The organism is Nonomuraea sp. NPDC003201, assembly GCF_053590415.1.
Map to the genome: position 1 here is coordinate 1 of NZ_JBSFTC010000068.1, position 43,924 is coordinate 43,924.

General features: G+C 71.1%; 39 protein-coding genes. 14 read left to right on the plus strand and 25 right to left on the minus strand.

Translation table 11 applies throughout. The annotated features are described in order from the left end of the window. The 9 genes from ACWDX9_RS24115 to ACWDX9_RS24155 form a co-directional block, all read right to left on the minus strand. On the minus strand, nucleotides 1-158 hold a 158-nt coding region (locus ACWDX9_RS24115; protein WP_449957577.1), incomplete at its 3' end, for a twin-arginine translocation signal domain-containing protein. A gap of 32 nt (nucleotides 159-190) precedes the next feature. Beyond that, nucleotides 191-4,669 carry a hypothetical protein gene (locus ACWDX9_RS24120; RefSeq protein ID WP_449957515.1) on the minus strand — a complete coding sequence of 1,493 codons (4,479 nt, stop codon included), beginning with the start codon at nucleotides 4,667-4,669 and terminating at the stop codon, nucleotides 191-193. 237 nt (nucleotides 4,670-4,906) lie between these two features. Further along, nucleotides 4,907-5,830, minus strand: a complete 924-nt coding sequence (locus ACWDX9_RS24125) for a substrate-binding domain-containing protein (protein WP_449957517.1) — start codon at nucleotides 5,828-5,830, stop codon at nucleotides 4,907-4,909. Between the two features lie 227 nt (nucleotides 5,831-6,057). Further along, nucleotides 6,058-6,762, minus strand: coding sequence for an alpha/beta fold hydrolase (locus ACWDX9_RS24130; protein WP_449957519.1), 705 nt, complete (start codon nucleotides 6,760-6,762; stop codon nucleotides 6,058-6,060). A gap of 40 nt (nucleotides 6,763-6,802) precedes the next feature. Next, nucleotides 6,803-8,296: a glycoside hydrolase family 43 protein gene (locus ACWDX9_RS24135; RefSeq protein ID WP_449957521.1), complete on the minus strand. Its 1,494-nt coding sequence runs from the start codon at nucleotides 8,294-8,296 to the stop codon at nucleotides 6,803-6,805. 116 nt (nucleotides 8,297-8,412) lie between these two features. Beyond that, nucleotides 8,413-11,295, minus strand: a complete 2,883-nt coding sequence (locus ACWDX9_RS24140; protein WP_449957523.1) for a hypothetical protein — start codon at nucleotides 11,293-11,295, stop codon at nucleotides 8,413-8,415. Nucleotides 11,296-11,297: 2 nt separating this feature from the next. Next, nucleotides 11,298-12,869, minus strand: coding sequence for a DUF3502 domain-containing protein (locus ACWDX9_RS24145; protein ID WP_449957525.1), 1,572 nt, complete (start codon nucleotides 12,867-12,869; stop codon nucleotides 11,298-11,300). Nucleotides 12,870-12,897: 28 nt separating this feature from the next. Next, nucleotides 12,898-13,764: a carbohydrate ABC transporter permease gene (locus ACWDX9_RS24150; protein WP_350738162.1), complete on the minus strand. Its 867-nt coding sequence runs from the start codon at nucleotides 13,762-13,764 to the stop codon at nucleotides 12,898-12,900. Further along, a complete protein-coding gene (locus tag ACWDX9_RS24155) occupies nucleotides 13,761-14,747 on the minus strand; it encodes an ABC transporter permease (protein WP_449957527.1) in 987 nt (328 codons plus the stop codon). Before ACWDX9_RS24155 ends, ACWDX9_RS24150 begins: the two co-directional genes overlap by 4 nt. Before the next feature lie 248 nt (nucleotides 14,748-14,995). On the opposite strand from ACWDX9_RS24155, the gene ACWDX9_RS24160 reads away from it, so the two are divergent. The 3 genes from ACWDX9_RS24160 to ACWDX9_RS24170 are packed head-to-tail and all read left to right on the plus strand — an operon-like array spanning nucleotide 14,996 to nucleotide 19,133. Then, complete coding sequence (locus ACWDX9_RS24160) at nucleotides 14,996-15,982, plus strand: hydroxyacid dehydrogenase (protein ID WP_449957529.1); 987 nt, start codon at nucleotides 14,996-14,998, stop codon at nucleotides 15,980-15,982. Continuing rightward, nucleotides 15,982-17,955: a glycoside hydrolase family 36 protein gene (locus ACWDX9_RS24165; RefSeq protein WP_449957531.1), complete on the plus strand. Its 1,974-nt coding sequence runs from the start codon at nucleotides 15,982-15,984 to the stop codon at nucleotides 17,953-17,955. The genes ACWDX9_RS24160 and ACWDX9_RS24165 overlap by 1 nt, the downstream gene beginning before the upstream one ends. Further along, nucleotides 17,940-19,133: a LacI family DNA-binding transcriptional regulator gene (locus ACWDX9_RS24170; RefSeq protein WP_449957533.1), complete on the plus strand. Its 1,194-nt coding sequence runs from the start codon at nucleotides 17,940-17,942 to the stop codon at nucleotides 19,131-19,133. Before ACWDX9_RS24165 ends, ACWDX9_RS24170 begins: the two co-directional genes overlap by 16 nt. Here ACWDX9_RS24170 and ACWDX9_RS24175 read toward each other — a convergent pair. Both ACWDX9_RS24175 and ACWDX9_RS24180 read right to left on the minus strand, forming a co-directional pair. Beyond that, a complete protein-coding gene (locus ACWDX9_RS24175) occupies nucleotides 19,126-19,602 on the minus strand; it encodes a hypothetical protein (protein ID WP_364248914.1) in 477 nt (158 codons plus the stop codon). The genes ACWDX9_RS24170 and ACWDX9_RS24175 overlap by 8 nt on opposite strands. Before the next feature lie 66 nt (nucleotides 19,603-19,668). Continuing rightward, nucleotides 19,669-19,860 carry a hypothetical protein gene (locus tag ACWDX9_RS24180; RefSeq protein ID WP_449957535.1) on the minus strand — a complete coding sequence of 64 codons (192 nt, stop codon included), beginning with the start codon at nucleotides 19,858-19,860 and terminating at the stop codon, nucleotides 19,669-19,671. Nucleotides 19,861-19,911: 51 nt separating this feature from the next. Between ACWDX9_RS24180 and ACWDX9_RS24185 the strand changes: the two genes are divergently transcribed. Further along, nucleotides 19,912-20,148 carry a hypothetical protein gene (locus ACWDX9_RS24185; RefSeq protein ID WP_449957537.1) on the plus strand — a complete coding sequence of 79 codons (237 nt, stop codon included), beginning with the start codon at nucleotides 19,912-19,914 and terminating at the stop codon, nucleotides 20,146-20,148. Nucleotides 20,149-20,153: 5 nt separating this feature from the next. On the opposite strand, the gene ACWDX9_RS24190 is transcribed toward ACWDX9_RS24185, so the two are convergent. Then, a complete protein-coding gene (locus ACWDX9_RS24190) occupies nucleotides 20,154-20,960 on the minus strand; it encodes an SAM-dependent methyltransferase (RefSeq protein WP_449957539.1) in 807 nt (268 codons plus the stop codon). Between the two features lie 302 nt (nucleotides 20,961-21,262). On the opposite strand from ACWDX9_RS24190, the gene ACWDX9_RS24195 reads away from it, so the two are divergent. Genes ACWDX9_RS24195 through ACWDX9_RS24205 form a run of 3 tightly spaced genes read left to right on the plus strand, consistent with a single transcriptional unit; the run spans nucleotide 21,263 to nucleotide 24,057 of the window. Then, nucleotides 21,263-22,462 (plus strand): nitrate ABC transporter substrate-binding protein, encoded by a 1,200-nt coding sequence (locus ACWDX9_RS24195; protein ID WP_449957541.1) that lies wholly within the window; start codon nucleotides 21,263-21,265, stop codon nucleotides 22,460-22,462. A 48-nt stretch (nucleotides 22,463-22,510) separates the two neighbouring features. Next, complete coding sequence (locus ACWDX9_RS24200) at nucleotides 22,511-23,275, plus strand: ABC transporter ATP-binding protein (RefSeq protein WP_449957542.1); 765 nt, start codon at nucleotides 22,511-22,513, stop codon at nucleotides 23,273-23,275. After that, on the plus strand, nucleotides 23,272-24,057 hold the full coding sequence (locus tag ACWDX9_RS24205; protein ID WP_449957544.1) for an ABC transporter permease: 786 nt from the start codon (nucleotides 23,272-23,274) through the stop codon (nucleotides 24,055-24,057). The genes ACWDX9_RS24200 and ACWDX9_RS24205 overlap by 4 nt, the downstream gene beginning before the upstream one ends. A 4-nt stretch (nucleotides 24,058-24,061) precedes the next feature. On the opposite strand, the gene ACWDX9_RS24210 is transcribed toward ACWDX9_RS24205, so the two are convergent. Then, nucleotides 24,062-24,970 (minus strand): helix-turn-helix domain-containing protein, encoded by a 909-nt coding sequence (locus ACWDX9_RS24210; RefSeq protein WP_449957545.1) that lies wholly within the window; start codon nucleotides 24,968-24,970, stop codon nucleotides 24,062-24,064. Between the two features lie 294 nt (nucleotides 24,971-25,264). Here ACWDX9_RS24210 and ACWDX9_RS24215 point away from each other — a divergent pair, with 294 nt between their 5' ends. The 3 genes from ACWDX9_RS24215 to ACWDX9_RS24225 all read left to right on the plus strand — a co-directional run bounded on the left by ACWDX9_RS24215 (nucleotide 25,265) and on the right by ACWDX9_RS24225 (nucleotide 28,240). Then, nucleotides 25,265-25,627 (plus strand): hypothetical protein, encoded by a 363-nt coding sequence (locus tag ACWDX9_RS24215; protein ID WP_350738190.1) that lies wholly within the window; start codon nucleotides 25,265-25,267, stop codon nucleotides 25,625-25,627. 114 nt (nucleotides 25,628-25,741) lie between these two features. After that, the gene (locus ACWDX9_RS24220; protein WP_449957547.1) at nucleotides 25,742-27,469 is read left to right on the plus strand and encodes a CocE/NonD family hydrolase; all 1,728 of its coding nucleotides are present in this window, start codon (nucleotides 25,742-25,744) and stop codon (nucleotides 27,467-27,469) included. Between the two features lie 3 nt (nucleotides 27,470-27,472). After that, on the plus strand, nucleotides 27,473-28,240 hold the full coding sequence (locus ACWDX9_RS24225) for an enoyl-CoA hydratase/isomerase family protein (protein ID WP_449957549.1): 768 nt from the start codon (nucleotides 27,473-27,475) through the stop codon (nucleotides 28,238-28,240). Nucleotides 28,241-28,252: 12 nt separating this feature from the next. On the opposite strand, the gene ACWDX9_RS24230 is transcribed toward ACWDX9_RS24225, so the two are convergent. The 6 genes from ACWDX9_RS24230 to boxC are packed head-to-tail and all read right to left on the minus strand — an operon-like array spanning nucleotide 28,253 to nucleotide 34,154. Next, on the minus strand, nucleotides 28,253-28,780 hold the full coding sequence (locus ACWDX9_RS24230) for a gamma carbonic anhydrase family protein (protein ID WP_449957551.1): 528 nt from the start codon (nucleotides 28,778-28,780) through the stop codon (nucleotides 28,253-28,255). 3 nt (nucleotides 28,781-28,783) lie between these two features. Further along, nucleotides 28,784-29,644, minus strand: coding sequence for an amidohydrolase family protein (locus tag ACWDX9_RS24235; RefSeq protein WP_449957553.1), 861 nt, complete (start codon nucleotides 29,642-29,644; stop codon nucleotides 28,784-28,786). A gap of 5 nt (nucleotides 29,645-29,649) precedes the next feature. Next, nucleotides 29,650-29,979 (minus strand): ferredoxin, encoded by a 330-nt coding sequence (fdxA, locus tag ACWDX9_RS24240; protein ID WP_449957555.1) that lies wholly within the window; start codon nucleotides 29,977-29,979, stop codon nucleotides 29,650-29,652. A gap of 14 nt (nucleotides 29,980-29,993) precedes the next feature. Next, complete coding sequence (locus ACWDX9_RS24245; RefSeq protein ID WP_449957557.1) at nucleotides 29,994-30,965, minus strand: NAD(P)/FAD-dependent oxidoreductase; 972 nt, start codon at nucleotides 30,963-30,965, stop codon at nucleotides 29,994-29,996. After that, nucleotides 30,962-32,500 (minus strand): benzoate-CoA ligase family protein, encoded by a 1,539-nt coding sequence (locus tag ACWDX9_RS24250; protein ID WP_449957559.1) that lies wholly within the window; start codon nucleotides 32,498-32,500, stop codon nucleotides 30,962-30,964. The genes ACWDX9_RS24245 and ACWDX9_RS24250 overlap by 4 nt, the downstream gene beginning before the upstream one ends. 4 nt (nucleotides 32,501-32,504) lie before the next feature. Beyond that, nucleotides 32,505-34,154, minus strand: coding sequence for a 2,3-epoxybenzoyl-CoA dihydrolase (gene boxC / locus ACWDX9_RS24255; RefSeq protein WP_449957560.1), 1,650 nt, complete (start codon nucleotides 34,152-34,154; stop codon nucleotides 32,505-32,507). 159 nt (nucleotides 34,155-34,313) lie between these two features. Here boxC and ACWDX9_RS24260 point away from each other — a divergent pair, with 159 nt between their 5' ends. Then, entirely contained in the window at nucleotides 34,314-35,162 is an 849-nt protein-coding gene (locus ACWDX9_RS24260) for a PaaX family transcriptional regulator (RefSeq protein WP_350738214.1), read from the plus strand. On the opposite strand, the gene boxB is transcribed toward ACWDX9_RS24260, so the two are convergent. The 4 genes from boxB to ACWDX9_RS24280 all read right to left on the minus strand — a co-directional run bounded on the left by boxB (nucleotide 35,159) and on the right by ACWDX9_RS24280 (nucleotide 40,402). After that, the gene (boxB, locus tag ACWDX9_RS24265) at nucleotides 35,159-36,637 is read right to left on the minus strand and encodes a benzoyl-CoA 2,3-epoxidase subunit BoxB (protein WP_449957562.1); all 1,479 of its coding nucleotides are present in this window, start codon (nucleotides 36,635-36,637) and stop codon (nucleotides 35,159-35,161) included. The genes ACWDX9_RS24260 and boxB overlap by 4 nt on opposite strands. A 27-nt stretch (nucleotides 36,638-36,664) precedes the next feature. After that, nucleotides 36,665-38,206 carry a phenylacetic acid degradation bifunctional protein PaaZ gene (gene paaZ, locus ACWDX9_RS24270; protein ID WP_449957564.1) on the minus strand — a complete coding sequence of 514 codons (1,542 nt, stop codon included), beginning with the start codon at nucleotides 38,204-38,206 and terminating at the stop codon, nucleotides 36,665-36,667. Next, entirely contained in the window at nucleotides 38,203-39,060 is an 858-nt protein-coding gene (locus ACWDX9_RS24275) for a 3-hydroxyacyl-CoA dehydrogenase family protein (protein ID WP_449957565.1), read from the minus strand. The genes paaZ and ACWDX9_RS24275 overlap by 4 nt, the downstream gene beginning before the upstream one ends. Before the next feature lie 139 nt (nucleotides 39,061-39,199). Further along, on the minus strand, nucleotides 39,200-40,402 hold the full coding sequence (locus ACWDX9_RS24280; protein ID WP_449957567.1) for an alginate lyase family protein: 1,203 nt from the start codon (nucleotides 40,400-40,402) through the stop codon (nucleotides 39,200-39,202). A gap of 111 nt (nucleotides 40,403-40,513) precedes the next feature. Here ACWDX9_RS24280 and ACWDX9_RS24285 point away from each other — a divergent pair, with 111 nt between their 5' ends. From ACWDX9_RS24285 to ACWDX9_RS24295, 3 genes are all read left to right on the plus strand, one after another. After that, nucleotides 40,514-41,383: an RNA polymerase sigma-70 factor gene (locus ACWDX9_RS24285; protein ID WP_449957569.1), complete on the plus strand. Its 870-nt coding sequence runs from the start codon at nucleotides 40,514-40,516 to the stop codon at nucleotides 41,381-41,383. Nucleotides 41,384-41,459: 76 nt separating this feature from the next. After that, entirely contained in the window at nucleotides 41,460-41,834 is a 375-nt protein-coding gene (locus tag ACWDX9_RS24290) for a DoxX family protein (RefSeq protein WP_449957571.1), read from the plus strand. Nucleotides 41,835-42,060: 226 nt separating this feature from the next. Further along, entirely contained in the window at nucleotides 42,061-43,137 is a 1,077-nt protein-coding gene (locus tag ACWDX9_RS24295; protein ID WP_449957573.1) for a serine hydrolase domain-containing protein, read from the plus strand. On the opposite strand, the gene ACWDX9_RS24300 is transcribed toward ACWDX9_RS24295, so the two are convergent. Next, on the minus strand, nucleotides 43,130-43,657 hold the full coding sequence (locus ACWDX9_RS24300; protein WP_449957574.1) for a carboxymuconolactone decarboxylase family protein: 528 nt from the start codon (nucleotides 43,655-43,657) through the stop codon (nucleotides 43,130-43,132). The genes ACWDX9_RS24295 and ACWDX9_RS24300 overlap by 8 nt on opposite strands. Nucleotides 43,658-43,732: 75 nt before the next feature. Continuing rightward, the coding region (locus ACWDX9_RS24305) for a heavy-metal-associated domain-containing protein (RefSeq protein ID WP_449957576.1) at nucleotides 43,733-43,924 on the minus strand (192 nt) is incomplete at its 5' end.

Here is a 43,924-nt window from a genome sequence, read left to right on the forward strand (position 1 = left end):
GTGGTGTGCGGGGCGTGCCGGCCGGGGGGGGGGGGCGGGGCCGGCGGGGGGGCCGCCGGGCCGCCGCCCGCGCCCCCCCCGGCGCCCGCGGCGAGCACGGTGTTGAGCGCTGTCTTGAGGGCTCCGCGACGGGTGACATGGGGGGTGCGTGCGGACATGACCTCTCCTTAGGGGGTTGGAGGGTACGGGGTCACAGGCTCGCGAGGGCGACGCGCAGCCGCTCGGCCGCGGCGTCGATCTGCTCCTGACCGCTCAGCTCGGAGCGGGCGTGCTCCAGCGCGGCGGTCAGCTCGGGGGTGCGGCGGCTCGGATCGACGGCCTCGGCCTCCTCGATGAGCAGGTCGAGCAGGGTACGGTCGTCGCTCATGGACAGGAACTCGATCTCCGCCACGTTGGTGTTGCCCGACGGGAAGGCGACGCGCAGCCACGGGTAGGCCGCGGTCCGCGGGAGCGGGGCGGAGTACCACTGCGCCGCGTCTACCCCGCTGACCGTGTGCAGGTCGGTCCAGGTGGCGCCGCCGTCGGCGGATCCCCTGAACACGGCGCCGTTCAGCCGCGTGACGTGGGTGGAGCGTGGGTGGTAGCGGAGCGCGTCCAGCGCGACCGCCGCCGGCAGGCGCACGTCGATCCAGCCCGCCGAGGTCGTGGTGTCGGTGGCGGTGGCCAGGTCGCCGTCGAAGGCTCGCCAGCCGTTCTGGGCCTTGGTGCCGCCGCCTCCCCACGGTTCGGTGGACGCCTCCACCATGGACGGCTCGACGGTCACCTTCTTCAGCAGCGTGCCGACCGGCACGAGCTGCTCGACGGCGGCGTAGATCCGGTCGATCAGCTCGTCCTCGTCGCCGCCCGCCCGCGCCTCGGCGATCGCCCGGGTCAGCACGTAGTGGCTGCCCTTGGTGTAGTCGGCCGCGGGCAGCTTCTCCGTCTCGGCGATCACGGTGGCGAGCGGTTCGGCCGTCGCCATCAGCAGGCCCGAGCCCGGCCGTTCTGCGCCGTCCGCGCCGATCGCCGCGATCCGGTAGAAGCGGGTGCCGTGCCGCAGCGGTTCGTCGGTGAAGTCGAAGGTCAGCGCGCTGGACAGCACCGGGCGCCAGGCGGAGCTCGCGCCGTCCTTGCGGTAGACGGTGAACCGGGTGGCGGCGTCCGGCTTGCTCCAGCGCAGCGTCACCCGGTCCCGGGCCCGCTCCACCCGGGCGTACAGCGTCCCCTCGCGGTCGGGCGACACCGTGACGTGGGTGAACGTGGCCGCCGTGGCCGCCGCGACCCCGGCGTACACGCCTTCGGGGAAGGGCGTGAACAGCTCCGCCACGTACGACCACGACCGGCCGTCCTTGCTCGCCCACGCCCGCACGATCTGGGCGTCGGCATCCCGTACGAGCTTGACGAACGGGTACTCGGCCGCGGTGTACCCCTGGATGCCGGCGTCGATCGGGCTGCGCCGGTCGTCCTGCCAGTCGTGCCGGGAGTCGCGGGTGCGATTGCGCAGGACGAGCCGGCCCGAGGCGTCCGCGCCGAAGGAGATGTAGCGGGCGTCGGCCCGGAGCAGCACGCCACTGGCCGGGCCCCGCGCCTGCTCGATCCGGGCGCTGACCGACCCGCTGCCGGTGAGCACCTCGTTCGAGAACAGCAGGGTGTCCTTGATGTCGCGCTTGTCCAGGTAGTAGTCGTCGCCGTCGCCGAGGCCCTTGCCGTCGCCCCCGGTGAGCTCGACGCGGTCCCCGTCCGCCTTGACGCGGCCCGCGACCTCGCCGACGCGGTCCACCGGCGCGGCGGGCGGCTGGACGGCCTGCGAGGCCCAGCCGGAGCCGTGGCGGTTCACGCCGGTCACGGTGTAGGCGCCGGACTGCCTGCCGGCCTCGTACGCCGTGCCGCGGACCCCGGTGGCGACCACCTTGCCGTCGCGCCTGATCGTGTAGGACTCGGCGCCGGCGGCGGCCTTCCAGGTGAGGGTGACGCCGTCCCGGTCGCGCAGGGCCTGGACGAAGTCCACGTGGTGCGGCTTCGGCCGCTCGGCCACGGCGCCGTCCAGCCTCAGCACCATCGCGGTCTCGGGCGGCACGCTCACCGCGCCCCCGGCCACCCGCCTGCCCGAGACCAGGTCCACCGCGTCGCCGGGCACGTCCATCGAGAACGAGCGCTTGTTGCCGTAGTCGTCCCGGGTGGTGTTGAAGGCGAACACGTAGTTCCCGTAACGGGCGGTCAGGAAGTCCGCGTATCCGGAGTAGGGGGTGTCGAACTCGTAGTTCTCCCGCCGCACGGTGCCGACGCCCGGCTGGTAGGCGGCGGGCAGGATCTCACCGGCCAGGGCCTGCGGCAGGCCGCCGTCGCCCTTCTGCTGGTCCTCCATGAAGTCGACGTCGATGTTGTCCATCCGCAGGTTGTAGTCGCGGTAGGCGAACTGCGTGTCCGTGGCGATCTGCACGACGTTGTGGTGGTCCTTGTCCAGGACGTGCAGCCGCCCGTTCCCGGCGACGCCGCGCTGCCGTTCGAACAGCGAGCCGAAGATCCGGGTCTCGCCGTCACGTACGGAGACGAACATGTCGTCCACGTCCGCGAACGCGAACCGCTCGTAGCGGGCCGGGTCGACGCCCAGGGCGGCGAGCTCCGCGGGCGTGTACGCGGCGAAGTCCGTCTGCGGGAGCACGGCCCCGGCCGCCGGACGGGCGCGCAGGTAGGCGTAGGTCTCGGGCAGCCACATGTCGTACTTCCGCTTCGCCTCCACGGAGGAGAAGGTGTTGAAGTACTGGTTGTCGGCGATCTGCTGCTGGACGAACCCGGCCGCCTCGTTCGCGTGGCGCCGGTACGGCTCCCACTCCGCGCCCGCGTAGCGCTCGGCGTGCTCGGCCATGTGCTTGTCCAGCGTGACGTACTCCATCGTGCGGCCCTCGGTGTTGCGCAGCGCGTAGGCGGGCCAGCCCGGGTAGGCCGCGTTGCGCTCGTCGACGGCCATCTCCGCCAGGGCCACCCGCTTGCCGTTGTCGTCCGTGCCGGTGTAGCGGGTGAAGCCGCGGGCGTGCAGGTTCTTCAGCGCCAGCTTGAGGATCTCGTCGTTGAGCTTCTCGTCGCCCTGGTGGCCCCAGGTGCGAAAGAAGTACTCCGGCAGGTAGTTGGTGGCCTCGCCGTAGTTGGCGACGAAGGTGTTCTCCCTGGTCAGGCCGGCCTTGGTGATGCCGGTGTAGTGCTCGCCGTACGGCAGGCGGCGCACCACGCGCCCGTCGGGACCGAGCTTGCTCCTGGCCAGGCCCTTGCCCACGATCTGCGCGAAGTCGTCGGTGAAGCGGGCGGTGGTGTCGTGGTAGAAGAGCGAGTGGTAGAGGTCCAGGTCCTTGCCGTCGGGCCCCACCAGCACCTCTTCGCCGAGGAAGGGCTCGACGCCGAGCGCCTCCAGCAGGATCCGGTGGCTCCTGGCCTTGCCCTCGTAGAAGCGCGACCCGATCACCCGCAGGCCCTCGTGCGCCTCCCACGCGCCCTCGTAGGTGTACATCACCTGGTTGTAGATGTAGGACAGGCGCGCGCGGGCGAAGTCGAAGTTGGCCTTCAGCACCCGCTCGTACGCCTCGCGCCGGGACAGCTCCCCGCCGTCCCAGTCCACGCCCTTGAGCGAGGACGGCCCGTCCTGCGTGCCGGTGACGAAGGGCTCGTCCAGGAACGCCTCGAACTCCTTCGTGCCGTACACCTCGGGGATCAGGTTCTCCACGATGTACAGCGCCTCGCCCAGGGCCCCGTAGTAGCCGCCCCAGTCGCCCTGGTGGCCACCCCGCAGCAGCAGCCGGGTGTCGGCGTAGTAGTCCTTGACGTGGTTGTCGATCGCCTTGAACAGCCGTCCCAGCGCCGCCTTCTTCAGCTCGGGCGTGTTCGCCGGCGTCCACGGCTCCAGCAGCGCCGAGGCGTAGAAGCGCAGGTCGTCCTGGTAGCGGACGATCGACAGCTTCGCCGTCGGCGAGGCGTCGAGCTGCCCGCTGTACTGGTTGAACAGGTCGATCTGGCTCTTCCGGTACCGGTCGACCATCGCCTGCTTCTCGGCGTCGGCCGGCCCGGGAGCGGGCGTGGTGTCCGGGGTGACCGTCCCCTGCTTCTCGCCGGAGACGTCCAGGTACGCGGTGGTGTGCGTGTAGGCCCGGTAGTAGCCGCGCGAGTCGGCGGTCACGGGCTGGGCGAACCCGGCGTCGTACGTCCGGACCGTCATCTCCACGATGCGCCGGCCCCGGGTGTGGCCGAGCGGCAGCATGATCGTGTTGTAGTAGAAGCGGCCCGGCAGCGCCTTGCTCGATCCGAGGTTGATCGCCTCGTAGTCGCCCGAGCGCCGGTAGCCGATCTGCTCGCCGTTGACGTAGGCGATCGTCTTGTAGGGCGAGACGTCGCTCCCCCAGAACTTCAGCGTGAAGTAGTTCTGCGCGACCGGATCGACCGCGACCCTGAACCGCAGCTCACCGCCCTTGACGGTGGGCGGCGAGGTCGGCTTGGCGACGCGGGCGGGCTCTCCCAGCGCCCCTTCGACCACCTCGGTGGAGGCCGCCTGCAGCGCGTGCGCGCTCTCGGACTCGGTGTCGCCGAACGTGACCACGTCCACGTGTCCGGCGGGCAGAGGGGCGGCCATCGCGGGGGGCGCGGCGAGGAAGGGTAGCAGCAGGATCGCGGCGAGCGGGCCGCCTAACCGGTGCCGTATGAGCATGGCGGATCTCCCGATAGAAAACGTTCTCCCCGGAGATTAGGCCGCAGTGAGATGCCCGACAAGAACCCGTTACCCAGGCGTTACATGAGCGATCAGCTCAAGCTCAGCGTTTTACCAGCTCAAAGACATGGTTGGCGGCCGGAAATTCAGGAATGCGCTTTCCCCTCTTGCCGGCCCGCCGGGGGCGCGTTTACGCTGAGCGCACTCTGATAGGTACCGTTAACTACGCTCGCTGGCTCAGAAGGTCCAGAACTCGTTCGCGTTCTCCTTGGTCGCCAGCTTGACCGGGACCGCCACCATCTTGGCGACCGTCTGGCCCTTGGCCGCCTTGATGGCGTCCTGCACCGCCTGCCAGCCGATCAGCCGCGGCTGCTGGGTGACCGTGGCGGCCATGCTGCCCGCCCGCACCGCCTTGATCCCGTCCGGCGTGCCGTCGAAGCCGACGACCTTGACATGGCCCGCCTTCGGCCCCAGGGCCTGGATCGCGCCCAGCGCCATCTCGTCGTTCTCCGCGAACACCCCGTCGAGGCCCGGGTGGGACCGGATGAGGCCCGTCATGACGTTCAGGCCCTTGGCCCGGTCGAAGTCGGCCCGCTGCGCGGCCACGACCTTGATCTTCGGGTACGCGGCGATGCCGTCGGTGAAGCCCTTGCTGCGGTCTCGGGAGGCGGAGGTGCCGGCCGTGCCGCGGAGCACGATCACCTCGCCCTTCCCGTCGATCTGCTTGGCCAGCTCCTGCGCGCCGAGCTTGCCTCCGGCCAGGTTGTCCGAGGTCAGGGTCTGCGCCACCGAGGCGTGGTTGATGGCGCGATCGGCCGCGATCACCGGAATGCCGGCCAGGTTGGCCGCTCTGACCTCCGTGGCGAGCGTGTTGGAGTCGACCGGGTTGATGATGACCGCTTTCAGCTTGCGGCTGGTGAAGCCGTGGATCTGCGTCGCCTGCCGGGAGGCGTTGTTCTGGGCGTCGGCGACGGCCAGCTTGGCCCCGAAGCGCTGCGCGGCCGCCTCCGCCCCGTCGCGGAACTGGACGAAGTACGGATTGTTCATCGTCGAGACCGACAGGCCGATGGTGAGGCCCTCCGTGGCGTCGCCGTTGGCGGGCACGCCGCAGGCGGCCGCGCCCAGAGCGAGACCGGCAATGGCGTACGCGAGACTTCGCATGATCATATCTTCTCGTTGGGCTTCAGCCCCGCTGCGAAAGGGCACCGACGCGGGCGGCGAGCGCGCTCCACACGCACCCGTGACCGCCCGGCCGCTGCGCCGAGGCCGGGCGGCGGCACGAACGGCCACCACGTAACCGCTGGTCAGAGTGTATGTGATGGTCTTCACGTTTGCCGAACCCGAGTTGTGAGACCGTCATCACGGCGACGGCGCGAACCCCAGGAGGCTCAGTGGTCCCAGCCGGCCACCAGTTCCACGAACGTCGCCGGATGCTCCACGTGCAGGAAATGCCCGGAATCAGCCCACACCACGGTCCTGGATCGCGGGTGACCGGGGAGACCCGCCTCCCACCGCGCGGCCTCCGGCACATTGTGCACGGCGAGCACCGGACAGGCCCGTCTGGCCAGATATCGCTCGGATTCCCGCCGCACCCCGAACGCACCCGGCACGGTGTACATCCCGGCGTAGCACTCGGCCAGCACGTGACCTGGCGTGGCCAGCAGCTGCCCGGTGATCGGCGCGGGCAGCGGCCCGAGCTGCCGCAGCGCGGCGGCCACGCCGTCGGCGCGCAAGGCGGCCAGGCGTCCGGGGATGAGCCGTTCCTCCTCCTCGTCGGCGCCGTAGGCGGGCGCGACCACGACCAGCCCGCTGACCAGCTCCGGGTGCTCAACCGCCAGCGCGGTGACCACCTGGGCGCCCATGGAGTGCCCGACGGCCAGCACCGGCTCGTCGAGCAGCGGCACCAGGTCGCGAGCCAGGTCGACGGGCCGGTACCCGGCCTCCGGGACCGGGGACCGGCCGTGGCCGCGCAGGTCGGGGGCGATGACCCGGCGGCCCCCGAAGTCCAGGGCCCGCCACAGCCGGTGGTCGCCGCCCCAGCCGTGCACCAGGAGCAGCGGCGGGCCGCCCTGGCCCCAGGTCTCGACGTGCACCTTCATGGGGTGCCCGAGGTGCTGGAGAGACCGGTGTTGCTCATGTGCGGTAGCCGATCTGCTCGAAGCGCGCCGAGCAGCCCTCCCCCGCCAGGTCCTGCACCCAGAACCCCACGAACGCGCCGGTGAAGCCGAAGGCCCGCACCTTCCCGTCGATGAACTCGTCGGCGTGCTCGTCCGACAGGATCGTGGCGTCCAGGTCCGGGCCGTGGTTGAAGCGCACCACCGGCCCGTCGAACTCCACGCGCAGCTCGACCGCGCCTCCCGCGGGGCCGAGCAGGCGCTCGGTGCGGGTCCCCTGGTCGCTGGTGGTCAGCACCAGGCCGTCGGCGGTCACGGCCAGGTAGTGCCAGTTGCGCGAGTTGTAGTAGGCGACGATGCCCGCCCACTGGTGGACGCTGTCCGGCTCGAACCGCATGACCGTTTCCAGGGAGCACTTCCGGTCCGTGACCCGGCGGGCGACCAGGCTCGGGGTGCGCAGGCCGTACGGGGACTGACCGCCCTGGACGGTGAGCCCGCCCTGGTCGGCGGTCAGCCAGTCGGGCGAGGCGGGCCGCCGCAGCGTGCTCCAGTCCGGCCCGAGCCCGCCGGGGGACGGCGAGCCGCCGTTCCAGCCCTCGTTCGCCGGCCACGGGTGCGCGGGCAGCTCGGGCGCGGCCACCTCGACGGCGGGCACGCCGCCCGCCACGCGCGGCCAGCCGTCCTCCCAGGTCACGCGCTGCAGCGCGGTCTCGCGCCCGAGCACGCACCTGCCGTTGTGGTACGGCCGGGCCATCAGGTGGGACAGGTACCACTCTCCCGTCTGCGTCTCCACCAGGCAGCCGTGCCCGGCCTTCTGCAGCTCCAGGCTCCGGTCGTGACGCGAGGTGAGCATGGGCCCCGCCGGGTCCTCCTCGTACGGCCCCGACATCGAGCGGGAGCGCAGCACCGTGACCCCGTGCTCGTAGCCGGTGCCGCCCTCGGCCACCATCAGGTAGTACCAGCCGTCGATCTTGTAGAGGTGCGGGCCCTCGGTGACATTCCGGTTGGGCAGGATCAGCTCGGGTTTGCCGCCGTCGAGCGACTGCAGCTCGATCCCGGCGAACCCGCGGCCCGGCCGGGAGTCGAAGACCATGTTGAGCAGCCAGCTCCGGCCGTCCTCGTGGTAGAGGGAGGCGTCGAAGCCGCGGCCCGGCAGCCGGACCGGGTCGGACCACGGCCCCTCGATCGAGGGCGCGGTGATCAGGTAGTTGGCGATGTCCTTGTAGCCGAGGGCGTAGTTGTCCATCACGCCATAGACCAGGTGGAACAGCCCGTCGTGATAGGTCAGGTCGGGCGCCCAGATCCCCCCGGAGTCGGGCACGCCGGACAGGTCGAGCAGCCCGCGCCCGGTCAGGACGCCGCCCAGCGACCGCCAGTTCACCAGGTCGCGGGAGTGGTGCACCCGGACGCCCGGATACCACTCGAAGGTCGAGGTGGCCAGGTAGTAATCCTCGCCCACCCGCACGATCGAGGGGTCGGGGTCGAAACCGGGCAGGACGGGATTGCGGATCATACGATCTCCACACTCTTTCCAGCAGGGAGCTCAACTTCTCGGCGCGGGCCCGAGGCACGGTGAACAACGGTAACGGTCCGGTCGATCGTCCTCCGCCGACTCGGGGAGCGAGTGCATCAGTCCTCCAGGAAGAGCACCACGGTGCTGAGGGGCGCGACCTCGATCGGGGCTCCCAGGCGGACGCGGCGGCCGGTCACGAGGTCACGGGCGTGGCCGGGGCCGGTGGTGTGCAGGCGGCGGGGCCGGTCCTCGGAGGTGTTCATGCCGATGAGGTAGCGGCCGTAGGAGCAGCGGTAGAACTGGGCCTTCCCGACGAAGAGCTTCTCCACACCCGGGAAGTCCACCCCGAGCGCGGGGTCCGGGACGTCCACGGGATGCGGCCCGACCTTGAGCACCTCGCCCGCGAAGGCCTGGTGGACCTGCGGACCGGGGGGCGGGAAGCCGCCGGGCGGGATGTGGGAGGCGGCGGGGTCGTTGATGGCGAAGGAGAAGCAGACCCAGTCGGCCTCGGTCCAGGTGTCGCCGGTGGGCGTGACCTGGCACTGCTGCCGGACGGTGGCGACCCGGTGGGTGTCCGGGGTGATGTGATGGACCCGGGCCAGGTCGTTGACGGCCTGCCGGGCGCGCCAGTAGAGGGAGACGTAGAGGATCTCCTTGCCGTTCTTGATCGCGACGACGCCGTTCTCCTCGTCGGAGAAGACGAAGGCAGGGGCGTCCCAGTCCATGGGGAACCGCGTGCCGCTCGCCGGAAGCGCCTGGAACGCGGGCCAGTCGCGCTGCACGAGGCGCAGGGCGTTGAGCCCCACGCGCGGCCAGGTGTTGGTGAGCAGCAGGTCGAGGTGGCCGAAGAACTGGTTGTCGGCGATCATGCGCTGGGCGTGCCCGGTGATCGCGGGGTCGCCGAGCACGGCGGCGGCCATGGCGGGGTGGCCGTCCCAGGCCAGGCGCTGGGCGTAGACGACGTCGCCGGGATAGTGGTCGTCGCGCCAGCCGACGGCGGCCTCCATGCGCATGGTGCGGTAGCCGTCGTTGTCGACCTCGGGGTAGCGGAAGACGGCCCGCGCGTTGATCATCTTGATCAGGTGCGCCTTCAGCTCGGGGTCCTCGACGCCGTCGAAGCGGGTGACGGCCTCGTAGAGCAGGACCAGCCAGTCGGTCACCTCGCCGTAGTTGCCGACGTACCCCAGCTCCCTGGTCAGGCCCTTGCGCGTGACCTGGTGGAAGTGCTCGCCGAGGATCTTGCTGGGGGTGCCGGAGGCGTCCTCCCTGCCCAGGAAGGGCTTCAGGCCGACGGACTGGTGGATGTAGTCGCGGGCCTTCTCCTCGGCGAGCGGCGCCTTTTCCGGATTTATCAGCATCAGGGCGCGGTTGCAGCGGTAGATGCCGAGCGCGCAGATCATCGTCTGGTTGCTGTAGTGCGGCATGTGCTGGCGCCAGTACGAGATCGACTCGGCCAGCATCCTGGTGTACGCGTCCCGCCGTACCGGGAGGTCGCCCTGGACCGGCGGGGTGGCCCCGTCCAGCGGCGTGACCTCGACGTCGTCGAACCAGGCGGTGCCGCCGCCCTCGACCCGGACGTCCAGCCGGAGCTCGACCGCGGTGGCCGGGGTGGTCAGCTCGGCGGTGATCTGCGTCCAGTCCCGGGTGCCGGCCGGGGCGTAGAACTTGTTGTCGGTACCGACGATCTTCCCGGCGGCGTCGTAGAAGAGCACGTCGAGGTAGGCGCCCGGGGCCACGACGTCCTCGGTCCTGACCCAGACGCCGTAGCGGTGCCGGCCCTGGCCGACGAGGGTGCGGTTCTGGGCGGTGTTCCAGCCCGCGGCGGCCCCGGCGGCGGCGGTGACCTTGACCGAACGCGCGCCGCCGCGCTTGACCGTGTCGTCCCAGAGCCAGGTGGCCGTGCCGGCCCATCGGGCGGTGTTCCAGGAGGCGGGGGCCGTGCCACCGCGCTCGAAGCCCGGGTTGGGCGCGCCCACGGGCCGCCCGCCGACCGGACGTTCCAGCCGGTCGCCCAGGACGTCACGGAGCAGCAGGAGCGCCGTGCCGACCTTGGCGAAGCCCTCCCACTGCTGGTCGGAGGCGGTCAGCACGGTCGGGTCGGTGAGCCACTTGGTGTAGCGGGCGTCGATGGCGGCCAGCACCTGGTCGATCGCGTCCGCGGACCGGTGGGCGGGGCTCTCGGGCCAGAAGTAGCCCTCGGCCAGCCCCTGGAAGGCCCAGGAGTCGAGCGAGGCGGGGTTGCCGTCGAGCCAGTTGCGGTGCTCGCGCAGCACCCTGGCCTTGATGTCGGCCAGCACCTCGGGGCCGGGCGCGGGCCGGACGGGCGCGTCGGGCACCGGCCCCTGGATGCCGTCGCCGGCGAAGTACGGCTCGGTATGGGTGTAGATCCGGTAGAAGGGGCGGCTGGGCTTGTCCATCGAGCGGTAGAACTCGGCCGCGTTCTGCCCGTAGCCCCAGATCCGGCCCATCGACCGGATCTCCAGCGTGACCTGCTCGCGGTCGCGCGTCATCGCCTCGGGCAGCGGCAGCGTGTGGAAGTGGAAGCGGCCCGGCGAGTGGGCGTCCTGGCTGAGGATGTCCAGCGGATCGACCGCGCCCAGGTGGTAGTGGCCGACCTGCGCGCCCGCGCAGAAGAGCTGGAGCCGGGACTGGTCGGCCTCGCTCGCGGCCCGGTCACCGCCCCACAGCTTGATCGTGACGTACGTGGTGCCGCACGGCGCGCACTTGACGGTGAAGGAGACCGTGCCGCCCCAGACCCCGGCGGGCTCCTGCGGGGTGAGCACGCGCGCGGAGCGGCCGAGCGCCCCGGCCACCACCGCCGACCGGTCGGCGGTCACCGCGTGCGCGCTCTCGGAGGCCTCGTCGCCGAAGACCACCACGTCCAGCGGGGCCTCACGGCCCGTCGTGGCGGCGGCGGCCTCGCCGTTCCATAACCACGTGGCGGCGGCCAGCGCGCCGGAGGACGCCAGCACGGTCCTCCGGCTGATGGGGAGCGCCATCGTCACTGGCCCTTCAGGTAGGCGTCGGCCTGCTTGGCCATCTCGGCCTGGACCTTGGCCAGGCCGGCCCGGTCCAGCGCCTTCTTCAGCTTGTCCAGCCCCTGGTCGACATCGACGGCGCCGATGAACAGCGGGTTGGCGAACTGCGTCATGGCCGCGGTGACCTGGGTGTTCTCCCGCTTGATCGGCTCCGGGTCGGGGACGAAGCTGGCGTAGGGGTCGACGGTGAAGTTGTCGATGTCCTGCGCCCAGTCGAACCACTTGGCCTCGGACTCCGTCATGCCCTTGACCCGGCGCTCCAGCTTGGCCCGCCAGGCGAGGGCGAAGCCGGGGAAGGTGTAGGTGGACAGCTGCTCGTACTTGTCCTCGCCGACGGGGTTCCAGTCCTTGCCGGGGAGGCCGTAGTTGATCAGGTCGTGGTTCTCCTTGATCGACACCCAGTCCTGCAGCTGCATGGCCTTCTCGTTGCTCTCGCCCTTGGCGTTGAGCACGACGAAGTTGTCACTCTGGAACGTCTGGTACGGCTTGGCGCTCTCGCCGCCCTTGAGCGGCATCACGTTCGCGATCATCGCGCCCGGCACGTTCTTGGTCAGCTCGGTCAGCCCCGTGGAGGACAGGCCGTCGGTCATGGCCCAGCCGGTGGCGACGCGGCCGGCCTTGAACTGGGAGTCCAGCGCCTTGGAGTCCAGGGTGAGGGCGTTCTTGTTGATCAGCCCGTCCTGGTAGTACTTGCGGATCTTGCGCAGCGCGTCCACCATGCCCGGGGCCTCCCACCACGGGATCGGGTTGGACGAGCCGGTCTGCTTGCCGTCGGCGGCCAGGACGAAGTTGAGCGAGTCGCCGGTGAAGGAGGCGATGCTCATGGTGGGGTTGTCCCACATGTAGGGGTTGAGCCAGCCGACCGGGTTCCACGCCACCAGCAGCTTGGGCATCCGGGAGCTGACCCCGATCGGGATGATGTCCTTGTTCTTCTGCTTGACGTCGTACCAGAACTTCTCCAGCCCGGCGAAGTCCGTGATGTCGCTCATGCCGAGCTTCTCCGCCAGGTCCTGGCGGATGCTGAAGTGGTGGAAGCGGGCGACCGAGTTGATCTGGGGCAGGCCGTACAGCTTGCCGCTCCACCGGTTCAGCTCGATGATCTTCGGGTCGATCGTGGCGGTCAGGTTGGGGTACTTGCCGCTGGACAGCAGGCTGCTCAGCTCGACGATCGAGCCGCCGGCCGCGAGCTGGGTCATGTTGAGCCAGCGCGCCTGCAGCGCGGTGTCGAACTTCTCCCCCGCGGTGAACTTGAGCAGCGCCTGCTGGCCGTAGCTGGTCCACGGGATGAACTGCGGCTTGATGGTGAAGCCCAGGTCCGCCTGGAGCTTCTTGTTGACCTCGGCCAGGACGGCGTCCCAGCCGGCCGGGACGTCGCCGGGGAGCAGCAGGCTCAGCGCGAGCGCGCCGGCGCTCTGGGCGCCGCCGGTGACCTGCGGCTTCTGGGAGTCGTCCGAGCAGGCGGCGAGGAGGGCGGCCAGGGACAGGCCGCCGCCGGTGGCCAGCAGGCGGCGCCGCGACATGAGGTGGTGGGACACGGTAACTCCTGAGGTGGGGGGAGCGGGATCAGCCCTTGGTGGCACCGAGGGTGATGCCCTTGACGAAGTAGCGCTGGGCGAAGGGGTAGGCGAGCAGGATCGGGCCGATGGCGACGGTGGTGAGAGCCAGGCGGAGCTGGTAGACGGGGGTGGCCGCCTCGGCCAGCTGCGGCAGCATCTGCGTGAACGAGATGTTGGAGATGAGGTTCTGCAGCACGAGGGGCAGCGGGAACTTGTGCACGTCGTCGATGAACAGCAGCGCCATGAACCAGTCGTTCCAGTAGTGCACGGCGTAGAAGAGGCCGACGACGGCGAGGATCGGCTTGGACAGCGGGATCGCGATCGTGAAGAAGATGCGCAGCTCCCCCGCGCCGTCGATCTTGGCCGACTCGAAGATCGACTCCGGTAGCTGGCGGAAGGCGCTGACCTGGACGAAGACCAGGAACGGCATGACCAGCAGCGGCAGGATCACCGAGAAGTAGCTGTTCTGCAGCTTCAGGTACTGCGTGACCAGCAGGTAGAGGGGCACCAGGCCGCCGGAGAACAGCATCGGCAGGTAGGAGAAGACGGTCAGCGGTCGGCTGATGCCGGGCAGCCGCCGGGCGATCACCCAGCTCAGCCCCGAGGTCACCGCCAGGGACAGGGCCGTGCCCACGACCGTGATGAAGACGCTGGCGAAGTAGGCGTTCAGCACCGCCGGACCCGTGAAGATCATCTTGTACGCGGTGAGGTCGAAGGCCGCGGGGAACAGGCTGTAGCCCGTCGTGGCCAGCTCGGACTCGCTGGTGAGCGACCCCGAGATGATCATCCAGAACGGGATCGCGCAGGCCAGCATGGCAAAGGAGACGCCGATGACGCTGACGATCGTGAACGGTTCCAGCTTCTTGCCGCTCATAGGATGCTGGTCTCCTTCGAGTACTTGCGCTGGATCAGCACCGCGATCACCACGAGGACGAAACCCACCACCGACTGGAACAGGCCGATCGCGGCGGTGGTGCCGAAGTCGCCGAGCTGGCGCAGGGCGCGGAAGACGTAGGTGTCGATGACGTCCGTGCTGTCGAACAAGGTGCCGTTGTCCCCGACGATCGCGTAGATGGTGCCGAAGTCGCCGTAGAAGATCCGGCCGACCCCCAGCACCAGCAGGACGGCCGCGGTGGGCTTCAGCAGCGGGAGGGTGATGCGCCAGGCCATCTGGGCCCGCGAGGCTCCGTCGATCATCCCGGCCTCGTAGACCTCCTCGGGGATGCCGGTGATCGCGGCCAGGAAGATGACGCTCAGATAGCCGCCGAGCTGCCAGATCTTCACCACGGTGAGGATCCACGGCCACGGTCCCGGCTCCGTGTACCAGTCGACCGAGGGGAACCCGAGGCCCCCGAGCGCGTCGTTGACCGCCCCGCCTCCGCCGGAGGCCCCGGCCAGCAGCACCTGCAGGATGATGCTGATCACGACCGGGGAGACGAAGTAGGGGAAGAAGACGACGGACTGGGAGACCCGCTTGAAGAAGGTGCTGCGGATCTCGTTCAGCATGATCGCCAGAACCATCCCGGCGGCCAGCGTCGCGACCAGGAACAGGATGTTGAGGAAGAGGGTGTTGAACAGGATCCTCGCCGCGTCCCCGGACTCCAGGAAGTAGCTGAAGTTCTCCAGCCCGTTCCACGGGCTGCCGAAGATCCCCAGGCCGACGTCGAACTCCTTGAACGCCACCACCAGGCCGGACATCGGCAGGTAGCTGAAGACAAGGAAGAAGGCGACCGCCGGCAGGGCGAGCAGCCCGATCGTCCAGTTCGTACGGACCGCCTTGCGTCGGACGCGGCGCCTGTCCGGCGGCCCGGAAGGCGGTCTCGTCTGAGGCTCTGGCCTCGTCTGTAGCGTGCTCATCACCGAAGTCCCGTCTGAGGCGGCAGCAGGCTGGCTCTCAAGGTTGATAGAAACCGGTCGCTGCGAACGCTACGTCCGACCGCCCAGCACGTTCAAGGCTGCGTTACAGAGACGTTACAGATCAGCGCAGGCCAGCCGGGAGATCCTGGTGAGACGCGCCTTCGAGTTAATCGGGGATTGCCCGTTGACCACAGGAGGCTGCGCTCCTAGTTTAGAAACCGGTCTCTATCGAATGGAGGGCTTCCCCCGTGTCCCCACGCCCGAAGGCGCTGTTCGCCATGCGCGAGGAACATCTCGCTCTGCTCTTCCCCGCGCCCTTGCTGCGGCGGCTGGACACGCTGGCCGACATCGACGTCGCCGTGGTCGCCGAGCGGTTCGACGACCCGCGCGTGGCCCTGGCCGACGTCGAGATCCTCATCACCGGCTGGGGCTGCCCGCCGATCGACGAGGCGCTGCTGGCCGCCGCCCCCCGCCTGCGCGCCGTCCTGCACGCGGCCGGCTCGGTGAAGGGCATGATCAGCCCCGCCTGGTGGGAGCGCGGCCTGCTGGTCTCCTCGGCCGCCGAGGCCAACGCCGTCCCGGTGGCCGAGTACACCGTCGGCGCGATCCTGCTGGCCGGGAAGGGGGTCTTCGCCCTCAACCAGCGCTACCGGCGCGAACGCTCCTTCACCCTTGCCAAGATCGAGCCCGGCATCGGCAACAACGGCCGCACGGTCGGCATCGTGGGCGCCTCCCGCATCGGCCGCAAGGTGCTCGAACTGCTGGCGCCGTACGACCTGGACCTGTGCCTGTACGACCCCTACACCCGGGTTCCCGGCGTACGTCAGGTGTCGCTGGAGGAGCTGCTGCGCCGCAGCGACGTCGTCAGCCTGCACGCCCCCGCCACCCCAGAGACCGAGCACATGCTCGACCGGGCACGGCTGGCGCTGATGCCGGACGGCGCGGTCCTGATCAACACCGCGCGCGGGTCGCTGGTCGACACCGACGCGCTGGTCAGCGAGCTGAAGTCCGGGCGGCTGTCGGCGGTCCTCGACGTCACCGAGCCCGAACCGCTGCAGCCCGACTCTCCCCTGTTCGACCTGCCCAACGCCTTCCTCACCCCGCACATCGCCGGCTCGCACGGCAACGAGCTGTCCCGGATGGGCGCCGTCGCCCTGGACGAGCTGGAACGGCTCATCGCCGGGCTGCCGCTGGCGCACCAGGTGACGCACGAGGACCTGGACCGGGTGGCCTGATGGAGGTGACCTGGCGCGACCTCGTCCTCGACCTGACCGCCGGCGCTGCGCCCCGGCTGCTGGCGATCGGCCCGTTCCGGGGCAACGGCCGCTCGGCGCTGCCGGTGGTGCAGATCGAGGTGACCGGCCGGGGCAGGAGCGGCACGTCGGGCAAGCGGCACGTGGACGGGCTGAAGCTGCGCTACGAGAGCCACCGCGCCGAGGACGACCGGCTGACGATCCGCTCCGGCGGCGACGGCGTCGCCGTGACGACCGTCTTCCAGGCGGTCGGCCCGGTGGCAGGACAGGTCGTCCGCTGCTGGTCGACGGTGACCGCGACGGACGAGCTGGTCCTGGAGCACGTGTCGAGCTTCGCGTTCGCCGGGCTGCCCTGGGATCTGACGGTGTGGAGCGCGCGCAATCCGTGGAGCGGCGAGTTCCGCTGGTCGGGCCGGCCGCTGGAGCTGGACGACGTCGGCATGACGCGTTTCGGCCAGACGGGGACGAAGAACCGCGTCGCGCTCACCAGCACCGGCTCCTGGCCGTCCTCCGAACACCTGCCGACAGGGTGGCTGGAGTGCGCCGGCGGCACGCTCGCCTGGCAGATCGAGCACAACGGCCCCTGGCACGCCGAGCTGGCCGACCGGTTCGACGACGTCTACCTGGCGCTGTCGGGGCCGTCCCAGCGTGAGCACGGCTGGTCGGCGCGGCTGGCGCCGGGCGAGAGCTTCACCACCGCGACCGCCGCGTTCACCGTGGCCGGCGACCCCGTCGCCGCCCTGACCGCCTACCGCCGGGCCGTGCGCCGGCCGCACCGCGACAACGCCGAGCTGCCGGTGGTGTTCAACGACTTCATGAACTGCCTGATGGGCGACCCCTCGACCGAGCGCCTGCTGCCGCTGATCGAGGCCGCCGCCCGGGTCGGCGCGGAGTACTTCTGCGTCGACGCCGGCTGGTACGACGACTCGCTGGCCGGGCCCGGCGACGGCGGCGTGCCGGGCTGGTGGGACACGGTCGGCGCGTGGGAGCCGTCCACCGTGCGCTTCCCCGGGGGAATCGGCGAGGTCATCGACGCGATCAAGGGACACGGCATGGTCCCGGGGCTGTGGCTGGAGCCCGAGGTCATCGGCGTACGCAGCGGGGTCGCCCTGCCCGAGGAGGCGTTCCTCAGGCGGGCCGGAACCAGGCTGGCCGAGTGGGGCCGCCACCAGCTCGACCTCAGCCACCCGGCCGCCGTCGCCCACCTCGACGCCGTGATCGACCGGCTGGTGCGCGAGCACGGCATCGGCTACTTCAAGTTCGACTACAACATCGACATCGGCCCGGCCGATCGGCTGCTCGAGCACAACCGCGCCTACCTGGCCTGGGTCGAACGCCTGCTGGAGCGCCACCCCGGCCTGGTGATCGAGTCCTGCGCGGCCGGCGGCATGCGGCTGGACGGCGCCACCCTGGCCAGGCACTCCATCGCCTCGCTCACCGACCAGCAGGACGAGCTGCTGCTGCCCGCCATCGCCGCCGCCGCGCCCGCCGCGGTGCCGCCGGAGCAGGGCGCGATGTGGGCCTACCCCGCAGAGCGGGTCGCCTGGTCCATGGTCACCGCGATGCTCGGCCGCATCCACCTCAGCGGCCGGCTCGACCTGCTCACCCCGGACCGGCTGAACGAGGTCGCCGGGGCGATCGGCGTCTACAAGTCCTACCGCGGCGAGCTGGCGCACGGCCTGCCGCGCTGGCCGCTCGGGCTGCCCGGCTGGCGGGACGACCGCCTCGCCCTGGCCGTGGACTGCGGGGACACCGCCTACCTCGCCGTGTGGCGCAGGGGCGCGCCGTCCGCGACGATCGAGCTGCCCTGGCCCTCCGGTTGTGAGGTGACCCCGCTCTTCCCGTCGGCCACCGAGGCCGGCTGGCAGGCGGGCATGCTCAGCGTCGTGTTGCCCGAGCCGTACTCCGCGGCGCTGCTCCGCCTGACGAAAGGTGCGCCTTGCCACGAAAGCTGACACCACCGAAGCCGGACTCCGCCGCACGGGAGGCAGCACCGCCGAAGCCCGCGCGGGAGGCAGCCGCCGCGCGGGAGGCCGCGCCGCCGAGGTCCGACGCGCGGGAGGCGGCGGCGCGGAGGGCCGCGCCCGTGGATGATCTGGAGCGGGCCACCATCCGGGACGTCGCCGCCCGCGCCGGGGTCTCCGCGTCCACGGTCTCCCGGGTCCTCAAAGGGGACTATCCGGTCGCGCAGGCCACCCGCGCCCGCGTGCTGCGGGCCATGCGCGAGCTGGACTACGTCCTCAACGTGCACGCCCGCGCCCTGTCCGGCGCCGGCACCAAGATGGTCGCCTTCGTGCTCGACGACGTCACCGGGCCCTCCTTCGCCTATGTCGCCAAGGGCGTCGAGCAGCAGGCCACCGAGGAGGGCCGGCTGTGCCTGGTGTGCGCCACGCACGGCGACCCGGCGCGCGAGCTGGCGGTCGTCGAGGCCATGCGCGAGCAGCGCGCCGACGCGGTGATCCTGGTCGGCGGCGGCTCGGCCGACGACGCCTACCGCGCGCGGATGTCGCACTTCGCGCACGCCCTGGACAAGGCGGGCTCCCGGCTCGTGCTGTGCGGGCGCCCGCCGCTCGGCGACGACGTGCCGACCACCGTCGTCGAGTACGACAACGAGGCCGGCGCGTACGCCATGACCGGCCACCTGCTCTCGCGCGGCCACCGCCGGATCGTCTACCTCGGCGCCGCCACCGCCGACGACCAGAACACCACCAAGATCGACCGCGTGGCCGGCTTCCGCCGCGCGCACGAGGACTACGGCGTCCCCTGCGATCCGGGCCTCGTCCTGCCCGGCGACTTCTCCCGCGGCGCCGGTTACGAGGGGACCAGGCGGCTGCTGGCGGCGGGGACGGAGTTCACCGCGATCTTCGCGGGCACCGACATGGTCGCCGCCGGCGTGCTGGCCGCGCTGCGCGAGGCGGGCCTGCGCGTGCCCGAGGACGTGTCGGTCGCCGGCTACGACGACATCCCGCTCGCCGCCGACCTCGTACCCGGGCTCACCACGGTGCACATTCCCACCGAGGAGCTGGGCCGCACCGCCGTGCGGCTGGCCCTGGACCCCGGCCAGCCGCAGCACGTCATCCTGGGCACGCACATCGTGGTGCGCGGATCGGTGGGCGAGAGGATCGTCAGTTGAAGGGGTTGTCGTAGGTGAACGACTTCCTCTTCCAGGTGGCCTGGTTCTGGCCGTTGAAGTTGACGCCCTCCACCTCGACCGTCACGTTCCTGACGGTGCCGCCGACGGAATCCGTCGTGCCGTACAGCTGGGCCGGATACAGGCACTCGGGTATCGTCGTGTCCCCCCAGTTCAAGCTGTACGAGGCGCGGAGGGTGGCGCGGTCGTTGATCAGGACGTACCCGCCGGCGGCGCTGTAGCTCGACTCTCGGCACAGGTAGAACTGGTAGGTGTACGTCGTGCTGTCGTTGAACTCGATCCAGCCGTAGATGCCGGCCAGCTTCCGGCTGTTGTCCCCGCGTACTTCCAGGAAGATCGGGACCTGGGCGGCCGAGTGGGCCGGCACGACCGGTACGGCGACCGCGGCCAGCAGCGTGAGAACGACGGTCAGGAGCCTGGTCGTGCGGCGTCGCAGGATGTCGGGTAACAATTCCCGCCCCCTTCTGTCTGACGTGGCGTCGGCATCACCCTGCGCTGGAGGCCGTCGAGCCGTCCACTAGAGGATTCGTCGGGCCGGAATCGGGCGCACGCTAACCTGGCCGAACGCCCGGCTGATAAGGGGGCCGATCTCTCCTTTCACCGGCGGTTTCGGGGTGGCCGCGGGGCCCGGGGCGCGGATTCCTGTTCGTGAAAGTTTCAACGGCATGATGCGCACGATGAAGATCATGCGAGGCTCGACGACGGCCACGTCTGGGCGGTCGGGAGCCGGCCTCGCGGGGGCTGCCAGGGCATCAAGCCGATGGTCACGCACAGGTCGCCGGACGATGGCCGGCTCTACGACGACGACACGTCCCTTCCCGACATCCCCGGAGGGCACCTGCGCAGCGTGCCGACGATCAGGCCGGACGACGTCTGGGTCGCCGGCGCGATCGGGGCCTACGACCGGTACGAGGATCTGCCGGCGCGCTGCCGACCGCACTCCGAAGACAAGACCGTTGCCGACTTGGAACAGCCTTTCATCGTGAGGCGGCACTGACCCCCTTATTTCCTGCCGACCCCGCAGAATCCATCCACTTCCGGGACGTCGTCGATGTCGGGGCGCCAGCGCGTGGTGGAGACGATGCCGGGAGGCAGGATCTCCAGGCCGTCGAAGAAGCGCCCGATCTGCTCGGGCGAGCGGATGGTCAGCTTGGGCGTGCCGTGCTCGTTCCAGTGGCGTACTTCCTCGCGCTTCGCCTCCGGGTTGAAGAACGCGGTGATGTGGACGAGCGCCAGGTGGCTGCCGGAGGGGACGGCGTCCAGCAGGCGGTTGATGATCGCGTACGCCTCGTCGTCGTCGTTGATGAAGTGCACGATCCCCAGCAACATGATCGCGATCGGCTGGGTGAAGTCGAGCGTGTCGGCGGCCGCTCTCAGGATGGTGTCCGGGTCGTGAAGGTCGGCCTGGATGTAGTTGGTCCTGCCTTCCGGCGTGCCCACGAGCAGGGCCTTGGCGTGGGCGAGGACGACGGGGTCGTTGTCGACGTAGACCACGCGCGTCTCCGGAGCCAGGCTCTGGGCGATCTCGTGCGTGTTGCCGGCCGTGGGCAGCCCGGTGCCGATGTCCAGGAACTGCCGTACCCCCGCCTCGGCCACCAGATGGCGCACGGAGCGGTGGAGGAAGGCGCGGTCGGCGCGGGCCGTGAAGGCGATGTCCGGATTTATCCGGCTCAACCGGTCGCCGACTTCCCGGTCCACCGCGTAGTGGTCCTTGCCGCCCAGCCAGTAGTTCCAGACCCGAGCCGAGTGGGCCACGGTCGTGTCGATCCCCGGCGGCCACCGGTCCGTGGTCGAGTTGTCTGCTGTCATTCAGAGGTCTCCAGGCTTGAGCATAAGGTCCCCGGCGGCGACGCACCCGTGAGGTGATCATACCCATTTGCACTGAAAGGCGGTTATGCACTTCTCCCGAATCTGAATCTCACACGACTGGACAAATCACCCACAGAGGGCCTTTCGCCCAAAGGCGCTCACCCGAAATGCCGGGCGCTCGACAAAGCATGGTAAGTTCCGGGAATTGTCTTCCGCGCGCGCAGGACCAGGAATATCGGATCAGCGCTTGACATGGTTTCTGCCGCGAATATTCAATCGCCGCCCATCGGAAGGATGGCACCATGCGCGTGCGCCGGCCACGGCATGCGGGACGTAACACGGCGAGGACCACAGCGATTCTCGGGCTGTTCCTCCTGCTCGCGGCGTGCACCGGCACGCAACAGACGCCCCAGCCGAAACCGGCGGCGTCGGGGAACGCCAGCGACCCCACCGACCTGCGCGGCGTCTGCCCGGCCACCATCGTGGTGCAGACCCAATGGACGCCGCACATCACCGTCGAAGGCGGGATGTATCACCTCCTGGGCGCCGATCCCGCCATTGACGCCGACAGGAAGCGGGTGAGCGCGCCGCTGGTCGTCCGGGGCAAGGACACCGGGGTCACGCTGGAGCTCCGGGCGGGCGGGCCGGCGATCGGCTTCACCCAGTCGTCGGCGCAGATGTACACCGACCCCGGGATCACCCTCGGCGTGCTGGGCGGCATGGACGAGGGCATCCAGATGTCGGCCACCCAGCCGACCCTCGCGGTCATGGCGTTGCTGGAGATCCACCCGCAGATCATCCTGTGGGACCCGGCCACGTACCCCACCTTCAACACCATCAAGGACATCGGCCGGACCGACACGAAGGTGCTCTACTTCGGCGGCAACACCTACATGGAATACCTGGTGGGGGCGGGGCTGCTGAAGCGCAGCCAGGTGGACGGATCCTACGACGGGTCGCCGTCCCATTTCGTGGCCGCCGGGGGCAAGGCGGCGGTGGCCGGCTATGCCAACGCCGAGCCGTACATCTACGAAAAAGACGTGCCGCAGTGGCGCAAGCCGGTGAAGTATCAGCTGGTGTACGACGCCGGCTATCCGAACTACGGCCCGCCGCTGGTGATCCGCCCGGCCGACAAGCAGAAGCTCGCGCCGTGCCTGCGCAAGCTCATTCCCATCTTCCAGCAGGCGCAGGTCGACGTGCTGGCCGAGCCGGGCCCCACGATCGATCTCACCCTGCGGCTCAACCAGACGTACAAGGTCGCCACCCAGTACACCAGGCCGAGCTCGGAGTTCTCGGTCCAGCAGATGAAGGCCCTCAAGCTGGCCGGCAACGGCCCCGACGACACCGTCGGCAACTTCGACACCGCCCGCGTGCAGCGGCTGATCGACATCACCCGGCCGATCTTCGCCAAGCAGAACAAGCCGGTGAAGGACGGTCTGCAGCCCTCCGACGTGGTCACCAACGACTTCGTCGACCCGAAGATCGGCTACGGCGCCGGCTGACCGATCGGCGTGTTGCCCGTGTCCTGTCCGATGTGGTCTAGTGGCCGGGTGCTCGGTGAGGCCGCCTCCTCCGCGCTGTCCTTCTCCGCGCTGTCCCTCTCCGGCGCGGGCAAGCGCTACGACGACGGCACACAGGCGCTGGAGAAGGTCGATCTGACCGTCTCCCCCGGCCAGTTCGTCGCGGTGGTCGGCCCTTCCGGGTGCGGCAAGAGCACTCTCCTGCGCCTGGCCGCGGGGCTGACCGACGCCACCGAGGGCACGGTGCGCCGGGACACCACGTCCGTGGGCTACGTCTTCCAGGACCATGCCCTGCTGCCGTGGCGCACCGTCCGCGCCAACGTGGAGCTGCTCGGCGAGCTGCACGGGCTGTCCAGGGCGGAGCGGCGGCGGCGCGCGGACGAGGCGATCGACCTGGTGGGGCTGGCCGGCTTCGCGCACCACCGTCCCCGGACCCTGTCGGGCGGGATGCGGATGAGGGTGTCGCTGGCCCGCGCGCTCACCGTCCAGCCCAACCTGCTCCTGCTCGACGAGCCGTTCGGCACGCTGGACGAGATCACACGGGAGCGGCTGCAGTCGGAGCTGCTGCGGCTGTTCGGCTTACGCCGCTTCGCCGCCGTGTTCGTCACCCACTCCGTCGGCGAGGCCGTCTTCCTGGCCACGAGGATCATCGTGCTGTCGGAACGGCCGGGGCGGATCGTCGGCGCCTGCGACGTGCCGTTCCCCTACCCTCGCCCGCCCGAGCTGCGCTTCAGCCCCGACTTCGCGCGGATCGCGGGCCAGGTGTCGGCCTGGCTGCGGGGGACGGCCGTATGAGGTGGCTGCGGTGGGTGCCGCCGCTGATCGTCTTCGCCCTGGTGATCGCCCTGTGGTACGCGGTCACGTACGTGCTGCTGACCCCGGACCGGCGGTTCCTGCTGCCACCGCCGGACGCCGTGGTGCGGGTAGGGCTCCTCGACCCCGTCAACCGCGCCGAGCTGTTCGCCGGCCTGCTGCTGTCCGGCCAGGTCGCGCTGCTGGGCCTGGCGATCGCGGCCGTGATCGGCGTGGTGTGCGCGATCGCCATGGCGCAGGCGAGCTGGCTGGAGCGGTCGCTGCATCCGTACCTGGTGATCCTGCAGACGATCCCGATCCTGGCGCTGGTGCCGCTGTTCGGGTTCTGGTTCGGGTTCGGGTTCTTCACCCGCGTCCTGGTCTGCGCGCTGATCGCGCTGTTCCCGATCGTGACCAACACGCTGTTCGGGCTGCGGTCGGTGGAGGAGACCCACCACGACCTGTTCACGCTGGCGCGGGCCGGGTGGGCGGCCCGGCTGTGGAAACTCCAGCTGCCGGCGGCGCTGCCCCACATCCTCACCGGCCTGCGCGTCTCCGCCGGCCTGTCGGTCATCGGCGCGGTGGTCGGGGACTTCTTCTTCCGGCAGGGCGAGCCGGGCATCGGCACGCTCATCGATCTCTACCGGTCCCGGCTGCAGTCCGAGCAGCTGTTCGCGGCGGTCGCGCTGGCGTCCCTGCTCGGGCTGGCCGTCTTCCTCGGCTTCGGCGCTCTGGCGCGCAGGGCGACGAGCTGGCACACGGCCGCCCGGGACGTGGCACGCTAGCCGGTCAGAGCTCTGCGAGCATGCCCTTGAGCAGCGACGGAGTCGCCTCCTTCGGAGCGGCCTGGATGGTCAGGGTGTTCATCACCTTGCTGTAGTCGTCGATGTCGGTGGGCTTGTCCAGGTACATCGCGCTGGTGAGATGCTCCAGATAGACCACGTCGGGCAGGTCGGGGGCGTCGAAGCGTAAGAGCGTGAACGGGCCGCCCACCGCCGCGTGCCCGCCGATGTGGAAGGGCACGATCTGCAGGGTGACGTTCGGCAGGTCGCAGACCGCGAGCAGGTGCTCGAGCTGGGCCCGCTGGACGTCGCGGCCGCCGATCGGCCGGGTCAGCACCGCCTCGTCCATGATCGCCCAAAGGATGGGCGCGTCGCTGTCGGTGAGCAGGTCCTGGCGGCGCATCCGCATCGCCACCCGGCGATCGAGGTCGTCGGGGTCCGCGTCGCCGTGCCGGATGCCGATGACGGCCCGCGCGTACGGCTCGCACTGCAGCAGGCCGTGCACGAACTGCGCCTCGTAGTTGCGGATCGTGCGTGCCGCCTGCTCCAGCCCGAGGTAGGGCTCGAGCCAGCCGGGGAGCACGTCGCTGTACTGATGCCACCATCCCGGGGCGCTGGCCTGGCGGGCCAGCTCCAGCACCTTCTCCCGCTCGTCGGGAGCGGTGATGCCGTACAGGGTGAGCAGGTCGGCCACGTCACGCTGCTTGAAGGGGCTGCGGCCCAGCTCCATCCGGCTGATCTTGGAGTGGCTGGCGCGGATGGTGTCCGCGGCCTTCTCGCCGGTGATGCCCTTGGCCTCGCGCAGCCGGCGCAGCTGGGTACCCACCATGATCCGCAACGCGGTCGGCCCGCTCCGGGCACCACGTACGACGCCGGTGGGGACGCCGTCTCCGTCAGGCTCTGCAACGATCATCATCGATCCTTTTGCCGGGCGAGGCACACATTGTTCCTTACGTTACCTACTGTTTCATGCTCTTTCTGACCATGCATCGATATTCGCGCCGCGCACTTCACCCCATACAACACAGAAGCCGACATGCCCTTGTAAATGGGACTCTCGATCCCTTTCCCCCTTTCAACGTGCAGCTGGTGCACGTGCATATGCAATTTTCTTGGAATGCATGTGCAGACGTACTTGCATCGGGGAATGCCGAGTGGGAAGGATAAGCGTCCGCACGCACCACGATCTACCCCCTCGATGGAGATCTTGATGCCAGCACCCATGCCGCCCGACCGGGAAGAGCCCACCCGGGAAGACCTCACGGAGAGATCGCAGCGACCCCGCCATCGCCGCTCGCGCGGTGGACCCGCCCAACCGCCCCCGCGGCAGGACGCCGGCGCCTCCGGCTCCTCGGCCGCCATCGATCGCGACCTGAACGCCCTGCAGGCGCGGTGGCCGGGCTGGGTCATCACCTGGGGAGCCTGGCGGCAGGCCTACACCGCCTTCGAATGCCGCGACCCCCTCCGCTGCACCGTCCTCGAGGCCGGCAGCCCCGACCAGCTGCAGGCCGCCATGGCCAAGGCCGAGCTCGAGCTGAAGGCCCGCTGGCCCCGATCCGACGAGCGCCCCTGACGCACGGGCGGTGGCGCCGGACCCTTCCGATCGGTCAGGATGTGCGCTAGAAAGAGGCGGACGCAAAATGCTACAAAATCCTGACGGCGATGCGTGCTGGCGTAGGAGATTAGGATGCGTTTCTCGGTCGAAAAGGACGTCATGGTGCCGATGCGCGACGGGGTGACCCTCGCAACCGACCTCTGGATCCCCGAAGGACCACCCGCGCCCACGCTGCTGGTGCGCGTCCCCTACGGCAAGGACGCCCTGCCGGGCCTCGGCGGATCTCCCCTCACCCCCAACCTGCAGGCCCTGCTCGAAGCCGGGTACGCGGTCGTCTGGCAGGACACGCGCGGCAGGTTCCGCTCCAACGGCGAGTTCACCCCCCACACGGACGACCCGCACGACGGCGCCGACACCATCGCCTGGCTCCTGGAGCAGCCGTGGTGCGACGGCAACATCGGTGGCTACGGCGCCTCCTACCTCGGCTTCGTACAGTGGGCCGGCGCGTCGCAGGCCCCCGCCGGGCTCAAGGCGATCGCCCCGACGGTGACCAGCACCGACTTCTACCACGCGCCCTGGTACTCCGCGGGCGGCGCGCTCTCGTGGCACACGACCTGGACGTGGACCACGATGATGACGCTGACGGCGGCGCAGATCGCGGGCGACTCCGGCGTCCTCATGGAGGCGGCCGGCATGGCGGCCGATCCGCAGCCGCATCTGGCCACCCTGCCGATCGGCGACCAGCCGCTGCTCAACAAGCAGTCGCCCTGGTGGGCCGAGTGGCTGCGGCACCCGGCCCGGGACCGGTTCTGGCAGGACCTCGCCGTCGCCGAACGGTTCGACCAGGTGACCGTCCCCGCGCTGAATGTCGGCGGCTGGTTCGACCTGTTCGTCGACAGCACCGTCCGTACCTACACCCGGATGCGCGCCGAGGGCGGCAGCGCCGAGGCCCGCGACGGGCAGCGGCTGATCATCGGCCCCTGGGACCACCTGTACCAGGACGGGGCCTACCACGACCGGCGGTTCGGGATGAGCGCCAACGGCATGGCGGCCGACCTGACCGGCGCGCACATCCGCTTCTTCGACCGCTGGCTGCGCGGCCGCACCGACGCGCCGGCCGACGGCGCGCCCGTACGGATCTTCGTCATGGGCATCGACCAGTGGCGCGACGAGCAGGACTGGCCGCTGCCCGACACCGCGTACACCGACTACTTCCTCGACGGCGCCGGCCGGGCCAACACCGCCGGCGGCGACGGCGTCCTCACCCCTCGGCCGCCCACGGCGGAGGCGACCGACACCTACACCTACGACCCGGCCGACCCGGTGCCCACCCGCGGCGGCCGGATCATGATGCCCGCCGCCGTCAACGGGGCCGGCCCGGTCGACCAGCGCCCGGTCGAGGCCCGCGACGACGTGCTCTGCTTCACCACCCCCGCGCTGGAGGAGCCGGTCGAGGTCACCGGCCACGTCTCGCTCGTCCTCCACGTCACCTCGTCGGCGCGCGACACCGACTTCACGGGCAAGCTCGTCGACGTCTTCCCCGACGGACGGGCGATCTACCTCACCGACGGCATCCTGCGCGCCCGCTACCGCGGCTCCCTGGCCGAGCCGGAGCCGCTGACCCCCGGCCAGGTGTACGAGGTCACGCTGGACCTGTCGGTGACCTCCAACGTGTTCCTGCCCGGGCACCGGATCCGCCTCGAGGTCTCCTCCAGCGACTTCCCCCGCTACGACCGCAACACCAACACCGGCGGGACCATCGCCGAGGACACCGCCGGCCAGGTCGTCGTCGCGACCAACAGCGTGCTCCACGGTCCCGGGCACCCGAGCCGCCTGATCCTGCCCGTGATCCATCGCTGAGACATGACGACGAGGAAAGAGGTCGCGGTGCTGCCGCCGAACGACACCCTGAAGATCGAGGACGGGACCGACCGGATGCTGGTCCGGCTGGACCGGCCGCAGGTGCGCAACGCGATCGACGCCGGCATGGTGACGGACCTGCACGCGGTCTGCGCCGAGCTGGAGCGGCGGCCGCGCATCCTCGTGCTCACCGGCTCCGACGGGATCTTCGCCGCCGGCGCGGACATCCGCGAGCTGCGCGAGCGCCGCCGCGAGGACGCGCTGGCGGGCATCAACAGCGGCCTGTTCGACCGGATCGCCCGGCTGCCGATGCCCACGATCGCCGCCGTCGACGGCCCCGCCCTGGGCGGCGGCGCCGAGCTGGCCTACGCCTGCGACTTCCGCCTCGCCACCCCGCGGGCCCGCTTCGGCAACCCGGAGGCGGGGCTCGGCATCATGGCCGCCGCCGGGGCCTGCTGGCGGCTGCGCGAGCTGGTCGGCGAGCCGCTGGCCAAGGAGATCCTGCTCGCCGGGAGGGTGCTCTCGGCCGAGGAGGCGCTGGCCGTCCGGCTGGTCAACGAGCTGGTGCCGCAGGACGAGCTGCCGGCCGCGGCGGACCGGCTGGCCGCCCGGATCGCGAAGAACGCGCCGCTCGCGCTGCGCCTGACCAAGCTCGCGCTGGCGGCCCCGCCCGGCGCGCATCCGCGCTTCGACGACGTGGCGCAGGCCGTGCTGTTCGAGACGGAGGAGAAGCACGAGCGCATGACCGCGTTCCTGGAGCGGCGCCGCTGACGTGGGAGCAGGTCAGGGGTCGAGCCGGCGCAGCTCATGGCGGTAGCGCTTGGCGTTGGCGCGATACTCGTCCACGCCGAAGCCGATCCACTCGCTCTGCGCGGCCCCTTCCATCGGCCTGGGGCGGGCGGGCACGCCGAGCGCCATGTGGCCGGGCGGCACCTCCAGCCCTTCGGGTACGAGGGCCTGGGCGCCCACCACCGAGCCCGTACGCACCACGGCGCGGTTGAGCACCACCGAGCCGGAGCCGATGAGGCAGCGGTCCTCGATGGTGCAGCCTTCGAGGTGGGCGTTGTGCCCGACGACGCAGTCGCTGCCGATGACGGTGGGCCATTGCTCGGTGGTGTGCAGGATGGTGCCGTCCTGGATGGAGGTGCGCTCGCCGATCTCGATGCGGCCGAAGTCGGCGCGCAGCACGGCGGACGGCCAGACCGACGACTCGGCGCCGATGACGACGCTGCCGATGACGACGGCGTCGGGGTGGACGTAGGCGTCCGGGTGGATCCGGGGCACCTGGTCGCCGAGGGCGTAGACGGGCATGGGTCACTCCCCCGTGCGCAGGCCGGCGTACACCTTCGTCGCGTTCCCGGCGAGCACGGCCCTGGCCACCTCGTCGGGCAGGAGTCCCGCGACGGCCCGGGCGTTGGCGGCGGTGCCGGGGACGCCGGGCCAGTCGGTGCCGAAGATCCATTTCCGGCCGAGCCGCGTGAGGTCGTACCTGGCGTAGTACTCGGGCAGCCGCTTGGGCGGCAGGCCGGACAGCTCCAGCCACACGGTGTCGTGGGACAGGGCGAGGAAGGCGGCGGCGTCGTACCACCAGCCGCGCCCGCCGTGCGCGAGCACCACGTTGAGGCCGGGGAAGTCGCGGACGACCGGGATGAGGAAGCCCGGGTCGGCGTTCTCGTTGGCCGCGCCCGGGAAGGAGCTGGTGCCGCAGTGGACGACGAGCGGGACGCCGCGCTCCTCCAGCACGTGGTAGGCGGGGTAGAGGGCGGCGTCGTCGCAGCGGAACCCGCCGTGCACGGGGTGCAGCTTGAGCGCGGCTGCGCCGAGGTCGAGCTGGCGGCGCAGCTCGTCGGCGAGCGGGAAATGCAGGTGCGGGTTGACGTTGGCGACCGGCCGGAAGCGGACCGGGTTGTGCTCGACGATCGGCAGCAGGTCCTCGAACGCCTGCGTGCCGGTCGCCTTGGGGCTGTACTCGCAGAACAGCAGCGCGACGTCCACGCCCTGGGCGGCGAAGAGCTCGTCCAGGCGGTCGGGGCGCGGCCTGCCCGCGGAGTCCCAGACGTCCTCCAGCACGCCGTGCTCGCCGAAGTCGCGGGCCCAGCGCAACCAGGCGGGCTTGAGGGTGCCGAGCAGCGGCACGTGGACGTGCGCGTCGATGAGGGGGATGCCGTCGATCATGCTCCTTACCTGCCCGCGACCATGGGGGTGTCCACCCCGATCCGGCCGGTTCTGCCCGAACCGCCGGGCGCGCCGAGCGGCGCGTCGCGCCCGTCCAGCACCTCGACGAAGAAGCGGCGGTTGTCCTCGACGAACGCGGCGTGCTCGTCGGCGACCCGCCGGTCCTGGCTGATCGCCTCGACGGGGCAGACGGGTTCGCAGGCGCCGCAGTCGATGCACTCCTTGGGGTTGATGTAGAGCTTGCGGTCCCCCTCGTAGATGCAGTCGACCGGGCACTCCTCGACGCACGACTTGTCCATGACGTCGATGCAGGGTTCGGCGATGACGTACGGCATGGTGAATCTCCTGGTTACGGACCCGGGGCGGGGTTGTCGGTGGAGTGCCCCGGGAAGAGCTGGGCGGCGGGGTCGAGGTGCACGGCGGCGTTGTTGACGGCCGTGGCCACCTCGCCGAAGCCGGTCGCGATCAGCCGGACCTTGCCGTCGTAGTCGGCGATGTCTCCGGCGGCGAAGATGCCGGGCACGTTGGTGCGCATCGCGGAGTCGACGACCAGGTGGCGGTTGTCGTGCAGGTCGAGGCCCCATTCGCGCAGCGGGCCGAGGTTGGCGGTGAAGCCGAGGGCGGCGACCAGCCGCTGGCACGGGAGGGCCCGCCCGGTGCTGAGCTCGACGCGTTCCAGCCGGTCGCCGCCGAGGGCGGCGGTGACCTGGGCGTTGACGACGACCTCGACCGGCGACGCGGTGAGCCGTTCCACGGAGCCGTGGTGGGCGCGGAAGGCGGCGCGGCGGTGGACCAGCGTGACGCTGCGCGCGACGGGGTGGAGCATGAGGGCCCAGTCCACGGCGCTGTCGCCGCCGCCGACGATGACGACGTCCCGGCCCGCGTAGTCCGCGGACTCGGGCACGAAGTACGCCAGGCCCCGGCCGAGGAACTCCTCCCCGGCCGGGAGCGGGCGGGGTGTGAAGGTGCCGATGCCGCCGGTCACGATGACGGCCCCGGCGGTGATCTCGGTGCCCGCGCCGGTCTTGACCACGAGCCGGCCGCTCGGGGCGCGTTCGAGCCGCTGGGCCTCCTCCCCGAGCACGTACGCCGGTTCGTACGGGGCGGCCTGCTCGACCAGATTGGCGATGAGGCGGCGGCCGGAGACGGCCGGGAACCCGGCGATGTCGTAGATCTGCTTCTCCGGGTACATGGCGCTCACCTGGCCGCCGACCTGGCCGAGCGAGTCGACCACCGCCGTGCGCAGGCCGCGGACCCCGGCGTAGTAGGCGCCGAACAGGCCCACGGGACCGGCGCCGATGATCAGCACGTCGACGTTCACGCGCGGGCCTCCTCGGCGAGGAGCTCGCGCACCCGGAAGCGCTGGATCTTGCCGGTCGCGGTCTTGGGCAGCCGGTCGAGGAAGACCACCCGGCGGGGCCGTTTGAAGGCGGCCAGGCCGTCGCGGCACCACTGGACGAGCTCCTCGGCGGTGACCTGCCCCTGGGCGACGACGCAGGCGACCGGTTTGTCCAGCCCGTGCTCGTCGGCCACGCCCACCACGGCCGCCTCCAGGACCGCCGGGTGCTCCAGCAGCCGGCTCTCGACCTCGGCGGGCGAGACCCAGATGCCGCCCGCCTTGAGCAGGTCGTTGCTGCGGCCCAGGCAGGTGTAGTAGCCCTCGGGAGAGCGGGTGTAGGTGTCGCCGGTGTTGAGCCACCGGCCCGCGAACACGGCTCGGCTGGCGTCGGTGCGCCGCCAGTAGCCCAGGGCGATGGACTCGCCGCGTACGTGCAGCGCGCCAGGCTCGCCGTCGGCGACGAGCCGGCCGTCGGGGTCGCGCAGCTCGATGTCGTACCCGGGCACGGGGCGGCCGGTGGTGCCGGGGCGCACGTCGCCGGGCCGGTTGGACAGGAAGATGTGCAGCGCCTCGGTGGAGCCGATGCCGTCGATGATCTCCACGCCGAAGCGGCCGGTGAACCGCTCCTGGAGCGGCGCGGGCAGCGCCTCCCCGGCCGAGGCGCCCAGCCGTACGGAGGCGAACGTGCCGGCGGGCAGGTCGGCGGCCAGCAGCGCGGCGTAGAAGGTGGGGACGGCGAAGAACAGGGTCGGGCGGTCGGCGGCCATCCGTTCGGCGGTCACGGCGGGGGCGGGGCGGCGCGGCTCCAGCACGGTCGCGGCTCCGGCCGAGAGCGGGAAGAACATCGAGTTGCCGATGCCGTAGGCGAAGAACAGCTTGGCGACGGAGAAGCAGACGTCGTCGGGCCGGATGCCGAGCACCTGGTCGCCGTAGGTCTGGCAGACGTGCCTGACGTTGGCGTGCCGGTGCATGGCGCCCTTGGGGACGCCGGTGGTGCCGGAGGTGTAGAGCCACAGGGCCCAGGAGTCCTCCAGCGTGGGGGCGGGCTCGCGCCGCTCTCCCCCGCCCGCGCGGAGCAGCTCCTCCCACGTCAGGGACGTGCTCCCGGGTGGCGGGTCGCCCTCCCACACCACGTGCCGCACCTCGGGCGCCAGGCTGAGCGCCTCCTGGACCTGGGGGGCGTACTCGGCTCCGGCGACGACGGCGGCGGCGCCGGAGTCGGCGATGATCGCGCCGAGCTCCTTGGCGCCCAGCATGGTCGAGACCGGCACGGCCACGAACCCGCCGCAGAAGGCCGCCAGGATCCCCGCGAACATGGGGACGCCGTCGCTGGTGACGAAGACCACGCGGTCGTCGCGCCGCAGGCCGAGTGCCCGCAGGGCGGCCGTGGCGGTCGCCACGAGGTCCGACAGCTGCGCGTACGTGAGCGTGACGCCGCCGCGGACCGCCACCCGGTCCCCGCGCCCCTCGCGGACGTGGCGGTGGACGAGCCAGTCGCCCGCGTTGAACATGGTCATGGTCTCAGACCCTCTTGCGGTCGTAGTCGCCCTTGCGGCCGGTGCCGTAGCGGCGCAGCGCCCCGTCGGGGCCGGAGGCGTTGGGCCGGACGAAGATCCAGTTCTGCCAGGCGGTGAGGCGGCCGAAGATCTTCGTCTCCAGCGTCTCCGGGCCGGCGAAGCGGTGGTTGGCCTCCATGCCGGTCAGCGCGTCGGGCGAGAGCGAGGCGCGTTCCTCCAGCACGATGCGCAGCTCGTCCTCGAAGTCGATGTCGTCCAGGGCGAGGGTGACCAGGCCGAGCTCCATCGCGGCGGCCGCCTCCAGCGGCTCGCCGAACCGGGCGCGGGCGGCCTCCAGGTCCTGGTCGTTGCCCCAGAAGCGGGAACGCAGGCGGGACAGGCCGTTGCCCATCGGGAGGAGGCCGTCGTTGGACGGGGTGAGGACGAGGGTGGCGGGGACGGCGGCCTCGTCGCGGCCCTCGTAGACGCCCTCCAGCATGTACTGCCGGTCGGCGGCCAGGGCCAGCTCGGCGAGCAGGCCCGCGAAGGCCGTGCCCGGCTCGATGACGGCGATGAGGCTGCGGCTGGTGACGTCGAGGCGTTTGAGCGTGCGTTTGTAGTAGTGGCGCACCTCGTTGACGAACCAGTGCCCGGCCCGCTCGCGGAGCTGGGCGTCGTAGGCCAGCACCCGGTCGGGGTCGCCGGCCGCGCGCAGCACCCAGATGCCGAGCTCGGGCTCGTTGGTGCGCAGGTGCAGGATCAGGTCGTCCAGCGCGCGGGTCACGGCGAGCGGCCAGTAGCCGGCGCCCTGCTCCGCAGGCTCGGCGGGCGGGACGTCGCCGGGGCCGTCCACGGTGATCTCGACCCGGCGGCCGGCCCGGTCGATCCGGGCGGTCACGTACGGGTACGTGATGGCGTCGCCGTCGTCCTTGCGGTCGAGCGGCGTCAGGGCCACGCCCGTGGCGGCCGAGGGCCGGGCGGAGGATGCAACCGCCGCGTCCGTCCGCCTGGTCACCTCCTCCTCGAACGAGTGGCGCGGCACGGCGGCGTCCACCAGGCCCCACTCCATGGCCGTGCGACCGCGGAAGCCCTCGGACTTGGTCGCGAACAGGTCGGCGCGGTCCTTGCGCACGTGCCGCTTGTCCACCACGCGGGTCAGCCCGCCGGTGCCCGGCAGCACGCCGAGCAGCGGCACCTCGGGCAGGGAGACGGCCGAGGAGCCGTCGTCGACCAGGACGATCTGGTCGCAGGCCAGCGCGAGCTCGTAGCCGCCGCCGGCGGCGGTGCCGTTGAGCGCGGCGATCCAGGTCTGGCCGGAGTGCTCGGTGGCGTCCTCGATGCCGTTGCGGGTCTCGTTGGTGAACTTGCAGAAGTTGACCTTCCACGCGTGCGTGGACTGCGCCAGCATCCGGATGTTGGCCCCGGCGCAGAACATCCGGTCCAGGCCGCCGGTGAGCACGACCGCCCTGACCTCGGGGTGCTCGAAGCGCAGGCGCTGGACGACGTCGTACAGCTCGATGTCGACGCCGAGGTCGTAGGAGTTCATCTTCAGCTCGTAGCCGGGGACGAGGCCGCCGTGCTCATCCACGCGCAGCGTGACGGTGGCCACCGCCCCGTCCACCGCGAGAGTCCAGTGGCGGTAGCGGTCTGGGGAGGTCGCGAAGGTGACAGTCAATGCGTGCTCCGGGAGGCGTGGGACCTTGGTCCTAATATTCGACGTCTATCATGAGTAGCGTCAAGTGTTTGTAGTGCTTCTGCCTGGATGCGCATCCGCGAGGGTGCCCGACCTGGCAGAATGCGCGTCACGAGCGTGTCGAACGACGGGAGGGCAACCGTGCCGGCCGAGTCCGCGGAGCGCCCGCGCGAGAAGGCGTCCGCCAGCGCGCGGTCGACGCTGCTGACGGTCCTGGGCGAGTTCGTCCTGCCGCGCGGGGGCGAGGTGTGGACGGGCACGCTGGTGGCCGCGCTCGGCGCGCTCGGCGTGGAGGAGAAGTCCGCGCGCCAGGCCCTGGCCCGCACCGCCGCCGAGGAGCTGCTGGAGTCCGAGCGGCACGGCCGCAAGGTGCGCTGGAGGCTGACCGAGGCCGGCGACCGGCTGCTGCGCGAGGGCACCGAGCGCATCTACGGCTTCATGCGCGCCCCCCACCAGTGGGACGGCCGCTGGCTCGTGCTCACCGCCGGCGTGCCCGAGACCCAGCGCCAGCTCCGGCACCGGCTGCGCACCAAGCTGACCTGGCTCGGGCTCGGCTCCCCCTCCCCCGCGCTCTGGGTGATCCCCGACGCCTCCAAGGAGGCCGCCGTACGCGAGGTCATCCGCGAGCTGGACCTGACCGACCGGGCCTACGCCTGGACCGGGCCGTCGGCGGGCATCGGCGACACCGCCAAGCTGATCTCGGCCGCGTGGGACCTCGACGACGTGGAGAAGCGCTACGTGAGCTTCATCGAGCAGTTCGAGGGCCGCGCGGTCGCCTCCGGCCGGGAGGCGTTCGTCAACCAGGTGCTGCTCATCCAGGAGTGGCGCCGCTTCCCGTTCCTCGACCCCGACCTGCCGGCCGAGCTGCTCGACCACGCCTGGCCGGGGCCCCGGGCGGCGGCCGTCTTCCACGACCTGCACAACCGCTGGCACCGGCGCGCGCAGGCCGAATGGGACCTCATGGACGAAGAGGCCGCCGCCCGGCACTAGAGGAGTCCTTCGTCGGCCAGGTGCACGTAGTCGAACTCCACCGGCTGGTCGTTGATGCCGGTCTTCGGCGGGGCGATCCAGCCGGCGAACTTGCCGTACTCGTACTCGGGGACCATGAGGGCGGCGACCTGCTCGCGGTCCTCGGGGGTGGGCAGCCACCCGTGGGCGCGGGCCTGCCAGGCGGCCTCGTCGAGGACCTCGCCGTGCGGGGTCACGTGGTGGCCGGCGTAGACGCCGACCTTGCGGTTGAAGCCCTCGTGCGGCAGGTACAGCCGCTCGTCCAGCCCGGCGTCCTCGAGGGCCTGGTTCCAGCGGCGCACGCCGTTGGCGCAGTCGGCCACGTACTCGTCGCGCAGATCCAGGTTGAGCGCGCTGAGCATCGGCACCGTCCTGACCTTGATCTGGCCGTCCTCGACGTGGCGCAGCTCGCGGGTGGCCTCCAGCAGCACGTGGTCGTCCTTGCGCCGGGTCTCCATCCAGCGGCCCTTCAGCCCGGAGGTGAAGTAGTTGCCCGCGTTGGTCGACTGCTCCGAGCCGAACAGGTCCATCGAGACCGAGAACTGGAAGTTCAGGTACTTCTGGATGACGTCCAGCGGGATGCCGCCGTACGGCAGGACGTCGGCCGTGCCGTGCTCCTTCATCAGCTCGGCCGTGCGCTCCAGCACCCGCTGGACCCCGGTGGTGCCCACGAACATGTGGTGGGCCTCCTCCTTGAGCATGAACTCGCACGTGCGCGCCAGCGGGTCGAACGCCGACTCCTTGAGCGTGCCGAGCTGGTACTTGCCGTCACGGTCGGTGAAGTACGTGAACATGAAGAACTGCAGCCAGTCGGTGGTCTCCTCGTTGAACGCGCCCAGGATGCGCGGCGAGTCCAGGTCGCCGGAGTTGCGCTTGAGCAGCTGCTCGGCCTCCTCGCGGCCCTCCCTGCCGAAGTAGGCGTGCAGCAGGTAGACCATGGCCCACAGGTGGCGGCCCTCCTCCACGTTGACCTGGAAGAGGTTGCGCAGGTCGTAGATGCTGGGCGCGGTGTTGCCGAGGACGCGCTGCTGCTCGACGCTGGCGGGCTCGGTGTCGCCCTGGACGACGATCAGCCGCATCAGGTCGGCGCGGTGCTCGCCGGGCACCTCCTGCCAGGCGGGCTCGCCCTTGTGCTTGCCGAAGTTGACCTTGCGGTCGGGGTCGCGCTCGGCCAGGAAGATCCCCCAGCGGTACTCCTCCATGGGGACGTGCTCGAAGTGCGCCCAGCCGTCGCGGCCCACGGCCACCGCCGTGCGCAGGTAGACATCCTTGGTCGGCAGGGCCGGGCCGAGCTGCTTCCACCAGTCCAGGAACTTCGGCTGCCAGCCCTCCAGCGCCCGCTGCAGGCGGCGGTCGCCCGCGAGGTCGACGTTGTTGGGGATGCGCTCGCTGTAGTCCACGCGGCTGAGCGGGCCGCTGGGCAGGGGGGCGGCGCCGGTACGGGAGTCGGTGCTCATCGCTGCTCTCTCTACGCTTGTTTGTCGTTACTTCAGGATTGAGTCGAGTGTTGCCGGGCTGCCCTGGAGGGCGGTGCGCTGGAGGTGGGCGTGGACGGCGCGCAGGCCGCCCTCCTCCTCGCCGCCGCCCGCCCGGCCGGGGCCGCCGTGGACGAGCTGAGGCATGGGCGTGCCGTGCCCGGTGGACTCCCCCGCACTGTCGCGGTCGAGCACCAGCAGGCGGCCGTGGTGGGCGGCGGCGCCGAGCACGACCTTCCGGACGAAGTCCGCGTCGTACGACACCACCGAGCCGGCCAGCGAGCCCTCGCCGCGGGCGATCAGCTCGTTCAGCCCGGCGACCCCGCTGTAGGGCATGAGCGTGCTCACCGGCCCGAAGGCCTCGATCTCGTGCGGCTCCGGATGGACGGTGTCGTCCACGCGCAGGAGCAGCGGCGACAGGAACGCGCCGCGCTCGGCGTCCGCGCCGACCACCTCCACCGTCTGCGCGTCACCGAAGACCACCGTGCCGGCCGAGGCGAGCCGCGCGACCGCGGCCCGGACGTCCCTGCGCTGGGCCTGCCCGACCAGCGCACCCATGGTCACGCCTTCGGCGCCGGGGGCGCCCACGACGACCTTCGCCAGCCTGGCCGCGATCGCCTCCGCCACCGCGTCGATGAGCTCGGCGGGGACGAACGCGCGCCGGATCGCCGTACACTTCTGCCCCGCCTTGACCGTCATCTCGGTCACCAGGGCGTCGGCGAACAGGTCGAACTCCGGCTCCCCCGGCACCGCGTCCGGACCGAGCACCGAGCAGTTCAGCGAGTCGGCCTCGGCGTTGAAGCGGGCCGAGCGGCGGGTGACGGCCGGGTCGGACCGCAGCCGGGCGGCCGTGGCCGCCGAGCCGGTGAAGCCGATGTGGTCCTGCCCGCCGAGCAGGTCGAACAGCCCGGACACGCTCCCCGCCACGAGCTGGATCGCGCCCGGCGGCAGCGCGCCCGCGATGATCCGCACGGCGTGCGCGGCGATGTAGGCGGTCGGGGTGGCGGGCTTGACGATCGCAGGCAGCCCGGCGAGCAGCGCGGGCGCGAGCTTCTCCAGCATGCCCCAGACCGGGAAGTTGAACGCGTTGATCTGCAGGGAGAGGCCGCGCGGGGTGGTGAGGACGTGGCGGCCCGCGAACGTGCCGCCCCTGCCGAGCGGGATCGGGTCGTCCTCGACGATCAGCGTGTGGTCGGGCAGGCCCTTGCGGGCCAGGCTCGCGTACACCAGGGCCGTGCCGATGCCGCCGTCCACGTCCACCTGCGCGTCCCGCAGGGTGGCGCCGGCCCGGGCCGACAGCTCGTACAGCTCCTGCCTGCGCTCCTGCAGCGCCAGGGCCGCGGCCTTGAGCGCGGCGGCCCGCTGCGGGAAGGTCAGCTCGCCGAGCGCGGCCAGGCCGGTGCGGCGGGCGTACGCCACCGCGGCGGCGAGGTCGAGCCCCTCGCCGCTGACCCGGGTGACGATCTCACCGGTCACGGCGTCGGCGACCGGGACGCCTTCGCCTCGTCCGGCGCGCCAGGCCCCTTCGAGGTAGCTCTCCAGCGTGCTCACGACTCGCTCCAGTCGTAGAAGCCCTTGCCGCTCTTGCGCCCCAGGTGGCCCTGCTCGACGAGCCGGACGAGCAGGTCGGGCGGGGTGAAGCGGGGGCCGAGCTCGCGTTCGAGGTAGCGGGCGATGCCCAGCCGAACGTCCAGGCCGACGAGGTCGGTCAGGCGCAGCGGCCCGGTCGGGTGTCCGTAGCCGAGCGTCATCGCGGCGTCGATGTCCTCGGCCGAGGCGACGCCGGACTCGACCATGCGGATCGCCTCCAGCCCGAGGGCGACGCCGAGCCTGCTGCTGGCGAAGCCGGGCGAGTCGCGGACGACCACGGCCACCTTGCCGATGGCCTCGACCCACGCCACGGCCCGCTCCCGCAGGGCCGGGTCGGTGGCGGTCGCGATGACCACCTCGACGAGCCTGCTGGCCGGGACGGGGTTGAAGAAGTGCAGCCCGAGGAAGCGCTCGGGGCGGGCGAGCGCCTGGGCGAGCGTGTCGAGCGAGATGCTGCTGGTGTTGGAGGCGATCACGGTCGCCGGCCCGACCGCGTCCTCGGCGGCGCGCAGCGTGACGAGCTTGAGGTCGACGTCCTCGGGCACCGCCTCGATCACCAGCCCGGCCGCGGCCAGCCCGGCGGGGTCCGTCACCGTGTCGAGGCGGGCCATCGGCGCGCCGGCGTCCTCGATCAGGCCGCGCTTCGCGCTGCCCTCGACCGCCCGCGCCACCCGGTCCCGCGCGGCGGCCGCGGCCTCGCCGTCGCGCTCCACCAGCGTCACGTGGCAGCCCGCGAGGAGCAGCGCGTGGGCGATGCCGGCGCCCATGCGCCCGCCGCCCACCACCCCGCACCGCTCCGGCAACGTCTGGGTCATCGCAGTCCTCCTGTGGCGAGCTCCTGGGCGCGGGGCGCGGACGCGCTGGATGCGGTCATGCCCCGCACGCTCACAGGTACTCAACTTGCCACAGTTTTATGGCGCTGCGAAAGACTTATGTAGCAGATTTATGTCCGGCCTAGTGGGGATTGCCGGCGTGGGTGAGGGTCTCCCAGGCGACGAAGAGGTTGTTGGTGCCCGCCGGGCGCTGCTGCTCGGTGAGGGCCTGCGTGTTGCTCATCGCGATGCCCATGCGGTTGTGCAGGGCGTTGAAGCCGACCTCGGTGACCGGCCCGAGGCCCAGGGTGAGGCTCCCGCCGCACAGCCACGCCGGCACGGCCGTGCCGAGCTGGTACTTGGCGTGCAGGCCGAGCGCGTGCCGCAGCCGGTCGGCGATCTCGGGATAGAGGTCCTGGCCCTGGATCCGGGCCGTCTCGGCGATGTGCGCGATCGACGCCAGGCCGTACCCGGTGTGGGTGAAGTCGCGGCACGTCTCCTGGGAGAGCCCGTCGACGAAGGTGTCCTGGCCCTGCCAGTAGTCGACGACCTCGGCCCGGGTGTCGATGCCGCTGCCGGCCGGGCCCTTGGGGAAGGCGCCGTCGGTGGTGAGGTAGATGTAGGCGGGCACGCGGGCCCGGAACGTGCTCACGGCCTTGTCGTAGGCGGCCTTGTCCTGCAGGAACACCGCGATCCCGATCGTCGCGTCCATCATCGTCAGCTCCCAGTTGCCGTTCGTGCGGGCGCTGCCGTTGATGATCTCGGGAAGGTAGACGTCACGGAGCATGGTCGTGAAGCGGTTGACGCCCGTGGCGGACCACCCGGTGTAGGTGTAGCGGATGATCTCGGCCGCCCTGGGCCAGGACGACCCCGCCCAACCGGTCTGGAGCGGCGCGTTGCTGTTGGTGTGGTCGGTGATCACGGCGGACCAGGCGTCCATGATCTGGATCGCCTTCTGCGCGTACCGGCTGTCCCCGGAGATGTACCAGGCCAGCGCGTCGGTGTAGGCGGCCAGCGCGTCCTGGCGCTCGTCCGTGCAGCCGTTGTTGGGGTTGGAGTACGGGCCGCACTCCACGACGGCCCGCGGCTTCGGGGTCCGCGACAACGACGCGAGCGGACTCGCGATCATCTGGTCGTAGGCGCCCTTCCACGGCTGGGCCCCGGCGCTGACCTTGGTGCGGACGAAGTCGAGCTGGGCCTTGCTGACGAGCACGCCGGGATGCGCGAAGGTGGCCGGCGCCGTCCGGGCCACGGCGGCGGGCGGGGACAGGACGGCGATGATCAGGGGGATCGCCAGGGCGATGGCGAGCGACGACAGGATCCCGCGACGACGGGGACGGACCACGGACCCCACTCCTTATTTAGGAAAGTTTCCTAAAGGTCGGTGTGATCGTAGCCCTGACACCGGACCTTGACAAGTGATGCGGTCCGCTTGTGGTCCTGGTAAGCCCTTCTCATGACGCGAATGCCTGAGGCCGAGCGGACGTTCACCGAGCACCGGGGTCTGCTGCACGCCGTGGCGTACCGGGTGCTGGGCAGCGTCACCGAGGCCGAGGACGTGGTGCAGGACGCCTGGCTGCGCTGGAGCCGCGTCGACGTGGCCACCGTCGCGGACGCCGAGGGCTATCTGGTACGGGTGGCCACCCGGCTGGCGATCGACCGGCTGCGCAGCGCACGCGTACGGCGCGAGTCCTACGTCGGGCCGTGGCTGCCCGAGCCGATGCTCACCCTCCCGGATGTCGCCGAGGACGTGGTGCTCTCCGACTCGGTGTCGACCGCGATGCTGCTCGTGCTGGAGGTCCTGTCGCCGACGGAGCGCGCGGTGTTCGTGCTGAGCGAGGCCTTCGGCTACAACCACGCCGAGATAGCGCACTTCGTCGGGCGCAACCACGCGGCGGTGCGGCAGATCGCGCACCGCGCCAGGAAGGCCGTCGAGGAACGGCGCCACCGCTACGACGCCGACCCGGCGACCAGGCAGCAGGCCACCGAGCGGTTCCTGGCCGCCTGCCTCGGCGGCGACCTGGAAGCCCTGCTGGAGGTGCTGGCGCCGGACGTGACGATGGTGAGCGACGGCGGCGGCCTCACCGGCGCACCCCGCAAGGCGATCCACGGACACGAGTACGTGGCCCGCGCGATCGTCATCCTCTCCAGGCGCATGCCCGGCGACTCGCACGCTCAGGTGCTCCAGGTCAACGGCGGCCCGGGGATCGTCGTCCGCTCGGGACGCACGCCGGTGCTGGCGATCACGTTGCACCTGCTGGACGGGGCGATCAAGACGGTGCACGTGGTCAGCAACCCGGAGAAGCTCGCCGGCGTGGCGGCATGACCTATGTCACATGAGCATGTTGTCACTCCCCGGGGCGCTGCCCCGTCCGTGAGGCGATCGACCTGCCGTCGTCCTCATGGAGAAGGAGACCTTCGTGTTCGCCGCCTACCTCGTCATCACCCTCCTCGCCTCGGCGATCATCGGCCTGGCCGCCGTCGCCAACCTCATCGGCCACGACTACCCGAAGCGCCAGGCGGACATCATGCGCGTCCCCCGGTCCTGGACGCTCCCGTTGGGGCTGCTGCTGGGGGCGGGCGCGCTGGGGCTGCTGGCCGGGTTCGCCGTGCCGGCGCTGGGCACGCTCGCCGCCGCCGGGCTGGTGCTGTACTTCCTCGGGGCGTTCGCCGCCCACCTGCGGGCCCGCGACTACCACTTCGGCCCGTGGGCCGTGTTCTCCTCGCTGGCGGTGGCCGCCCTGGCCGCGAACCTGGCCTACCACGGGCTCGGGTGACCAGGGGCTCACAGGGGCAGTGGCCGGTTCTCGACGACGCTCTTCATGATGAGGGTCGAGCTGACCCTCCGGTACGTCAGCGGCCCTTCGTGAGCCCGGGGATCGGAGAGGGCTTTCAAGCAACTCATGTTGACTAAGCCCGGATTAGTCAACTAGCGTTGCTTGTCATCCCCGGCGCCTCTGCCCGGTGGATGACCACGCCCCTTCCGACCTCCATGGAGGCTCCATGTCCATGCTCCGTACCGGCCTGCTCGTCGCCGCCCTGACCGCGACGGCCACCATGATGACGATCCCCGTCGCCGCGGCCGACCGGGGCCACGCCAAGCTCCAGCGCGCGCTCGACCAGGCCGTGGCCGACGGCGGCGGTCCCGGCGTCGTCGCCGAGCTCAGGGACGGCGACGCGGCACCGTGGTTCGGGACGGCGGGAGTGGCCGACCTGGAGAGCGGACGCCACCGCCGGCCGGGCGAGCACTTCCGCATCGGGAGCTTCACCAAGGCGTTCGTGGGCACGGTGGTCCTGCAGGTGGCGGCCGACGGCAAGCTGAGCCTGGACGACACGGTGGCGAAGTGGCTGCCCGGCGTGGTGGAGGAGCACCTCGGCGGGGACGGCACCAAGATCACGATCAGGCAGCTGCTCAACCACACCAGCGGGCTCCCCGACGCCGTCCCCGGCCAGGAGACCCCGCGCCCCGAGGAGCCCGGCAAGCGCTTCATCTACTCCAAGGTCAACTACAACCTGGCGGGGATGATCGTCGAGCGGGCGACGGGTTCGACCATCGCCGACGAGATCGACCGCCGCATCGCCGGCCCGCTGCACCTGACGGGCACGTACCTGCCCGGCGCCGACAACACGATCCGCGACCCGCACGCCCGGCACTACTCGAAGTTCGACGAGGCCGGCGGGCCCGCGGAGGTCCACGACGTGACGCACGCGGACCTGAGCTGGGCCGGGGCCGCCGGCGGGATGGTCTCGACCACCTCCGACCTGCAGCGGTTCCTGCGGGCCCTGCTGCGCGGCCGCCTGCTCGCGCCCGCGCAGCAGAAGGAGATGTTCACCACCGTCTCGACGGAGGGCGCGGACTGGGTCCCCAACACCAGGTACGGCCTCGGCGTCTACTCCCAGAAGCTCCCGTGCGGGGTCACGCTCTGGGGCGGGGGCGGCTTCATCCAGGGCTCGGTGACGTACGCGATGGGCGACCGCGAGGGCGCCCACACGCTGGTCGCCAACCTGAACGGCGACTGGAACGACTTCCTCACGACCTTCGGCACGCTCTTCGAGACCCGCTTCTGCCCGCTCACGTAGCCTGCTCGGCCGGCTTCAGGCCGGCCAGCAGGTTGAAGGAGCCGGTGAGCAGGTTGAGGGCGACCAGGCCGGGGATCTCCGCGATGATCCGCTCGCTCCAGCCATGAGCCCTCAACTCGGCCACGTCCTCGTCCGTCAGCGACGACGGCTCGGCCAGCACGCGGGTGGCCACCGCGATGAGCGCCGCCTCCCGGGCGTCGGTGGAGGTGCCCTGGCGGGCGAGGGCGATGTCCGTCTCGCTCAGCCCCGCCGCCCGGGCGCCCGCCGCGTGCGCGTCGAGGCAGAGCCCGCAGCCGATCCACTCCTGGAGGGCGAGCGAGATCTTCTCGCCGAGGGCGCGGGGCAGCTTGCTGCGCTTCATGGCTCGCGACAGGTCCAGGTAGCCCTGGAGCATCGCCGGCGAGTGCGCCATGGTGGAGATCATCTCACCGGCCGAGCCTGTGCGGCCGATGATGTCGTTCAGCAACTCCCGGGACTTCTCCGGGGCTTCGGCGGGGTCGAGCGCGGCGAGCCGTCGCATGTGATCTCTCCTCGGGTCACGTGTGGTCGTTCCCGGACGCTTGGAGCCTCCCGGGGGTATCACTCTTCGCCGCGTTCATGACCGATTCGCCACCTCATACCCTGCTTCCTCGACGGCGGCCACGATGTCCGCCGCCTCCACAGGGCTGTCGCTCTCCACGGTCAGCAGGCCACTGGCCAGGTCGACCTCAACCGAGGTAACCCCGGACACCTCACCGACCTCCTCCTTCACCGAACTCACGCAGTGCCCGCAGGTCATGCCCGTGAC

Bases quoted from the DNA above. Each gene is read 5' to 3' on its own strand.
- fdxA (WP_449957555.1), bottom strand. From the start codon at position 29,979: ATGCCGTACGTCATCGCCGAACCCTGCATCGACGTCATGGACAAGTCG.
- ACWDX9_RS24190 (WP_449957539.1), bottom strand. From the start codon at position 20,960: ATGACAGCAGACAACTCGACCACGGACCGGTGGCCGCCGGGGATCGAC.
- ACWDX9_RS24210 (WP_449957545.1), bottom strand. From the start codon at position 24,970: ATGATGATCGTTGCAGAGCCTGACGGAGACGGCGTCCCCACCGGCGTC.
- ACWDX9_RS24215 (WP_350738190.1), top strand. From the start codon at position 25,265: ATGCCAGCACCCATGCCGCCCGACCGGGAAGAGCCCACCCGGGAAGAC.
- ACWDX9_RS24185 (WP_449957537.1), top strand. From the start codon at position 19,912: ATGGTCACGCACAGGTCGCCGGACGATGGCCGGCTCTACGACGACGAC.
- ACWDX9_RS24300 (WP_449957574.1), bottom strand. From the start codon at position 43,657: ATGCGACGGCTCGCCGCGCTCGACCCCGCCGAAGCCCCGGAGAAGTCC.
- ACWDX9_RS24155 (WP_449957527.1), bottom strand. From the start codon at position 14,747: ATGAGCACGCTACAGACGAGGCCAGAGCCTCAGACGAGACCGCCTTCC.
- ACWDX9_RS24230 (WP_449957551.1), bottom strand. From the start codon at position 28,780: ATGCCCGTCTACGCCCTCGGCGACCAGGTGCCCCGGATCCACCCGGAC.
- ACWDX9_RS24220 (WP_449957547.1), top strand. From the start codon at position 25,742: ATGCGTTTCTCGGTCGAAAAGGACGTCATGGTGCCGATGCGCGACGGG.
- ACWDX9_RS24135 (WP_449957521.1), bottom strand. From the start codon at position 8,296: ATGATCCGCAATCCCGTCCTGCCCGGTTTCGACCCCGACCCCTCGATC.
- ACWDX9_RS24275 (WP_449957565.1), bottom strand. From the start codon at position 39,060: ATGACCCAGACGTTGCCGGAGCGGTGCGGGGTGGTGGGCGGCGGGCGC.
- ACWDX9_RS24125 (WP_449957517.1), bottom strand. From the start codon at position 5,830: ATGCGAAGTCTCGCGTACGCCATTGCCGGTCTCGCTCTGGGCGCGGCC.
- ACWDX9_RS24195 (WP_449957541.1), top strand. From the start codon at position 21,263: ATGCGCGTGCGCCGGCCACGGCATGCGGGACGTAACACGGCGAGGACC.
- boxB (WP_449957562.1), bottom strand. From the start codon at position 36,637: ATGAGCACCGACTCCCGTACCGGCGCCGCCCCCCTGCCCAGCGGCCCG.
- ACWDX9_RS24285 (WP_449957569.1), top strand. From the start codon at position 40,514: ATGACGCGAATGCCTGAGGCCGAGCGGACGTTCACCGAGCACCGGGGT.
- ACWDX9_RS24205 (WP_449957544.1), top strand. From the start codon at position 23,272: ATGAGGTGGCTGCGGTGGGTGCCGCCGCTGATCGTCTTCGCCCTGGTG.
- ACWDX9_RS24250 (WP_449957559.1), bottom strand. From the start codon at position 32,500: ATGACCATGTTCAACGCGGGCGACTGGCTCGTCCACCGCCACGTCCGC.
- ACWDX9_RS24225 (WP_449957549.1), top strand. From the start codon at position 27,473: ATGACGACGAGGAAAGAGGTCGCGGTGCTGCCGCCGAACGACACCCTG.
- ACWDX9_RS24295 (WP_449957573.1), top strand. From the start codon at position 42,061: ATGTCCATGCTCCGTACCGGCCTGCTCGTCGCCGCCCTGACCGCGACG.
- ACWDX9_RS24150 (WP_350738162.1), bottom strand. From the start codon at position 13,764: ATGAGCGGCAAGAAGCTGGAACCGTTCACGATCGTCAGCGTCATCGGC.
- ACWDX9_RS24165 (WP_449957531.1), top strand. From the start codon at position 15,982: ATGGAGGTGACCTGGCGCGACCTCGTCCTCGACCTGACCGCCGGCGCT.
- ACWDX9_RS24290 (WP_449957571.1), top strand. From the start codon at position 41,460: ATGGAGAAGGAGACCTTCGTGTTCGCCGCCTACCTCGTCATCACCCTC.
- ACWDX9_RS24140 (WP_449957523.1), bottom strand. From the start codon at position 11,295: ATGGCGCTCCCCATCAGCCGGAGGACCGTGCTGGCGTCCTCCGGCGCG.
- ACWDX9_RS24120 (WP_449957515.1), bottom strand. From the start codon at position 4,669: ATGCTCATACGGCACCGGTTAGGCGGCCCGCTCGCCGCGATCCTGCTG.
- ACWDX9_RS24235 (WP_449957553.1), bottom strand. From the start codon at position 29,644: ATGATCGACGGCATCCCCCTCATCGACGCGCACGTCCACGTGCCGCTG.